This window comes from Streptomyces sp. NRRL B-1347 (genome assembly GCF_000720325.1).
GTDB lineage: Bacteria > Actinomycetota > Actinomycetes > Streptomycetales > Streptomycetaceae > Streptomyces.
Genome location: NZ_JOJM01000037.1, coordinates 1 through 57,671, shown reverse-complemented (window position 1 = coordinate 57,671; position 57,671 = coordinate 1). Strand labels below are relative to the sequence as shown.

Here is a 57,671-nt window from a genome sequence, read left to right as displayed (position 1 = left end):
GCTGCCGCGCTCCGCCGATCTGGTCGTGGCCATGCTGGCCGTCCTCAAGGCGGGCGGCGCCTACCTCCCGATCGACCCGAAGTACCCCAGCGCACGCCTCGACCGGATCCTCGATGACGCCCGGCCCGCGCTCGTCCTCACCGACGCCGGGACCGCCGACGTCCTCCCGCCGACGGGCACGCCGCGCCTGCTGCTCGACGACGTCGACTTCGAGAGCCCGGGCCCGGACGTCGAGGTCCCGTCGGCGCGGCCCGCGCAGGCCGCGTACGTGATGTACACCTCCGGCTCGACCGGCACGCCCAAGGGTGTGACCGTCACCCACCGCGAGGTCGTCAACGGAGTGCTGCGCCTCGCCGAGACGGTCGGCATCGACGCGGGCACCCGCACCCTCGCCGCCACCTCGGTGAACTTCGACGTCTCCGTCTTCGAGACGATCACGACCCTGGCCGAGGGCGGCACCGTCGAAGTGGTGCCCGACATCCTGGCCGTCGCCGAACGCGGCGGCTGGCAAGGGGGCGTCATCAGCACCGTCCCCTCCGCGCTCGCGGCACTCCTCGACCGCTGCGGCGCGGACATCCGGGCGGATGCCGTGGTCCTCGCGGGCGAGGCGCTCCCCGCCGCCCTCGTGCGCCGGGTGCACGACACCCTTCCCGGCGTACGCGTCATCAACGCCTACGGCCAGACCGAGTCCTTCTACGCCACCGCCCACGAAGCCTCAGCCTCCGCCTCCGCCGACGAGAGGCCGCGCGGTGCCGTCGGCGCCCCGATCGGTGCCCCCCTTGGGAACATGCGCGCCTACGTCCTGGGGCCGGGCCTGAGCCCCGTACCGCCGGGCGTCACAGGCGAGTTGTACGTCGCGGGACACATCGCGCGCGGCTACCGGGGGCGTCCGGCCCTGACCGCCGAGCGGTTCGTGCCCGACCCCTACGGCCCGCGGGGCGCCCGGATGTACCGGACCGGCGATCTCGCCCGCTGGAACGCCGAAGGCCGGCTCGACTATCTCGGCCGTGCCGACACGCAGATCAAGATCCGCGGCATCCGCGTCGAACCCGGCGAGGTCGAGGCGGCCCTCACCAGCCACCCGCGCGTCGCCCAGGCCGCCGTCGTCGCCCCCGAAGCGCACGGCACCCGGCAGTTGGTCGCCTACGTCGTGCCGGTCGCGGGCGACGACGGGTCGGCCCTCGCGGAGCTGCGGGCCTTCGCCGCCGAGCGGCTGCCCGAGTACATGGTGCCCGCGCGGTTCGTCGGCCTGGAGCGGCTGCCGTTGAACCCCAACGGCAAGCTCGACCACAAGGCGCTCCCGGCCGTCGAAGCGACCGGCACCACCGCCTACCGGGCGCCGCGCACACCGCGGGAGGAGGTGCTGGCGGGCCTGTTCTCCGACGTCCTCGGCGCCGAAGAGGTCGGCATCGACGACGACTTCTTCGACCTGGGCGGGCACTCCCTGCTGGCGATGCGCCTGGCGGGACGGATCCGCGCCGCCCTCGGCGCCGAGGTGGCGATCCGTGACGTGTTCGACTTCCCCACGGTGGCGCGCCTCGTCACCCGGGTGCGGGAGGGCCGGGCGCGCACCGCGCTGCGCCGCCGCGACGACCGCCCGGACCGGGTCCCGCTCTCGTACGGCCAGGACCGGCTGTGGTTCATCGACCGCTTCGAGGGTCCTTCGGCGACGTACAACATCCCCATGAGCCTGCGGCTGCACGGCGCCCTGGACACCGGCGCCCTGGCCGCCGCGGTCGCCGATGTGGTCGTGCGCCACGAGATCCTGCGCACGGTCTACGGGCACGACGTGGACGGCGTGCCGTACCAGCAGGTCCTGGACGCGGCGGAGGCCCGCGCGCGCCTGGACGTCGCCGTCGACGAGACGGACGCCGCCGACGTGGCCGACGCGGTGGCGCGGTCGGCCCAGTACCGCTTCGACCTGGCCGTGGACCTGCCGGTGCGGGTGCGGATCCTGCGCAGCGGGCCCGAGGCGCACGTCCTGTCCCTGGTGGTCCACCACATCGCCGGAGACGGCCAGTCGTTCGCGCCGCTGTTCCGTGACCTCTCCACCGCCTACGCCGCGCGGATCCGTGGCGAGGAGCCCCACTGGCACGAACAGCCCTTGCATTACGCCGACTACGCGCTGTGGCAGCGCGACGAGCTGGGTGACCCGGACGACCCGGACAGCCTCCTGGCCCGGCAGGCCGCGTACTGGCAGCAGGAACTGGCCGGGGTGCCGCAGCCGCTCGCGCTGCCCACCGACCGGCCCCGGCCCTCCCGCCCCAGCCACCGCGGCGACCGCGTCGAGTTCACCGTCGACGCCCAACTGCTCGGCGAGGCCGAGGCGTTGGCGCGCAGCCGGGGCGTGACGGTCTCGATGGTGATGCAGGCGGCCCTGGCGGCCCTGCTGCACCAGCTGGGCGGCGGCCAGGACATCCCGATCGGCTCACCGATCGCGGGCCGCACCGACGACGCCGCCGACGGCATGGTCGGGTTCTTCGTCAACACCTGGGTGCTGCGCGCGGACCTCTCCGGCGGCCCGTCCTTCGAGGACCTCCTCGCCCAGGTCCAGCGCAAGGCTCTGGCCGCGTACGACAACCAGGACGCGCCCTTCGAGCGCCTGGTGGAACTCCTCAACCCCGAGCGCTCCACCTCCTACCACCCGCTCTTCCAGGTCATGCTCGGCTGGCAGAACACCGACCGCGCCGAACTCGACCTGCCCGGCATCGACCAGACGGAGGTGATCTGGGCCAGGACCGGCACGGCGCGCTTCGATCTGTACGTCCACCTCGTCCAGACCGACACGGCGCACGGGTCCGAGGTCAGGGGCGCCATCGAGTACGCCACCGACCTGTTCGACGCCTCCACGGTCCGCCGCCTCACCGACGGGCTCGTGCGCGTCCTGCGCCACATGGTCGCGGAGCCCCGCGCCCACGCGGCCACGACCGACCTCCTGGCCCCCGAGGAACGGCGAGCGGTCCTCGACACGGTGAACGACACCGCGGTCGAGACGCCCGAGCTGACCATCCCCGAGCTGGTGGCCCGGCGGGTCGCCGCCGCTCCCGAAGCGGTGGCGGTGGTCTTCGAGGACCAGCGGCTCACCTACGCCGACCTCGCGGCGCGCGCCGACCGGCTCGCCCGCGAACTCACTGACCGCGGCGTACGTCCGGAAACCGTCGTCGGCCTCGCCCTCTCGCGCTCGGCCGACCTGGTCGTCGCCATGCTGGGCATCCTCAAGGCGGGCGGCGCCTACCTGCCGATCGACCCCCGGTTCCCCAGCTCCCGCCTGGACTTCATCCTCGACGACGCCCGCCCCGCCCTCGTCCTCACCGAGAAGGGCACCGCCGACGTCCTGCCGGAGACCGGCGTGCCGCGCCTGCTGTTCGGAGACGTGGACTTCGAGAGCCCGGGCCCGGACGCCGAGCCCGCGTCGACGCGTCCCGCGCAGGCCGCGTACGTGATGTACACCTCCGGGTCGACCGGCACGCCCAAGGGCGTCGTCATCACCCACCGCGAGGTCGTCAACGGCGTGCTGGGCCTGGCCGACGTCATCGGCATCGACGCGGGAACCCGCACCTTGGCCGGGACGTCCGTGAACTTCGACGTCTCCGTCTTCGAGACGATCACGACCCTGGCCAGGGGCGGCACCGTCGAGGTGGTGCCCGACATCCTGGCCGTCGCCGAACGCGGCGGCTGGCAGGGAGGCGTCATCAGCGCCGTCCCCTCCGTCCTCTCCGCGTTCCTCGACCGCTGCGGTACGGGCGTCCGGGCCGACGCCGTCGTGACGGGAGGCGAAGCGCTCCCCGCCGCCCTCGTGCACCGCGTGCGCGAGGCCATCCCCGGCGTCCGCGTCATCAACCCCTACGGCCAGACCGAGTCCTTCTACGCCACCGCCCACGCCATCGCCCCGGACGGGCCGGAAGCGGCGAACGCGCCGATCGGCACGCCCCTGGGCAACATGCGCACTTACGTACTCGGCCCCGGTCTGACCCCCGTACCGCCGGGAGTGACGGGCGAGTTGTACGTGGCGGGCCCTCTCGCGCGCGGCTACCTGGGCCGTCCTGCCCTGACCGCCGAGCGCTTCGTGCCCGACCCCTACGGCCCGCGGGGCGCCCGGATGTACCGCACGGGTGACCTCGCCCGCTGGAACGCCGAAGGCCGGCTCGACTACCTCGGCCGCGCCGACACCCAGATCAAGATCCGCGGCATCCGCATCGAACCCGGCGAGGTCGAAGCCGCCCTCACGGCCCACCCCGGCGTCGCCCGGGCCCTGGTCGCCGTCAGCAAGGACCGGGCCGGTGACCCGCGCCTGGTGGGCTACGTGGTGCCCGTCGACACCGGTACGGACGGCATCGCCGGAGTGCAGAGCCTCGGCGAGATGGACGTGGACCTGGCGGGCACGGTGTCGGCGCGCGAGCTGCGCAGGTTCGCCGCCGCCAGGCTGCCGGAGTTCATGGTGCCGTCCCTGTTCGTGCTGCTCGACCGGTTCCCGCTGACCCCGACCGGCAAGGTCGACGCCAAGGCGCTGCCCGCGCCGGAGTTCGCCGCGGGCGCCTACCGCGCCCCGAGCACCCCCGTCGAGGAGGTCCTGGCCGCGGTGTACGCGGAGGTGCTCGGCCGGGAACGGATCGGCGTCGACGACGACTTCTTCGCCGTCGGCGGCGACAGCATCCGCTCGATCCAGGTCGTCTCCCGCGCCAAGGCACGGGGCGTCGAGGTCACACCGCGGCAGATCTTCGAATGCCGCACCGTGGCCGCCCTGGCCGGGACGGCCGACCACAGCCGGGAAACGTCCACCCTCGAAGAGCTCGACGGCGGCGGCGTGGGCTTCATGCCGCTCCTCCCCGCGGGCCACCACTTCCTCGAACTCGGCGGCGGGCACGACCGGTTCGCCATGGCGTCGACGGTGGACCTGCCCGTCGGCATCGACGAGGCCGGCCTGGTCGCGACGGTGAACGCGGTCCTCGACCGGCACGACGTCCTGCGCTCGACCCTGGTGCCCGGCGACGAGACGGGCATCGAGGTGGCCGCGCCCGGCACCGTCGACGCGGCGGCCCTGATCCACCGCGTGCCCTGCGACGGCGTGTGGGACGAGACCTGGCACGCCCGCGCGCGCACCGAGGCGGACGCCGCCGCGAGCCGCCTCGCCCCGACGGCCGGTGTCATGGTCCAGCTCGTCTGGTTCGACGCGGGCACCGAGGCCGCCGGGCGCCTCACCCTCGTCCTCCAGCACCTGGTCGTCGACGGCGTCTCCTGGCGCATCCTGCTCCCGGACCTGGCCGCCGCCTGGCGCGAGGTCCGCGCGGGGCGTACCCCGCACCTCCCCGATGCCGCCACCTCGGTCCGCCGGTGGGCGTACGCCCTGACCGAAGAGGCGGCAGCGCCCTGGCGCACCGGCGAACTCGCCCTGTGGCGGCGGATCCTCGCCGATCCCGACCCCGACCTCGGGCCGCGCCCCTTCGACCCGGCCGTCGACGTGACGTCCACGGTCCGGCACGTGCACCTGGACCTGCCCGCGCCCCTCACCCAGGCACTGCTCACCACCCTGCCCACCGCGTTCCGCAGCGGCGTCCACGACGGCCTGCTGACCGGCCTCGCCCTGGCCGCGGCCCGGTGGCGCGAGCGGCGCGGCACCGGCGGCGCCTCGCTCCTGCTGCGCCTCGAAGGCCACGGCCGCGAGGAGGCCGCCGTCCCGGGCGCCGACCTGTCCCGCACCGTCGGCTGGTTCACCAGCATGTTCCCGGTCCGCCTCGACGTGCGCGGAGTCGACCTGGACGAAGCCTTCGCCAGTGGCGCGGCCGCCGGTGACGCCGTCAAGGCCGTCAAGGAACAGCTCGCGGCCGTCCCGGACAAGGGCATCGGCTACGGCCTGCTCCGCCACCTCAACCCCGACACCGCCGAGGTCCTGCGGCGGTACTCCACCGGGCAGATCTCCTTCAACTACCTGGGCCACCTCACCGCGGCCGGGAACATGCCCGACGACCTGCACGGCCTGGGCTTCACCAGCAGCGCGGGCACCACGGGCCTGATACCGGAGCCGGACGCGGACATGCCCGCGTTCGCCTCCCTGGACATCAACGCCTACGTCAGCGACACGCCCCAGGGCCCCCGCCTCAAGGCCCGCATCGGCTTCCCCGAGCACCTGCTCGCCGAGGACGACGTACAGGAACTCGCCGACCTGTGGCACCGGGCCCTCGAAGCCCTCGCCGAGCACAGCACCCGTCCCGAGGCGGGCGGGCTCACCCCGTCCGACACCGCCCTCGTCGACATCGGCCAGGACGAACTCGACACGTGGGAACGGCGCTACCGAGGCCTCGCGGACGTGTGGCCGCTGACGCCGATGCAGTCGGGACTGCTCTTCCACAGCCTGCTCACCGGTACGTCGTCCTTCGACGCCTACCACATGCAGCTGACCTTCCACCTGTCCGGAGCGGTGGACCCCGAGCGCATGCGCGCCGCCGGGCAGGCCCTGCTCGACCGCTACCCGAACCTCGGCGCGGCGTTCACCCAGAACGAGGCGGGGGAGTGGCGCCAACTCGTGCCGCGCGACGTGCCGTTGCCCTGGCGGCTCGTGGACCTGAGCACGCTGGACGCGCCGCGGCGGGACGAGGAGCTGAAGTGGTTCCTCGCCGCCGACCACGCCGCGCACTTCGACCCCGCCGCGCCACCGCTGCTGCGGCTCACCCTGGTCAAGCTGGCGGCGGAGCGCTGGGAACTGGTCCTGACCGCCCATCACGTCCTGTTCGACGGCTGGTCGATGCCGCTCCTGATGCAGGACCTTCCGCGCCTGTACGCCGCGGCGGGCGACGGCACGGCCCTGCCCCCGGTGCGCGGCTACCGCGACTTCCTGGCCTGGCTCGCGGGACAGGACCGGCAGGCGGCGGCCCGCGCCTGGGCCGAGGAGCTGGCCGAGCTCCAGGAGCCCACCCTGCTGGCCCCCGACGCACCGGCGGACGGGCACAGCGCGGGCATCGGGATGATCGAAGTGCCCCTGTCCCCGCAGACGGCGCGTGACCTCGCCCGGACGGCGACCGAGTCGGGCGTCACGGTCAGCACCCTGCTCCAGGGCGCCTGGGCGGTGCTCCTCGCGGGGCTGACCGGGCGGCGCGACGCCGTGTTCGGCACCTCCGTCTCCGGCCGCCCGCCCGAGCTCCCCGGCGCCGACGCGATGGTGGGCCTGTTCATCAACACCCTGCCCGTGTACGTCGACTGCGCACCCGGGCGGACCCTGCGCGAGCTGCTCACCGCACTGCACCGGCGGCAGGGCGTCCTGCTCGACCACCAGCACCACGGCCTCCTCGACATCCAGCAGTCCCTCGGCCTCAGCACCCTCTTCGACACGATGGTGGTCCTGGAGTCGTATCCCGTCGACGCCGCGGGCATCACCGAGGCGACCTCGGCCGCAGGCGTGCAGATCACAGGCCTGAGCCCGCTCAGCGGAACCCACTACCCGATGATGGTCGTCGCCCTCGCCGAACCCCAGCTGAAGATCGGCCTCCAGTACCAGCACCACCTCTTCGAGCGCGACCGGGCGAGCGGCATCGCCGCCGCCTACGCGGAGGTCCTGCGCCGCCTCGTCACCGACCCCGATACGCCGGTGGGCGCGGTGGACATCGTCACGGGCAAGGACCGGGACCGCACCGTGACCGCCTGGAACGACACCGCGACGGCACTGCCCGACCGCACCGTGGACGAACTGCTCAGCGAGCGGGCCACCACGTCACCGGAGGCCGTCGCGGTGGCCTTCGGCGACCGGCGGCTGACGTACGCGGAGCTGGAGACCCGCGCCGACCGGCTCGCGCGGGTCCTCGCCGGACGGGGGGTCGGCTCCGACACGCCGGTCGGCATCGCGCTGCCGCGCTCCGAGCACCTGGTCGTCGCCCTGCTCGCGGTCCTGAAGGCCGGGGGAGCGTACGTGCCGCTCGACCCGGACCACCCGGCCGAGCAGCGCGCGTTCGTGCTGCGCGACGCCGAGCCCGTGCTCGTGCTCACCGACACCTCCAGCGCGGCCGGACTCCCGCAGGACGTCTGCCCGCTCCTGGTCCTCGACGAGCCCGCCACCGCGGCGCAGATCGAGCGGGCCGCCGACCGGAGCCCGCGACCGCGGCGGCACCCGGACCAGCTGGCCTCGGTGATGTACACGTCCGGTGCCACCGGCACGCCCAAGGGCGTCGGCGTCACCCACCGGGCCGTCGTGCGGCTCGCCCTGGACCGCCGCCGCGCGGGCGGCGCCCACGAGCGGGTCCTGCTGGCGTCGGCGCAGGGCCTCACCGCCTCCGCCTGCGAGCTGTGGACACCGCTGCTGCGCGGCGGCACCGTGGTCGTCGCCCCGACCGGACACCCGGACCCGTCCACGCTCGCCGACCTCGTCGCCACCGAGCGCCTGACGGCGGTCTACCTCACGGCGGCCCAGTTCTCGGCGGTGGCCGAGAGCCGGCCGGAGGGCCTCGCGGGCCTGCGCGAAGCCTGGGTCGGCGGCGCCGCCGCGGCCCCCGCCGCCGTGTCGCCCGCCGCCGTCGAGCGGGTCCTCGCCGCCTGCCCGGACCTCCAGGTCGTCGACGGCTACGGCACCACCGAGACCACCGCCTTCGCCACCGCCCACGCCGTCACACGCGCCACGGGCGTGCCCGACCCGCTGCCGATCGGGCAGCCGGTGGACAACACCCGCGCCTACGTCCTGGACGCGGCCCTCAGGCCCGTCCCGCCCGGCGTGCCCGGCGAGCTGTACCTCGCGGGCACGGGCCTGGCCCGCGGCTACCCGGGCCGCAGGGCCACGACCGCCGGGCACTTCGTCGCCGACCCGTTCGGACCGGCCGGTACGCGCATGTACCGCACCGGGGACCTCGCCCGCTGGAGCGCCGAGGGCCGGCTCGACCACCTCGGCCGCGCCGACGCGCGGGGCAGGAACGGCGGCACCCGCTCCGCCCCCGGCGTGGCCGGAGCCGCCCCCGCGGCCAGCGGACGGGACCCGCGCACCCCGCAGGAAGAGCTGCTGTGCGGCCTGTTCGCCGAGGTGCTCGGCCTGGACCGGGTCGGCGTCGACGACGACTTCTTCGACCTGGGCGGCCACTCCCTGCTCGCCACCCGCCTGGCGGGCCGGGTCCGCTCCCTCCTCGGCGTGGAGGTGCCGCTGCGCGTCCTGTTCGCCGCGCCCACGGTCGCCGAACTCGTCGCGCACCTGCCCGAGGGCGCCCGTGCCCGGCTCGCGCTGCGGCGCGCCGCGCGGCGCCCCGACGCGGTCCCGCTGTCCTTCGCGCAGCGCCGCCTGTGGTTCCTGGACAAGTTCGAGGAGGACAAGACCACCTACCACGCGCCGTTCCCGCTGCGCCTGACCGGCACGGTGGACGCGGCCGCGCTCGCCGCGGCCCTGCGCGACGTGGTGGTGCGGCACGAGAGCCTGCGCACCGTGTTCCCCGAGGACGCCGAGGGCGAGCCCCGCCAGCACGTCCTGGACGCCGGACCGCTCACCGTCGACCTGCCCGTCGTCGACGTCGCGCCGCAGGACCTGGAGGCGGCCCTCGCCGCGAGGGCGGCGCTCCCCTTCGACCTGGCCGCGGAGATCCCGCTGCACGCCACGCTCCTGCGCCTGAGCGAGCAGGACCACGTCCTGTTCCTGATGATCCATCACATCGCCGCCGACGGAGAGTCGTTCGTGCCGCTGGTCCGGGACCTGTCCGCCGCCTACGCCGCCCGCCTCCGCGGCGAGCCGCCGCGCTGGCGGGAGCTGCCGGTGCAGTACGTCGACTACACCCTGTGGCAGCACGAGCTGCTCGGCTCCGAGAGCGACTCCGACAGTCTCCTCACCGCGCAGATCGACTACTGGAAGGAGGAGTTGAAGGGTCTTCCGCAGCCCCTCCAGCTGCCCACCGACCGACCCCGGCCCCTCGTCGCGAGCCATCGGGGCGACGTGGTGGAGTTCGCACTCGACCCGCGCACGGCCGCCGCCGTGGAGGAGCTGGCCCGCAGCCGCTCCGCCACCGCGTCCATGGTGCTCCAGTCCGCGCTCGCCGTGCTCCTGCACGCGCACGGCGCGGGCGACGACATCGCCATCGGTTCCCCCATCGCCAACCGCACCGACGACAACCTCACCGAGCTGATCGGCTTCTTCGTGAACACCTGGGTCCTGCGCGCCCAGATGGCGGGCAACCCCGCCTTCCTGGACCTGCTCGACCAGGTCCGCGCCAAGTCGCTGGGCGCGTACGACCACCAGGACGTGCCGTTCGAGCGCCTGGTGGACGTCGTCGGCGCCGAGCGGTCCACGGCCTACGCGCCGCTGACCCAAGTGGTGCTCGCCTGGCAGAACTTCGCCCGTGAGGACTTCGCGCTGCCCGGCCTGCGGGTGGGCCTCGAGCCGCTGCGCGGCACCACCGCCAAGTTCGACCTGTTCTTCAACATGGCGGCGCTGCCGGGGCAGGGCATCGTCGGCCACCTCGAATACGCCACGGACCTCTTCGACCGCGCCACGGCCGAGCGCATCGCCGACCGCTTCGTCCGCGTCGTGGAACAGCTCGTGGCCGACCCCGCGCGGCGCGTCGGCGCGGTGGACGTCCTGGCGGAACGCGAGCTGCGGAGCCTGCGGGAGTGGTCCCGCGCGGGCGGCCCCGGCGCCCTTGTGCCCGAGCTGACCGTGCCGCAGGTCTTCGAGGCCACGGCGGCCGCCCACCCGGACCGGCCCGCCGTCACCGCGGACGGGGCGACGCTCGACTACGCGCGGCTGAACGCGGCGGCCAACCGCCTCGCCCGCCTGCTGCGCGCGCACGGCGCACGCCCCGGCCGGATGCTGGCCGTGGCCCTGCCCCGCTCCACCGACCTGGTCGTCACCATCCTCGCGATCCTGAAGACCGGCGCCGCGTACGTGCCGGTCGACCCGGGCCACCCGGCCGACCGCGTCGCGTACACGCTCGCCGACGCCCGGCCCGAACTCGTCGTCACCGACGCCGCGTTCGCCGACCGGCTGCCGGACGTGCCGCACCTCGTCCTCGGCGCCCCCGAGACCGAAGCGGCCCTCGCCGCGCTGCCCGCCCACGACCTGGACGCGGCCGAGCGCGGCACCCACGGCCCCGACGACGCCGCCTACGTCATCTACACCTCGGGCTCCACGGGCCGGCCCAAGGGCGTCCTGGTCACGCACCGCAACGTACTGAGCCTGATGACCCGCACGCGGGACCTGTTCGACTTCGGCGCCGACGACGTGTGGACGATGTTCCACTCACCCGCCTTCGACTTCTCGGTGTGGGAGCTGTGGGGGCCGCTGCTGCACGGCGGCCGCCTGGTGACCGTCCCGCACGACGTCGGGCGGTCGCCGGAGGACTTCCTCGCGCTGCTCGCGCGCGAGCGGGTGACGGTGCTCAACCAGACCCCGTCGGCCTTCTACCAGCTGATCCGCGCGGACCGGGAGAACCCCGGCGTGGGCGCCCGCCTCGCGCTGCGCACCGTGGTGTTCGGCGGTGAGGCGCTCGACCTGCCGCGCCTCGCCGAGTGGTACGAGCGGCACGCCGCCGACGCCCCGCGCCTGGTCAACATGTACGGCATCACGGAGACCACCGTGCACGTCACCCACGGCCCGCTCGATGAGGACCTGGTGCGCGGCGCCGCGGGCTCCGCGATCGGCGTCGGCCTGCCCGGCCTCGACGTACGCCTCCTCGACGGGGCGCTGCGGCCCGTGCCCGCCGGGGTCGTGGGCGAGATGTACGTGGGCGGAGACCAGGTCACGCGCGGATACCTCAACCGCCCCGACCTGACGGCGGCGCGGTTCGTCGCCGACCCGTACGGGCCGCCCGGCAGCCGCCTGTACCGCTCGGGCGACCTGGCCCGGTGGACCCCGCAGGGGCAGCTGGAGTACGCCGGGCGCTCGGACGACCAGATCAAACTCCGCGGGTTCCGGATCGAGCCGGGTGAGGTCGAGGCGGCGCTGCTCGCCCGCGCCGACGTCGCCGACGCACGCGTCGTCGTCAGGGCCGACGCCGCAGGGGACAAGACGCTCACGGCCTACGCGGTCCCCGCAGGCCCCGAAGGCCTGCCCGAGCCCGCCGTGCTCCGCGCCGAACTGCGGGCCGTGCTGCCCGACTACATGGTCCCCGGGGCCTTCGTCCCGCTCGACTCCATCCCGCTGACCGGCAACGGCAAGCTGGACCGGGCGGCCCTGCCCGCCCCCGCGCGCACCGCGTCGGGCCCCGCGGGCGCGCGGCCCACCGGCGCCCTGGAGCTCCACGTCGTCCGCGCCTGGGCCCGGGTCCTGGACACGGACCCGGACGGGGTCGGCGTCGACGACGACTTCTTCGACGCCGGAGGGGACTCCTTCAAGGCGGTGACCCTGGCCCGCGCCATCGGCCAGGGGCTGCCCGTGGTGGAGGTCTTCAAGAACCCCACGCCACGGCAACTGGCCGTGTGCCTCGCCTCGTTGGAGGCCGCGCAGGGCACGCCGAGGCTGCTGCACCGGCTGACGCCCGAGCGCGACGCGGACGGCGGCCCCGGTCACACCGTGGTCTGCATCCCCTACGGCGGCGGCAACGCCACCGCCTACCAGCCCCTCGCCGGACAGCTCCCCGCCCACGTCGAACTCTGGGCCGCCGAGCTGCCCGGGCACGACCCGGTGCGCCCCGACGAGCCGCTGGAGCCCTGGGCCGAGACCGCCGAGCGGGTGGCGAAGGAGATCGCGGAGACGGTGCGCGGCACGTACACCCTGTACGGGCACTGCGCGGGCACGTTCTTCGCCGTCCTCCTCGCCCGGCTCCTGGAGGACCGCGGTGCCGCCCCGGCGCGGATCGTCCTGGGCGCCGCGTTCCCGCAGGACGCCCCGAGCGACGACCAGTTGACGGAGCAGGCGGGCGACGACGACCTCTTCGCGGGCCTGAGCGCCATCGGCGGCTTCTCCGGCGCCCTGGACGACAGGGACCGGCGCCGCGTCCTGGCCGTCGTCCGCCACGACATGCTGGAGGGCTCGCGGTTCCACCGCGAGGCCGGCGACGGCTGGGAGCGGCTGCGCACCCCGGTACGCGTGGTGATCGGCGGCGCGGACCCGCTCACCGACGGCTACGCGACCGGCTACCGGGCCTGGGAGCACTACGCCCACGACGTGACCCTGGACGTCATCGAGGACGCCGGGCACTACTTCGTCAAGGACCGGGCCGAGGAGGTGTCCCGCCTGGTCGTCGACGAGTGAGGCACCACCGCCGGGGCGTTCGCGCCCCGGCGGCAGTGGGCCACGGCACCGGCCCGAGGGGGCCCGGTCATCGGGCCCGGTGGCAGTAGCCCTTCTGGAAGGCGGCCCAGAAGGGCTTGTCGATCTCGGCATCGACGAGGGGGTTCCAGTTGGTGTGGGCCACGACCTGCCTGCGCCCGTCGCGGCTGGTGAGGGCGTAGGTGAGGTACCCGGGAGCGCTGCCTCCGTGGCCGTAGGCGGGGCCGCAGTCCGTGGCGTAGACGTACATCCCCAGGCCGTAGCCGACCGCGGGCCGCGGCGCGTTCGTCGTGGGGACGGTGTCGTCGAGCATCTGCCGCAGGACGGCCGGGGGCAGCAGGCGCCCGCGCAGCAGGGCCCGGTAGAAGCGGGCCACGTCGGCCGCGGTGGTCACGAGGGCGCCCGAGGCCCCCGCCTCGGACGGGCTGAGGGAGGTGACGTCGAACCGGGTGGGGTCCGGCGCGTCCGGCAGCAGCCGGGAGACGTCCGCGTAGCCGTGCGCGTGCGGTCCGTCGATGGTGGTGTCCGCCAGCGGGTACGAGGTGTCCCGCAGGCCCAGGGGCTTGAGGATGCGGCGTTCGAGGTTGGTGCGCAGATCGCGGTCGGTGATCCGCTCGACGATCAGGTCGAGCAGCAGGTAGTTGGTGTTGGAGTACCGGAACCGGGTGCCGGGGGCCGGGAAGTACCGGGCCCCGGCGAGGCCGATGCCGATCAGCTGGTCACGGGGCCAGTACTGGTCGAGGGCGCGGAAGTGGGGGAGCAGCCCGTCGATGTAGTCGTACAGGCCGCTCGTGTGGTTGAGCAGCTGACGGACGGTGATGGGCGCGCCGGACAGCGCGTTGTCGGCGCGGACCTGGTCGGGAAGGAGCCGCTGCACGGTGTCGTCGAGCCGCAGCCGGTGCTCGGCCACGAGTTGCAGGACGACCGTCGCGGTGAAGGTCTTGGCGATGCTTCCGGCACGGAACCTCAGGTCCGGACCCATCGGGGCGCCGGTGGCCCGGTCCGCGACGCCCGCCGCGCCGAAGCGGTCCTTCGCGCCGTCGCGGGCGAGCAGGAACGCGCCGGGGTTGGGCTGCGGATCGGCCACCACCCGGTCGGCCAGTTCCTGCAGCACCGGATCTCGCGGGGCACGGTCGTGACCGGGTGCCCGACCGCCACCGGCCGGGCCGGCCGCGGCCACCCCGGACGGCAGCAGGAAGGCGAGCGCAAGCACCGTTCCCAGTAAGCGGGTTGAGCGACGTCGGATCATCGAAGGCTCCCTCCGGTAGCAATATATGCGTACGGTTATAGCGCACGGTACCGTCTTCACGTGCCGAGAGTCGCCGACCATGACGCCCGCCAGGGGCAGATCACCGACGCCGTCCAGCGCCTGATCGTGCGGGACGGCCTGACCGCCGTGACCGTCGCGCGGACCGCCGCCGAAGCAGGCGTGTCCGTGGGCCTGGTGCAGCACTACTTCACGGCGAAGGACGAGATGCTGCTGGCCACGTTCACGCGCGTCAACGCGCGCTTCACCGCGCGGGTCGAGGAACTGGTCGACCGCGGCGAGGCCGAGGGCCGCACCATCGCCGCGATGCTGCGACAGGCCCTGGCCGAACTGATGCCGCTCGACGAAGCCCGCCGCGCCGAGTTCCTGGTCCGCCTCGCCTTCGCGGACCAGGCCGCCCACAACTCCCGCCTCGCCGCCGTCCAGAGCCGGACCCTCGCGGGCATCCGCACACGCGTCGCCCGGGCCATCGAGAACGGCACGGCGTGCGGCGAGGTGGCCCAGGGGGTCGACGCCACCGGCCAGGCCCTGCGGATCGTCGCGTGCGCGGAAGGGCTCGCCCTGCACGCGCACATCGACCCGGGCGGCACGCCCGAACCGGCGGTCCTCGCCGCCCTGGGCGACCAGCTCGACCACGTCTTCACCGGCACGTGCCGCCGCGCGCAGCGCCGTGAACGCGACGGCGAAGGCGACTGAAGCCACTGGGGTCATGAGCGGGGCCGGGGTCATGAGCGAGACGGAAAGAACGGCTCGCGCCCTGCGTCACCGTGTCAGCGGTCCGGGCAAGGAACCCGACAAACGCACAGGCCACCGGGGGTGACACACCCTCAGGACAGCCACCCACCCGCAGCCGAGGCGCGGTGGCCGGAAGTCGTCGCTGACGCGCGACCGGAACACGGGTGGGAATTCTGAGCGTTCCCCGTGCGGTAATCTTCTGAACGCAGTCCGTGACACCGGCGGGCCGTCCGTGACAGAAGCTCCGGACAGGCCCCGGCAGGCGGGCGCCACCCCAACCACACCAGGCGATCTCTCCCACAGGGGATTTCGCCGCCTTCGTATGCCGTAAAGCAGGAAATTGATGCCCGTTCAACCATTGACGGAACTCATACGCTTCGTTCGCCGTCGCTCCCCGTTCTACGCCGAGCTCTACGCAGGGCTTCCGGACCGCGTCACGGATCTGACGCAGCTTCCGGTCGTGCCCCAGACCGCGTTCTGGCAGGCCAACACGCCCCGGGACAATCAACTCCTGACCGGACCTCTCGATGAGGCCGTCGTCTTCAAGAGCGGCGGCACCACCGGCTCGCCGAAATTCTCCTTCTACACCCGTGAGGAATGGCGGGACTTCACCACCGCCTTCGGCGCCGGGCTGGTGGATTCCGGGCTGCGCCCCGGACACCGGGTCGCCGACCTCTTCTACGCCGGTGACCTGTACGCCAGCTTCACCTTCATCCTCGACTCACTGCACCGCTGCCCCGTCTCCAACGTCAGGCTGCCCATCGGTGGCGGCGCGCCGCTGGAGTCGACCGCGCACACCCTGGAGCAGTTCGACGTGGAGGTGGTCGCGGGCACCCCGACCACGCTGTGCGCCCTGGCCGACCACCTCGTCACCGCCGGGCGGCAACTCCCGCGGGTGGAGCTGCTGCTCTTCGGCGGGGAGAGCCTGTACGCGGACCAAGAGCCGCTGCTCGCCCGCGCGTTCCCCCGCGCCCGCACCGGCTCGGTGGGGTACGCCAGCGTGGACGCGGGCCTCCTCGGGTGCGCCGTGCCCGGCCCCGACCCGCGGGTCCACCGCGCCTTCACCCCCTACAGCGTCGTGGAGATCCTCGACGAGGACACCGACGAGCCGATCACCGAACCCGGCGTGCCCGGCAAGGTCGTGGTGAGCGACCTGCGCCGCCACCTGATGCCCGTCCTGCGCTACCCGGCGGGCGACCGCGCCGAGTGGACCTCCGCCGCACCCGGTCACTTCCGGATCCTGGGCCGCTCGCAGGAAGGCGTGCGCGTGGGGCCGGTCTCGCTCTACACCCAGGACGTGCAGGACCTCGTCCGACGCGCCGACGTGGCGGGCCACGTGACCGGCGTACAGCTGGTCCTGCGCCACTGGGAAGGACGCGACGGCCTGCTGCTGCGGCTGGCGGCCGACACCGGTCCCGCAGGGCGCGCCGACCTCGCCGACGCGATCCGCAAGGAACTCCTGACGGACCGCCCGCTCTTCGACGAGGCCGTAACGGCCCGGCACATCCACCCGCTGTCGGTGGAGTGGGTACGCCACGGCGACCTGGCCGTCAACGCGCGCTCGGGCAAGCTGATCCGCGTCGTGGACGAACGGCTGGGCTCATGACCACGACCGCGAGAACGGGCGGCAGACTGCCCGTCGTGCTGCGCAACCGCGCCTTCGGAGCGGTGTGGACCGCGCAGGTCCTCACCCAGGCGGCGGCCCGGATGTTCCAGGTCGGTGTGGTGTGGTGGCTGATCAGCCAGGCGGCGGGCGCCGACCGCGGCGTCGCGTCGGGGGCGTTCCTCGCCGTCAGCACGCTGCCCCCGGTGCTCCTGGTGCCGCTGGTCGCCAGGGTCATCGCCCGCTGCCCGCACCGCACCGTCCTCGCGGGCGCGGCGGCTCTTGCGGGCCTCGTCGCCACCGCGACGGCCACGTGGACCTACGCGGACCGGTTGCCCACCGCCGTCGTGTACGCCGCGGCCCTGCTGCTCGCGGGCTGCCAGGCCCTGTTCGACCCGTGCCTGACCACCTCGGTCCCCGACCTTGTGGAGGACGCCGACATCGAGGCCGCGACCGGCTTCGAGCTGTCCACGCAGTCCCTGGCCGGGCTCGCGGGCGGTCTCCTCGGGCCGCTCCTGGTCGACGCCTGGGACCTGGCGGGCATCGTCGCCGGGTGCGCGGCCGCGTACCTCAGCGCGGCCCTCCTCGTCGCGCTGACCCGCTTCCCCGGAGCCGCCACCGGCACCGTCGCGGACGCACCGCCGAGCAGGACGCTGCGCCAGATCCTGGCCGACCTGCCCGTCATCCGGCGGACCCTGCTCTGCTTCGCCGTGGCGAACGTCTTCACCACGGCCGTGTACGTCGTCATGCCGCTCTACACCCGCTCGGTCCTGCACGGCCAGGGCTCGACCGTCGCCGCCCTGGAAGCGGCCCTCGGCGCGGGCACCCTGCTGGGATCCTTCACCGGAGGACGCCTGCCGGGCGCGCCCACCACGGTCGGCGGCAGCTGCCTGGCGCTGATGGCGCTCGCGCTCGCCCTGCCCGGCATCGCGCCGAGCGCGGCGGTGGCCCTGGCGGCGCTCGGCCTCGCGGGCTGGTGCCTCGGCGTCATCGGCGTACGCTTCGTCGCCCTGTTCCAGCGGTCGGTCCCGGCCGTCGACAAACCGGGGTTCTTCGCGGTGATGCAGGCGCTGCTCGGCGCCACCTTCCCGCTGTCCTCCCTGCTGTTCGGGGCGCTCGGCGACCACCTGGACGCGCGCTGGCTGTGTCTGGTCCAGGGGGTGGGCCTGCTGCCCGTCGCGGCGGCCCTGTTCCTGCTCGGACGGCGCGGACACATGCAGGCGCCGGACGTTCCCGACCCGGCCCCCGCCGCCGTGCCGGAGGCCGTCCGATGACCGTCACCCTCGCCCCCGCGACGCTCCAGGACATCGCCGACCTGCGTCAGCTGTACTTCGACGTGTACGGCCACGGGTACCCCGTACCGCTGGGCAGCGACCCCGCGGTGATGCGGCGGCTGATCACCGACCCGCACACGCACTGGCTCACCGCCCGGCTCGCCGACGGCGGCGCGCTGGCGGGCTCGGCGGTCGTGCAGACCGACCCGGGCAGCCGCATCGGCAAGCTCGTCGGCCTCGCGGTCCACCCCGACCGCCGCCGGGGCGGCCTCGCCGGGCGGCTGACCGGGGCCGTGTGCGACGCGGCCTTCGCCGCCGAGCGCCTGGACTCCGTCTACGCCACCGTACGGATGGTCACCGAAGGACCCCAACAGGTCGTGGTCCGCAACGGCTTCAAGCCCCTCGGCCTGCTGCCCAACGCCGCCGAGGTGGCGGGCTGCGAGAGCCTGGGTCTGTTCGCCCGCTTCGCCGACGGGGTCCTCGCCCGCCGCGAGAGCGTGCCCCGCGCGCCCGCCGCGCTGGCGCCGCTGCTGACCGCTGCCGAGTCCAGCACCGGCGTCCCGTACGCGGCGGTGCCGTCCCCGCACACCGTCGGCCCGGCCGGCCCGGCCCAGCCGCCGACCGCGGACCTGGAAGTGATCAGCGCGCCCGGGTTCGTACGGCGCCGCTTCCTCGAACTCTTCCCCGACCCGGCCGGACGCTACTACCCGCTGCACGCGCCCACCGCCGTCCTGGTGCCGCCGGACGGCGCGTTCGAGGCGTACGTGGACCTCAACCCGGTCGCGGGGAGCTGCGCCCTGATCGCCGTGCACCCCCATCCGGCGGCGGTCACCCATGCCCTGGAACCCCTGATGGCGACGGTCTCCCGGTCCGGCGCCGACTACGTGGAGACGCTCCTGCCGCTGTCGGACACCGCCAGCCTGACCGCCTTCCTGGCCCAGGGCTTCGTCCCCAGCGCCGTCTACCCGGCCATGCGGCGCATCGGCGAGACCCTCCACGACTACGTGGTGCTGTCCCGCACGAGCCGCCAGATCGACTTCCGGACCATCGCCGTCAGCGGGCCGCTCCAGCCGTATGTGAGCGCCTACTTGACGGCCTGGACCGCCACCTACCTGCCCCGCCACGAGGTTGCCCTGTGAACACGCTCGCCCCGGACACCCCGGTGAACCCCCATCTCGCCCCCGTGCACGTCCCGGACGCCCGGGCCCTCGGCCACGTCCAGCGCCTGTGCGACCTGCCGCAGCCGTACGTCCACGGCCGCGCCACCGACGAGCTGTTCGCGGCCGCCATGGCCGAGACCAACGACTGGCACGCCGCCCGCTCGCCGTTCTTCCGCTCGCTGCTCGCCGACGCCCCCGAGGCCGCGGCACCGACGGTGGGCGCCGGCATCCGCACCCCGCTGGTCCACGCCACCTTCTTCAAGCGGCACGAGGTGCTGTCCGTCCCGCGCGAGGACGTCTTCCTCCATCTGACCTCCTCCGGCACCACCGGCCAGAAGTCACAGATGTTCTTCGACGAGTGGACCATCCGCTCCGCGCAGCGCATGGTGGCCCGGATCTTCGACCACTACGGCTGGATCACCCCCGACCAGCCCGTCAACTACCTGCTCTACAGCTACGAGCCCGCCCCGAGCATGAAGCTCGGCACCTCCTTCACCGACAACTACCTGTGCGACTTCGCCCCGGCCGCGGACGTCACCCACGCCCTGCGCCACACCGGCGGCGGCCACGAGTTCGACGTGCACGGCTGCGTCGCCGCGCTCCAGCGGTACGTGGCGGAGGGCCTGCCGGTGCGCATCCTCGGCTTCCCCGCGTTCCTGCACTTCACGCTGGAGAGGATGCGCGCCCAGGGCACGCCGCCGATCCACCTGCCCGCGGGATCCCTCGTGGTGCTCGGCGGCGGCTGGAAGGGCCACGCCGACCGGCGCATCGGCAAGGCGGAGTTCTACGCGCGGGTGACCGAGCAGCTCGGCGTCGCCCCGGAGCGGATCCGGGACACCTTCGGCTCCGTGGAGCACTGCGTGCCCTACATCGAGTGCGCCCGGCACCGGCTGCACGTGCCGGTGTGGTCCCGCGCCGCCGTCCGCGACACGCGCACCCTGCGACCGCTGCCGTACGGGGAGCCCGGCTTCCTGCACCTGGTCTCCCCGTACATCACCTCCGTACCGGCGCAGAGCGTCGTGATGGGCGACCTCGCCTCGCTGCATCCCGCACAGGAGTGCGGCTGCCCGCTGTCCACGCCGTGGTTCACCATCCACGGCCGCGCGGGCGTCAGCCGCAACCGCAGCTGCGCGGTGGCCGCCGCCGAGCTCCTGAAGGGACGGGCATGAGCACCCCGACGACGACCCCTGAGACGACGAACACGGAAGCATCCTTCGAAGTGACCTCCGCAACGACCGACGACGTCCATTTCTGGCAGGGCGAGTTCCTCGACGACACCGAGGCCGCCGCTCGTCTCGCGGCCCTTCCTGGCCTGGTCGAGCAGGCCCTGGCCGAGCCCCTTCCCACCGAGACCGTACTGAGCGCGTGCGCCGGGCTCAGCGCCGCCCTGAGCGATCCCGCGAGTGCGGTCCGGGAGCGCCTCACCTCCCACTTCGCCGACCCGGCGGAGGCCGGGGCGACCCTCACCGAACTGGCCGCCGCGCTCGCCAGGCCCGCCCTGGAACGCAAGCTGCGCCGCGAGCTCGGCGGCACCGCCCCCGAGCGCCTGACCCGCCCCGACGCCCGCGAAACCGTCTTCGAGGCCTGGGCCCCGGTCGGGCTCCTGGTGCACATAGCCCCCGGAAACGCCGCGGCCGTCGCCCCGCTCAGCGTCGTCGAAGGCCTGCTCACAGGCAACGTCAACGTCCTCAAGACCAGCAGCGGCGACACCCTGCTCGCCCAGCACCTGCTCGCCGAACTCGCCGCCGCCGACCCCACCGGCGCGCTCGCCCGCCGCATCGTCGCGCTGCGCTTCTCATCGAGCCGCCAGGACTGGCTCCGCCTGATGTGCGCGCCCGCCGACGCCATCGCCGTGTGGGGAGGAGAGGACGCGGTGGCGGGCATCGCCGAACTCGCCCCGCCCGGCTGCCGGTTGGTCGAGTGGGGCCACAAGATCTCCTTCGCCTATCTGACCCGCGACGCCTGGCAGGACCCGACGACCCTCGACGCGCTCGCCGCGGACGTCTGCCGGCTCGACCAGCAGGCGTGCTCCAGCCCGCAGGTGGTCTACCTCGACACCGAGAACACCGAGGACGTCTTCGCCTTCGCGGAGGCCTTCGCTCCCGTCCTGGCCGAGGCATCCGCCGCCGCAGCCCCTGCCGCGTACCCGGACGGTGCGGAAGAGGCCGAGATCACCACGACCGAGCTGCTCGCCCGCCTGGAACAGCACCTGGGCCTGACCAAGGTCATCGCCGCCGACGACGGCACCTGGCGGGTCCTCGCCGACGTCCGCCCCGCGCTCAGCGCGTCCCCGCTGCACCGCAGCATCTGGGTCAAGCCGCTGCCCGCCCGGGACATCACCGCCACGCTGCGCCCCATGCGCCGTTACCTCCAGACGGCCGCCGTCGGCGGCAGCCGCACGGACATCGCCCGGCTCGCCCGCACCCTCCTCACCGCGGGCGCGCTGCGCGTCACCCCCGTCGGCGGCATGCTGGACAGCTACGACGGCGAACCGCACGACGGGGTCTACGCGCTCCCGCGCTACAGCCGCCGCGTCAGCGTCCAGGCCACCGAGCACTTCAGGACCACGGCCTGCCTCGACGACCTGGTCGCGCCCCTGCCCACCCCCGCCCCGCCGACCGGTGACCTCCTCGACAAGGCGGGCGTACAACGGCAGTTGGCGACCCTTTCGCCCGAGCACGCCCAGCTGTACTTCCGCAGTGGCGGCACCACCGGCACCCCTGCCCTGTCCCTGTTCACCCACCACGACTACGACACCCAGATGCGGGCCGCCGCGCACGGCCTGCTCGCCGCCGGGTTCGACCCCGCCCGCGACCGTGCCGCCAACCTCTTCTACTGCGGTGACATGTACGGCGGGTTCATCAGCTTCTTCTCCATCCTGGAGCGCCTGAACGCCACCCAGATCCCGATGGCGGCGAGCACCGACGGCGCGGCGGTCGCCGAGGCCCTGGTCACCCACCGCGTCGACACCCTCTTCGGCATGCCGTCCTACCTCTGGCAGCTGTTCCACTCCCACGGCGAACTGCTGCGCTCCTACGGCGGAATCCGCAAGGTGTTCTACGGCGGCGAGCACTTCACCGCCGAGCAGCGCCGCACCCTCACCGAGACCTTCGGCGTCGAGGTCATCCGTTCCGCCTCCTACGGCAGCACGGACCTGGGCCCGCTGGGTTACCAGTGCGCCCACGCCGAGGGCTCGGTGCACCACGTCCTGACCGAGCTGCACACCCTGGAGATCCTGGACCCGGAGGAGGACCGCCCGGTGGCGGACGGGCGGACGGGCCGTCTGGTCTTCACCAGCCGGCACCGCTCCGGCCAGCGCCTGGAGCGCTACCAGATCGGCGACCTCGGCCGCGCCGTGCCGGGCGTCTGCCCCTGCGGCAGCCACGCCCCGCGCATCGAACTCCTGGGCCGCCACGGTGACGTGATCCGCATCGGCACGTACTTCTACCACTACCGCCGCTTCGTGGCGGTCGCCCAGGAACACCTGGGATACAGCGGTGAACTCCAGCTGGTCCTGACCACCGAGGCCGCCCGCGAACACCTGACGGTACGCCTGGAACGGCAGTACGCCACCGACCCGCACCGGGCGCGCGCCGCGTTCCTGGCGGCCATCCCCGAACTCGCCGCGGCCGTCACCGAGGAGCACCTGCTGACCTGCTCGGTCGAACTCGTCGAAGGGCCGGACCTGGAGCGCACCGCGAGCAGCGGCAAGCTGCGCACGGTCATCGACCTCAGGAGGACCTCGGCGTAACGCGGAGGGGCCGGGGCGGCGAGGTGGGGGTAACCCCCTGCCGGATACGGCGACGAGCCCCATCGCGGCGGCCCGGCCCCTCCCCCAAGCTCTTGGCCCATGGGGCGCATCGCGTCACAGCCCCGTCGACGGGGACGGAACGATGCGACAGGACTGCTCATGGGAAGGCCGGGATGAAGCGCGCGCAACAGGTACTGATGACGGTGACGACGGCGCTGGCGGTGCTCGCGGCACCAATGGCCGCGGCCGCCGCGCCCATGTCAGCGGATCGCACCGGGCTGCAAAGAGGACTGGACGGGATCACCACCACGAGCGCCGTGGGCGCGCTGATGGAGGTACGCGACGAGGACGGCACATGGCGCGGCACCAGCGGGGTCGCCGAGCTGCACACGAAGCGGCCGGTCCCGGCACACGGCCGCTTCCGGATAGGCAGCGTCACCAAGACGTTCCTGGCCACCGTCGTCCTGCAACTCGTGGCGAAGGGCCGCTTGCAGCTGGACGACAAGGTCGAAGCGTGGCTGCCGGGTGCTGTGCCCCGAGGTCACCGGATCACCGTGCGGCATCTGCTCAACCACACCAGCGGGGCGCCGGACTACCGCCGTCTGCTGCCGATGCCGCCGTCGCCGGAGTTCCTGGACAACCGGCTGCGGACCTGGCCCGCGGCCGAGCTGGTGCGGCGGGCGGTGGCCGACCCGCCGACGTTCGAACCCCCGGGCTCCGGCTACGCGTACTCCAACACCGGCTACCTCCTGCTCGGCCAGATCATCGAGAAGGTGACCGGTCGCCCGTACGGCGAGGAGATCGAGCGCCGCGTCATCCGGCCCCTGCGGCTGCGCGGCACCTCGGTGCCGGGAACGGACCCGCGCATTCGGGGGCCGCACCCGCACGGCTACGTACCGATCCGGCAGGCAACCGGAGAACGTCTCGTCGACCTCACCACGATGAATCCGTCGCTCCTGGGCGCGGGCGGCGAGATGATCTCCACGACACACGATCTCAACCGGTTCATGGCCGCACTGCTTGGTGGGCGCCTCCTGCCGGGTCACCTGCTCGCCGCGATGAAGACACCAGGGGTCAAGGACGGGAACTACGGCCTTGGGCTGCGCCGGTGGGACACCTCGTGCGGGGTCCGCGTGTACGGCAACGACGGCGATGCCCTGGCGTACCAGTCCTGGTCGTTCACCACGGAGGACCGGCGCCGCCAGGCCACGATCGCGCTCACACCGGACTTCCGCGGCGACCCGGACGACGCCGTGGACGCGCTCCTGGACAAGGCGCTCTGCGACTGACACCGCCCAGCGGCTCGACGAGGCCGGGCCGGGTCAGGTCACGTGCAGGGTCAGCCCATAGCGCGCGAGGATCTCGTTGACCGGCTGGTACCACGTCTCGCCACCGCTGCCGCAGTTGCCCCAGCCGCCCGACGTGACGCCCTGCGCCTGGTCGCCGCTGATGAACGAGCCGCCGGAGTCGCCGGGTTCGGCGCAGACGCTGGTCTTGGTCAGCTGGTGCACGACGGTGCCGTCGGAGTAGTTGACGGTCTCGTTCTTGGCCAGGACCTGCCCGCAGTGCCAGTGCGTGGTGGAGCCGGAGCGGCAGATGGACGTTCCGACCGGCATCTCGGCGGAGCCGCGTACCAGGCGGTCGGGGATGGTGCCCCAGCCGAGCACGACCGGCACGGTCCACCAGCCGTGGCCGATGGAGACGTAGGCGTAGTCGTCGCCGGGGAACGAGGAGCCCTGGAAGGTGCCCATGGCGGAGCCGTCCCAGCCGCGCACGGCCGCGCCCGCGCGGCCGCAGTGCCCGGCGGTGACGAAGCCGCCGTGCACGGAGAAGCCGATGGAGCAGCGGACGTTGCCGGTGTAGTAGGGGTCGCCGCCGACGGTCCCGGCGGCGAAGGTGCGGGGCGCGTCCGCGACCGTCGCAACGCGCACGGGAGCGGTCGCGCGGGCACGGCGCACGAAGGCCTCGACGTCCCTGTCGGCCGCGTGCCGCGCGACGACGGAGACGAGGACGCGGTTGGCCTTGGGGTCGACGCGCCAACTCGCCACGCCTGCGGGCGCCTTGAGGCGGTCCACGCGTGCCTTCGCGGCGTCGAGGCGCGCCGCGCTGTGCTCGACGAGGCGGACGGCGGCGCCCGTGCGGCGCACCTCCTCCGCCACCCGGGGCCGGGTCACGGCGACGGTCAGGCGGTCGCGCCCGGCATCGAACCATGAACCGCCGTAGGCGGCACCGGCCGCCTTGCGCGCGGCGCGCTCGGCCTTGACGGCCTGGCGCTCGGCGGCGAGCCGGTCGCGCGCGGCACTCGGCGACAGGCCGAGGTCGCGCTCCATCGCGTCGAGGAGCCCGGCGGACGCGGGGGCTTCGGACCGGGGCGTGGCGGCGGCCGTGGCGGCCGTGGCGAGGCCGGTGCCGCCGCAGGTCGCAAGCAGCAGGAGGGCGGACAGCGTCAGACGTGCTCCCGTCGTGCGTCTCACAGGGGACCCTTTCGTCGTTCCAACGGGGTGGGGGTGGAACCGGGGGCTGATTCTGAGAGCGCTCTCATAGCGAGTGGGGCCGAGGGTAGGGAAGCCGCCCTGGCAAGTCCAGAGCGCGCGGGCGCCGTTCTGCGCCGGGTACCGGCCCGACGCGCGGGCGGGACCGTCCCGTGGCCGTCCACGGCACGGTCCCGCCCGGGCTGCCCCGGTGGCTGCGGCTACTCCGACGTGCGGGCCCGGCGGCTCGTGGTGCGGGCCGCCTCCTGGGCCGTGTCCTTGACCGACGCCGCGGCCTCGCGGGCGGGTTCGCGGAGTTGGGCACCGGCCTCGCGGCTCGCCTCCCGGGCGGTCTCCCGTACGGGGGCGACGATGTCGTCGGCGTGGTCGCGTACGCGTTGCCCGACGCGGGTCTCGGCGCCGGTCGGCGGGAAGAGCGCGCCGGTGAGCAGGCCCGCGCCGAAGGCGATCGCCCCGGCAGCCAAGGGGCTGCCCCGGGTCTGGGAGTGCGCCAGTCCCGCGGGGTCCGCGGCCCGGGCGGTGCCCATGACCCGGTCCCTCGCGGTCGCGGCGCGGGCGCGCACGGCGCTCGCGCGGCGGCGCGCCACGCGGGGAGGGCTCAGCCGGTCGGCGAGCCGGTCCACGCTGTCCGAAAGGTGCGCGCGGGTCTCCTCGGTCTCCTGCCTCAACTGGTCGGGTGTCGAGCCCATTTGGCGTCCTCCTTCAACGAGTCCAGTGAGCGTTCCGGGGTCAGTCGCACGGAGCGCATCCGGCGCCGCCCTGTGACGTAGAGCACCGCGCCGACCACCGCCCACACCACGGCGACGATCAGGGCGGCCCACGCCCGGTCCATGACGTGGTCGAGGCCGAAGACCGCCGCCAGGCTCGCCAGCGCGAGCGCGAGACCGGTGGCGTATCCGGAGCCCCCGTAGAGGCCCGCCGCCTGCCCCGCCTGCCCGCCCTGCTCCTTCAACTCGGCCTTGGCCAGCTCGACCTCGGTGCGCACGAGCCGGGTGAGGTCGTGCGTCACCTCGCCGACCAGGTCGCCGACGGACGCCTCGCGGGCGCGGTCGTGGCCGCGGTCGGTGTGCGGTGCCGACACGGTCACCACCCCCGGCCGGGCGGCGGCGGAGCGGTCGGGCCGGGCGGCTCCGGCGTCGCCGCGCCGGACGTGCCGAGGCGCGGCATGGGCGGCGGCCCCTCGCCCGGGGCCAGGGCCGGATCGGGCGCGTAGGCCGGGGCGGGCACCTCGCGGCCGGGCTCGTCGGCCGTGGCGGGCCCTGCGGCCTCGGCGGGTTCGGCCGCGGCGGTGCCCCGGCCGACGCGGGAGGCCGCGAACCCGGCGATGGCCGCACCGACCAGGAAGAGGCCCGGGCGGCGCCGCGCGAAGTGCCGCACGTCGTCGAGCAGGTCGGCGGCGCCGCGGTGCTCGATGCGGTCGGCGACGCGGTGGCCGCCGCCCGCCACCTGCCGCACGAGCGAGGCCGCCGGAGAGTCCGGTTTGGCGCTGTCGCCCATGTGCCGCAGGTCCGTCGACATGTCGCGGAGAGCGGCCGCCAGGCGCCGCAGCTGTGCCTCGGTCTCGTCCACGGCCTGCTCGCGCAGCCGCTCGTACAGGTCCCGGCCCTGGGCGACGGACTCGTGCAGCACGTCGGCCGCGCCCTCGCGGGCGGCGTCCGTGACGCCCTGCCCCGTCGCCCGGCCCCGGCCGGTCTCGTGGGGGCTTTCGATCCGGTCCATGGTGCCTCCTCGGCAGGGTGCTGGTGTCGGACGCGGCGCCGGGTACCCGGAGCGCTGATCGGAACACCGTCCGTACGCGATACGCGACGGCGCATTCCGGATTGGCACGGGGGCGATCGGGTCACCCGAGCCCGTATGGCAGACGGCGACGAGCGAGTGAACCGGCGGGACGGCGGGACGACCGACGAGCGGCAGCACCCACATCAGCGGGCCCCGGAGCCGGCGCCCGCTGTCGGCCCCGGCCGGCAGGTGGAGGAGGCCGCGCCCGACGAGCCCGGTGAGCTGCCCGCCCGCTCCTGGTGGGCGGTGCTGCGCGGCACCGTGAAGGAGTTCCTGGACGACGACCTGCCCGACCGCGCCGCCGCCCTGACGTACTACAGCGTGCTGTCCCTCTTCCCCGCGCTGCTGGTCCTCGTCTCCGTCCTCGGGGTGATCGGCGAGTCGGCCACGCGGACCGTGCTCGACAACCTGGACGACCTGGCGCCGGGCCCGGTGCGCGACCTCCTGACGGACGCCGTACGGCAGTTGCAGGACCGGGGCGGCGTCAGCGGTGCGGTGGCCGTCGCGGGGCTCGCGGCGGCGGTCTGGTCCGCGTCCGGCTACGTAGCCGCCTTCATCCGCGCGGCCAACGCCGTCTACGACGTGGCCGAGGGCCGCCCCGTGTGGAAGCTGACCCCGCTGCGGCTCGGCCTCACCCTGGCCCTGATGGTGCTGCTCGCCGCCAGCGCGACGATCGTGGTGTTCACGGGGCCGCTCGCCGAGCGCGCCGGTGACGCCATCGGCGCGGGCGACGTGGCGGTCACCGCGTGGTCCTTCGCCAAGTGGCCGGTGCTCTTCGTCCTGGTGGTCCTGATGATCGCGCTGCTGTTCTGGCGCGCCCCCAACGCCCGCACCTCCGGCTTCCGCTGGATCAGCCCCGGCAGCGCCGTGGCCGTCGTCCTGTGGCTGATCGCCTCCGCCGGATTCGCCGTGTACGTGGCCAACTTCGGCTCGTACAACAAGACGTACGGCACCCTGGCGGGCGTCATCGTCTTCCTCGTCTGGCTGTGGCTCACGAACCTGGCCGTGCTCCTCGGCCTGGAGTTCGACGCCGAGCTCGCCCGCCAGCGCGCGATCAGCGGCGGCATGCCCGAGACGCAGGAGCCGTACGTGGAGCCGCGCGACACCCGCAAGTGGCCGCGCGAGCTGCGGAATCGGCTGCGCAAGAGCGGCAGCGGCGGGCGAGCGGACCGGTAAGGGCGGTTCCTGGCAATATGCGGAGCCGAGGCTTCCGTAGTGACACCCCCCGGTGGGAGCGGAGTCGAGCCTGCTGCGTAGGGTCTGGGCCTCCCCGTTCACCGCTCTCCCCAGGAGTCCCGCCATGGACAACTCCCGCACATCCCGTAGGCCCCTCTCGCGCCGGGGGCTGCTGCGCACCGGCACCGGCGCGGGCATCGCCGCGCTCGGTCTCGGTCTCGGCGCGAAGGGCGCGGCCGCGGCCGTGAGCGCGACCCCGCGGTTCGACCTGTCGCAGCCGTCCTACGACCTGTTCCGCGACAAGGTCCTGCACAGCAAGCGCGTGCAGCAGAGCTTCGCCTTCGACTCGGTCAACAAGCGCCTGTTCGTCGCGGCCAAGAGGTACGGCAGCGCGGAGGAGGCGGGCGACCTGTGCGTCAGCGAGCTCGACTTCGCGGGCAACTACGTGTCGTACATGCACCTCAACGGCTTCGGCCACGGCGTCGCCTTCGGCGTCCGCCCCAGCGGCGGCAACAGCGGCCTGTGGATCGAGTGCGAGGCCAACGGCAACGGCTACGGCACCAAGCTCGCCCACCTCACGTACACCCCCGGCGCCACGGTCGACGCGTCCTCCACGAGCTTCGGGAAGTTCCAGCCGGTCCCGGGCGCCACGGAGTACACCTGCTCCATCGACCCGGTGTACCAGCGCATGCTCGTCCGCTACCACAAGGACGGCGGCAAGCACCTCGCGGTCTACCGCCTCGCGGACACCGACCGCGGGGACTTCAGCAGCCCGGTCGCGCAGTTCACCCCGCCGGCGATCTCCGGCACCCCGCAGGGCTACACGCTCTATGGCTCGTACATGTACTTCCAGACGGGCAACTCCTACTCCTCGAGCAACCCGGCCCCCGGGAACACCTATCTGACGAGCATCAACATCAACACCGGTGCCATCGCCCAGGGCCCGACCCTCACCAAGGCGGGCTCCACCCTGACCTTCCGCGAGCCCGAGGGCCTCGCGATCCACCGGACCGACGCCGGTGAGTCCCGGCTCTTCATCGGCTTCGCCACCGGCGAGGAGGGCGACCGCCGCTCCAGCGTCTTCTACAAGAAGGACCTGGTCTGACGCGGGGGGCGGGGCCGGGCCCCCGGCGGGGACCGGCCGGTGCGGTCGGTCGGTCAGCGCCGGGCGAACCCCGGGGCGTGCTCCGGCCGCACCCCGACCCCGCCCAGATAGCCGGTGACCGTCCGCAGCGGCGGCACCTTCTGGAGCAGCTTGAGCGGCAGCGGAAGGCGGTCGCCGCGGAGGGTTCCGGCCAGGGCGGGCCGCAGCAGTGTCTCGTGCTCGCCGCGCTGGGACGCGTGCGTCACCGCCATGGGCAGCCAGCGCCGCTTCTGCACCCGCTCCAGGTCCCGTACGCCGACGTCGCCCCGGCGCAGCGGGGCGGCGAGGGCGCGGGCCGCCGCCACCGCGTCCTGCACCGCGAGGTTGACGCCGACGCCGCCGACCGGCGACATGATGTGCGCCGCGTCCCCGATGCACAGCAGCCCTTCGCGGTACCAGCGGCGCAGCCGGCCCATGGTGACCTCAAGGAGTTTCACGTCGTCCCAGGACTCGATCCCGCGCAGCGCCTCGCGGTCCCAGTCGAGCAGGTCGCCGAGGCGGTCGCGGAACCACTCGATGCCGTGGGCCCGCAGCCGCGCGTCCGCGCCCTTCTCGATGAGGTAGGAGGTCTGGTAGTAGTCGCCGCGGTCCATGGTGGCGGCGACCTGGCCGTCGCTGACGCTGAGGAACACCCGGCCGTCCTTGACCGCGTCGCGCGGCGCGGGCACCCGCACCTGCCACACGTCGATGGGGACGTCGAAGTACTCGGGCGTCAGACCGGCCGCGTCACGCACCTGTGAGTCGCGGCCGTCGCAGGCGACGGTGAGGTCAGCGGCCAGTTCGCCGTGGGCGCCGTGCTCGTCCACGTACGTCACGCCGGTGACCCGGCCGCCGGGGTCCGTGCGCAGGCCCGTGACCGCCGTGCGCATCCGCAGGGTGAAGGAGGGCTCTTCGGCGGCCGCGCGCGCGAGCAGGTCGAGGAAGTCCCACTGGGGCACCATCGCGATGTACTTGTGGCGGCCCGGGACGCGGCGCAGGCTGCCCGCGACGACCGTGGTGCCGTCGATGCGCATCCGCATCTCCTGGAGCTTGCGCGCGGGCAGTTCGGCGAAGCGCTCGCCGAGGCCCAACTCGTCGAGCAGCCGCAGGGTGGAGGGGTGCACGGTGTCCCCGCGGAAGTCGCGCAGGAAGTCCCCGTGCTTCTCCAGGACGGTCACGTCGACACCGGCCCTGGCGAGCAGCAGGCCGAGCATCATGCCCGCGGGTCCGCCGCCCACCACACAGCACGTCGTGCGCTCGCGTTCCATGTCCGGCACCTCTTCCTCCGCAGGGCGCCCCGTCTCGCCGGGGCGCCGTCCGCGCAGCACTCTAACCGATCGGTCAGACATCTGACCGATCGGTTAGAGGCGTCGGCTCTATCGATGGGATACGGGGGCGGCGAGTTGATCTGACGTAGCATCAGAAAATCTCTTCCGTCGTCCGGACGCCTGCGGCATCCTGCGCCCATGCAGACGGAGCTGAGCAAGCGACTGGGAGTCGAGCACGCCGTCTTCGGCTTCACGCCGTTCCCCGCGGTGGCCGCCGCCATCAGCAGGGCCGGGGGCTTCGGCGTGCTCGGCGCGGTGCGCTACACGGCGCCCGAAGACCTCGCGCGCGACCTCGACTGGATGCAGGACCACGTGGACGGCCGGCCCTACGGCCTCGACGTGGTGATGCCCGCGAAGAAGGTCGAGGGCGTCAGCGAGGCCGACGTCGAGGCGATGATCCCCGAAGGCCACCGGCAGTTCGTCAAGGACACCCTGGCCCGGCACGGCGTCCCCGAGCTCGCCGCGGGCGAGGCCGCGGGCTGGCGCATCACCGGCTGGATGGAGCAGGTCGCCCGCGGCCAGCTCGACGTCGCCTTCGACTACCCGATCAAGCTGCTCGCCAACGCGCTCGGCTCACCGCCCGCGGACGTCGTGGCCCGCGCCCACGAGCGGGGCGTGCTCGTCGCCGCGCTCGCGGGCAGCGCCCGGCACGCGCGCAAGCACGCCGAGGGCGGCATCGACATCGTGGTCGCCCAGGGCTACGAGGCGGGCGGCCACACCGGCGAGATCGCCTCCATGGTCCTCACCCCCGAAGTCACCGAGGCCGTCGCGCCGTTGCCAGTCCTCGCCGCGGGCGGCATCGGCTGCGGCGAACAGGTCGCCGCGGCCCTCGCCCTCGGCGCCCAGGGGGTGTGGCTGGGCTCGGTCTGGCTCACCACGACCGAGGCGGACCTGCACTCCCCGGCCCTCACGCGCAAGCTGCTCGCCGCGGGCTCCGGCGACACCGTCCGCTCCCGGGCGCTCACCGGCAAGCCCGCGCGCCAGCTGCGTACCGCGTGGACCGACGCCTGGGACGACCCGGCGGGCCCCGGCGCGCTGCCCATGCCGCTCCAGGGGCTGCTCGTCGCGGAGGCCGTCTCGCGGATCCAGAAGCACGAGGTGGAGCCCCTGCTCGGCACGCCCGTCGGGCAGATCGTCGGCCGGATGACGTCCGAGCGCAGCGTCCAAGCCGTCTTCGACGATCTGACCAGCGGATTCGAGCGCGCCGTGGCCCGGCTCAACCGCATCGCCGGACGGCCCTGACCACGCCGGGTGGCCTTGACCACGCCGAGCGGCTCCGACCGCCCCGCGCGGCCCTGACCGCGCCGGATGCCCTTGAACCCACCGGCGACCCCGGCCACCCGGCCCGAACTCGCCCGAGGAGGCAGCTCGATGACCACCAGCGCCCCGCCCAACGGCTTCTGGGCCCAGGCGACCGCCGACCCGGACCGGACCGTCCTCACCGCACCCGACGGGACCCCCTGGACCGCGGGCCGTCTGCACGCCGCCGTGAACCAGCTCGTGCACGGGCTGCGCGCGGCGGGCCTGGAGCGCGGTGACGCGTTCGCCGTCGTCCTGCCGAACGGCGTCGAGTTCCTCACCACGTACCTCGCCGCCTCGCAGGCAGGCCTGTACCTCGTCCCCGTCAACCACCACCTCGTCGGCCCGGAGATCGCCTGGATCGTCGCCGACTCCGGCGCCAAGGCGCTCATCGCCCACGAGCGGTTCGCCGACGCGGCGACGGCCGCCGCCGACGAGGCCCGGCTCCCCGCCGAGCACCGCTACGCCGTCGGCGACGTCCCCGGCTTCGTCCCGTACGCCGAACTCCTCGCCGGGCAGCCCGCGTCCGCGCCGCAGGACCGGACGCTCGGCTGGGTCATGAACTACACCTCGGGCACCACGGGACGGCCGCGCGGCATCCGCCGCCCGCTGCCCGGCAAGCCCCCCGAGGAGGCCCACCTCGGCGGCTTCCTCGGCATCTTCGGCATCCAGCCCTTCGGCGGCAACGTGCACCTGGTGTGCTCCCCGCTCTACCACACCGCCGTCCTCCAGTTCGCGGGCGCCGCCCTGCACATCGGGCACCCCCTGGTCCTCATGGACCGGTGGGCGCCCGAGGAGATGCTCCGCCTCGTCGACCGCCACCGGTGCACGCACACGCACATGGTCCCGACCCAGTTCCACCGGCTGCTCGCGCTGCCCCAAGCGACGAGGGCCGCGTACGACGTGTCGTCGATGCGCCACGCCATCCACGGAGCCGCGCCCTGCCCCGAGCACGTGAAGCGCGCGATGATCGACTGGTGGGGGGAGTGCGTCGAGGAGTACTACGCGGCCAGCGAGGGCGGCGGCGCGTTCGCCACCGCCCGGGACTGGCTGAAGAAGCCCGGCACCGTCGGCAAGGCCTGGCCGATCAGCGAACTCGCGGTCTTCGACGACGACGGCGAGCCGGTGCCGCCCGGTGAACTCGGCACCGTGTACATGAAGATGACCACCGGCGGATTCTCGTACCACAAGGACGAGGCGAAGACGCGCAAGCACCGCATCGGCGACTTCTTCACCGTCGGCGACCTCGGCTACCTGGACGAGGACGGCTACCTCTACCTCCGCGACCGCAAGATCGACATGATCATCTCGGGCGGCGTCAACATCTACCCCGCCGAGATCGAGTCCGCCCTGCTCACCCACCCCGCGGTCGCGGACGCCGCCGCGTTCGGCATCCCGCACGACGACTGGGGTGAGGAGGTCAAGGCCGTCGTCGAGCCCGCGCCCGGGCACCCGGCCGGCGCCGTGCTCGCCGCGGACATCCTGCGTCACTGCGAGCGGCACCTGGCGGGCTACAAGCGGCCGAAGAGCGTCGACTTCATCGCGGCGATGCCCCGCGACCCGAACGGCAAGCTCTACAAGCGGCGGCTGCGCGAACCCTACTGGGAGGGCCGGGAGAAGCCGGTCTGAGGCTCCGCGCGGCCCGCGACACCCACCCCGGCTCTCCGCAGGGCATCGACGCGGGCTCGCACACCGAGGCGGTGTGGGCGAAGCAGCCCCTTCGCGGCGCGAACGCGGCGAGCCGCTCCAGCCAGGCCGGGTGCGCGGGCGTCGGCACGATCCACACACCGGGCCGTGCGCGTCTGCTGCAGGCAGCAGACGCGCACGGCATCTGCCCACCTGCCTCAGCGCTCGCGCACCTTCACCACCTTCAGGCCGGGCGCCTTGAGGATGTCCCGCTCGCAGAACCGCGACGTCACCCAGCGCTCGCCGGAGTAGAGCCGCGTCTGGTCGCTGTAGTGCGGCGAGCGCGGGTTCGACGACTGCGAGTACGTCAGGAGGGTGCGGGCCCGCGGGCAGCGGGAGGCGTCCCAGCCGACGGCCTGGACGTGGCTGGAGCCGGTGCCGACCTCCGCGTAGCCGCCGCCCGCCGGGTTCCAGCGCCCCTCGATCTTGTTCCAGACGCCCAGGGACTCCGTACCGCCGTGGACCGGCAGGCGCTTGCCGTTCCGTACGACGAACTGGTGGTCACCCAGGCGCGCGCCCAGCGGAATGCCCGCGGCGCGCAGCTCCGCCACCGCGTCGGCGAGCGCGGTGGCGAAACCGGGCGCCTCGGTGTTGAGGGAACGCGGCGTACGCACCGGATCGGACGCGCTGAACGGCACCTTCCACAGCTGCGCGCCCGGCACCTTCGCGAGGAGGGCGCGCCAGAACCGGTCGAAGAGCAGCGCGCCCCGCGAGCCGGTGTCCATCGTGCGGTCCCACGCCTTGAGCACGGCACAGGCCTCGCGCACGTCGACGGCCGTGCCGTCGCTGCCCGTCGCCGACCCCGAGGGCAGGGCGGCGCAGGCGCGCGCGGCGTCCGCGGCGGCCAGGTCACCGGTGGGCGCGCGGTTCGCGAACTGCTGCCGCTGGAGGTCCTCGACCGTCAGACCGCCGCGCCGGGCAAGCGCGGAGACGTCCTCGACGGCGCCGCGCGTGCGCATCGACCGCTCGGTGCCGATGGTGCCGAAGATCCGCTCGTAGCCGGTGAGGGGCTGCTCGGCGTTGGAAAGCCAGGCGCTGTCGTTGGAGTTCTCCGCGTACGGCGCGTCCTTGAGGGTGGGCATGCGCGACGGGCCGAACGTGCCCGGCTGTACGGCGTCCTCGTCCGAGCCGAGCGCGCACTCGCCCCGGGAGCCGTCGAGGACGGCCACGCCCGCGATCGGATACGTCAGCTTGCCGAGCGGCGTCGAGCAGCGCGCGGCGAGGTCGTCCGTGACGCGGGGCAGTATCTGCGACTGCGTGAGCAGCGAGCGCCCCGCGCGGTCCGCGGCGACGGTGTTGACCCAGGGCAGGCCCTGGGTGTCGCGCAGCGCCCGCAGGACGCCCGGCACCGAACGGGCCTTGCCGAGGCGCAGATCGGCGTCACCCGCGCGCAGCTGCGCGGCGTTGGGGTCGTTGAGGGCGTAGGCGGTCCTGGCCGTCCAGGGAAGCGGCAGCTGCGTGCCGAGCGAGGTGACGACCGGGCCGTAGCGCGTCCACCACTGGGTGCGGGTGACCGGATCGCCGCCCCGCACCGGCACGGTCACGGTCCGCTGGGTCATCCGCTCCCGCTTGCCGTCGACGAGGTACGCGGTCGGCTCCGCGGGGTCGAGCGTCAGCTCGTGCACGGTGAACGGGACGCCGGTCGCGACGGTGTGGCTCCACGCCACGTGGCTGTTGAAGCCGATGTTCACGACGGGGGTGCCGAGCAGGGCCGCGCCCGAGACGTTCAGCTCGCCCGGGATGGTCTGCTGGAGCTGCGCGAAGCGGCGGTTGCCGTGCCAGGGGTAGTGCGGGTTGCCGAGCAGCAGACCGCGGCCGTTGGCGGTGGTCCTGCCGCTGAAGGCCACGGCGTTGGAGCCCATGTCGGCGCCCTCGGCGCCGGGCGCGAGCAGCCGGCGCGCCGCCTCCGCGGTCCGGCGCGGGGCGGGGGACCGGCGGTTCGCGCCGGGGCCCGGCGGACGGGCCCCGGTGATGCCGTCGACGACACGGCCCTGCCCGCCGAGGACCGACACGGCGTGGCCGATGCGGGCCGCGTCCAGGGCCGTCACCGGACGCACCCAGGCGGCCTTCGCGCACGCCGGGTCCGTGACGCGGTTCTGCCCGAGCCAGGCGTTGTAGCCCGCGGCGAAGCCCCGCATCAGCTCCCTGGCGGCGCGGCTGGGGCCGCGCGGCGCGGGCTGCTTCAGGAGCTTCTCCACCGTGCCCGCCTGCCGCACTCCGCGGAAGTACAGGTCGCTCGCGAGGTTCGTGGTCGCCGACGACAGGCCGCCGCCCGGGTCGCCGTCGGGGCCGAAGTGCCGGGAGCGCTCGCCGCGTACGGTGGCGAAGCTCTGGGCGAGCACGCACACCTGGTCGGTGGCCTGGGCCCAGGCGGTGCCGAAGCCGAGGCTCGCGTAGTCCTTGGCGAGGACGTGCGGTACTCCGTACTCGGTGTAGCGGATGGTGGCGGACAGGCCGCCGCCCGAGGGCCGTTCGCCGCCGTCCGGCGCGGCGGCCGCCGTGGCCGGCAGCAGGGCCGAGGCGGTCAGGAGCGCCGTGCCGAGGGCCATGGCGGTTCTGGTACGCATGCGCATCGTGCCTCCCAACTACTGTGAGAGCAGTGGCCGTTGGAGCGTACCAATCGGTATGTGACGTGTCTGGAGGGCGTCGGCGGGCGATCGGCGCGGGGAACGCCCTCCTGTCAGCCGCGGGAGGGGCCGCGCGCGGCCCACTCCGCGCGGGCGGCGCGCACTTCGTCGAGCGCCTGACGGTGGCCGCCCTCGCGGGCACAGCGCTCGGCGCGGTCGAGCAGGACGGCGGCCCCGGCCGGGTCGGCGGCGGTGCGGACGCGGGCCAGGGCGGTGAGGGCGAAGGCCAGGACGGTGCCGCCGAAGGGCTCCGCAAGCTCGGCCGCGGCACGGGCCAGGCGCTCCGCCTCGTCCGCCTCGCCCAGGGACAGATGGAGCTCGGCGAGGTTCGCCCGCTCGAAGGCGGTGGCCGTGGGGCGGCCGGCCTGCTCGGCGAGGGCGAGGGCGCGGCGGCCGTGCCGATTCCGCGTTGACCTGCGGGAACTCCGCTCCGGAAGATGTCCTGCGAGTCCCGGGAGCCCCTTGGCCCCGGGCGTCTTCCGAGTCCCTTGAGCCTCAGCGGAGGAGAAGCATGAAGCGTTCTCAAGCCCTCGCCATGAGCGTCCTGTTGCTGCTGTCGGGGAGCGCGGTGGCGGCCAGCGCCGCCGACGGCCCCGCGGAGCGTCCCTCCGCCAAGGACCGGTCCCCGGCCGCGGAGTGGTGCGTGAAGAAGGGAGGCAAGGCGCAGGTCCAGGTCCCGTACTACACCAAGACGGGCACGCAGATCGTGCGCCTCGGCGGCGAGCGGGAGATGTGCGTGTTCACCGCGGACGACGGTTCGAAGCTCACCGTCGCGGCGGACACCCTCGCCGCGAAGAAGCCGACGCTCGCCGCCCTCGCCTACGTCCACAAGCCCGCCGACCCCGGCGGCCACCCCGGCAACCCGTCCATCGGCTACTGCAAGGCCCTCAACGGCACCGCGATGTACGGCCCCAGGGCGACGGACGGCGGCGGCTGGGCCAGGAAGGGCGATACGAACCCGGAGAAGGCCGTCCCCGGCTGCATGTTCGGCGACGGCTCGGTGATCGACGCCTGGGGCCTCAAGTACCACTCGGGCGGCGTGATCCGGGGCGCGGACCTGACGAAGAAGTTCCGCGCGGACATTCCGTAGGCGGTGGTCCGCGGGCGGTGATGCCGCCGTCGCGGGGGAGGGGCGGCTCAAGTGGCGCTGCTGTAGGGTCCCTTCCCCGCCATGCTCCCCGCGCCGGAGACGACTGCCGGGCGACATGGGTCAGTTCAGCAGCGGCAGCACGAGGGCGAGCACGATGAACGTACTGGTGAACGCGGTGGCCGCGGAGGCGAGCCGCTTCGGCCTGCTCAGGGCGGCGGCGGGCGGCCCCGCGGCGGGCGCGGGCGCCGGGCCCGTGACGTCGTACGCGACGAACCCGAGGAAGAGCGCGAGGGCGACGGTGACGACCGTGACCGCGACGCGGGAGGCCCTGGGGTGCCCGTCCCCGAGCTCGAGGGTGGCGGCGACCGTGCACACGTCGGTGATCACCGCCATGGCGGCGGCCCCGGCCGCGCCCCACGCCCCGGTGCGGCCCGCTCCGTCCAGCAGGGCGAGGCGGAACGCGACGCGCGCGCAGACCGCGGAGGCCAGGGCGGTGCACCCCAGGAGCACGGCGACGACGACGGACACGGAGACCCCCTCGGGGCGAAGTGCCTTGCGGACACGACGAGTGCCTCGCGGGCACGACGAGGGGACAGGACCGACGGGGCGTCCCCTCCCGCCAACTGTCCCAGAGTTTCTGAGACAATGGAAACAATACAGTTGAGGGGTGGTGATCCAGCATGACGTCGCGCCGCGCCGGACGTCCCATGGCCGCTCTGCGGCCGGAGTTGCCGCCCGCGCGCCGCTCCTTCGCCGTGGAACTGCGGCGCCGTCGCGCGGAGTCCGGCCTCACCCTGCGCGACCTCGCCCGCGCCACCGCGCTGAGCCCGGCCTCGCTGTCCCGGGTGTTCAACGGCGAGCGCCTCATCAGCGAGCCCGATCTGCTCCTCCTCGCCGACTCGCTCGGCCTGGCCGAGGACGACACGAAGGCCCTGGAGCTCCGGCTGCGACAGGCGTACGCCGAGGTGCAGACGGCGCACGCCCTGAGCGGCACGCTGCCAAAAGCCGAGCGGGGACAGGCCGCCGAGGAGGCGCTCCTGACCGCCACTCCGCCCGTCGTCCGGGACGACATCCCGCCCGCCGCACGACCGATCAGCGCGTGGAGCCCCTTCGACCTGGAAGTCCACCCGGCCGGAAGCCCGTCGGGCACCGCCGTACCGGCGCTGCCGGGGTACGTCCTGCGCGCGCACGACCGAACCCTGGCCCGCGTCGTGTCGGCCGCCGCCGAGGGGCACAGCGGCTTGGCGGTCCTCGTCGGCTCCTCCTCGACGGGCAAGACCCGGGCGTGCTGGGAAGCGGTCAGGTCGCTGACGCCGAAGGACTGGCACCTCTGGCACCCGTTCGACCCCACCCGCGCCGAGGCGGCGCTGCGCGGCATCCAGGACGTCCGGCCCCGGACGGTGGTGTGGCTCAACGAGACCCAGCACTACCTCGGCCACCCCCGCCACGGCGAACGGCTCGCGGCCGCGCTGCACGACCTGCTGGGCCGCCCCGAGCGCGGCCCCGTCCTCGTCCTGGGAACGCTGTGGCCCGCGTACGCGCGGGATTTCACCGACCGTCCCGCGGCCGGGGCGCCCGACCCGCACCGCCGTGTACGCGAACTCCTCGCCGGGCGCCTCGTCCCCGTCCCGGACACCTTCGACCAGGACGCGCTCAAGTCCGCGGGCGCCCTGGCCCGGCACGGCGACGCGCCCCTCGCCGAGGCACTCGCCTGGAGCCGCGACGGCCGCGTCCCGCAGTTCCTCGCGGGCGCGCCGCAACTGCTGCGCCGCTACACCACGTCCACACCGGCCGCGCGCGCACTCCTGGACGCCGCGATCGACGCCCGCCGCTACGGCGCCGGGGCCACCCTCCCGCTCGCCTTCCTCACCGAAGCGGCGGTCGGCTATCTGTCGGACGCCGAGTACGACGGCCTCTCCGGCGACTGGGCCGACCAGGCCGTCGCCGAGGCCACCGCGCCCGTGCACGGCCGCATGGCCCCGCTGAGCCGGGCACGGCGCCTCCCTGCCCCAGAGGTCCCTGCCGATACGCCGACTCCGCCCACAGGCCGGGCAGTTCACCTCGCCGACTACCTCGGCCGGATCGGCCGCACGGCGCGCCGCACGCAGTTCCCGCCCGCCTCCTTCTGGCACGCCGCCTACGACCACCTGCCCGCCCCCGACCTCTTCGCCCTCTCCACGGCGGCCTTCAGGAGCGCTCGCCTGGAGTGGGCCAACCATCTGCTCCGCCGCGCGGCCGACCTGGGCGGTGAGGTCATCCAAGGCACCACCGTCCTCTACTGGAAGGCCGCCCTGACGGAGCGGTCGGGCGACCGCGAAGGCGCCGACCAGCTGTTCGAGCGGGCCGCCGAAGCCGGGGACCCGCTCGCCCTGTTCCACCTGGCCCAGGCGTACGAGCGGGCGGGAGCCGGCGAGCGGGTCGAACGCCTGGCCCGCGGCGCGGCGGACGCCGAAGGCTTCCAGCCCCTCACGGACGCGGCCCTGCGCGAGCGGCAGGGCGATCGCGAAGGCGCCGAGCTCCTGTACCGGCGAGCCGCCGAGACCGGCGACCCGCACGCCCTGTTCCGCCTCGTCCGGATGCGCGAGCAGCAAGGCGACCTCGCGGGCGCCGAACACGCGGCCCTGAAGGCCGCCGACGCCGGCTACGCCTGGCTGTTCGACTTCCCGGCGCGCTGGCCGAACGGCCTGGACCCCGACGGCACGACCACACCGCCCCCTCCGGCCCCGGACCCCGACGACGGCTGAGGGACACCCGGCGGCGCTCCCCAGGCCCGGGGCCCGGCCCACCTCAACCGGCCGTCGTGCCCGACGAGGCCATCCACGGCGGGCAACGCACCGCTCGACGGCACCGGCAGTGGGTGCGCGGAATACCCCGGTGCTTCTTGATCAGTACACGCTTAAGATCTGCGGCATGGCGACACGACTCGTACAGATTTCGATGCAGGCTCAGGACAACTCCGCGGTCGGGCGGTTCTGGGCGGCAGCGCTCGGCTGGAGCGTCACCGGCGACGAAGGCGTCGAGACCAACGTCGAGCCCGAGGGCTTCGACTACCCCGGCCCCACCGCCGTGTGCATCGACGTCATCGGCGTCCCGGAGCCCAAGACGGTCAAGAACCGTGTGCACGTCGACCTCGCCACCACCTCGGCCGCTCATCAGGACGAGCTGGTCGCACGGCTCAAGGGCCTCGGAGCGACCCCCGTCGACGTGGGCCAGGGCGACGTCCCGTGGACGGTGCTCGCCGACCCGGAGGGCAACGAGTTCTGCGTCCTCGAACCTCGGGAGATCTACCGGGACACCGGGCCGATGGCCGCCGTCGTGGTGGACTGCGCCGACCCGCGGGCCATGGCCCGGTTCTGGGGCGAGGCGATGGACTGGACCGTGCACGAGGTGACCGACGACCACGCGTCGCTGCGCTCCGCCAACGGCGTCGGCCCCTATCTCGAGTTCCTCCGCTCGCCCGACCCGAAGACCGTGTGGAACCGCGTCCACCTCGACCTCCGTCCGTACCCCGGCGACGACCAGGCGGCGGAGGTGGCCAGGCTGCGGGCGCTCGGCGCCACGCCCCTCGACGTGGGCCAGGGCGACGTGTCGTGGACGATCATGGCCGACCCCGAGGGCAACGAGTTCTGCGTCCTCGTCCCGAGCTGACGCGGCCGCCCGGCCGGTGAGCGCCCGGCCGATGGGTGGAGATCGGAGAGGCAGCCGATCTCCACCCCCGGTTCCACCCGTGGGTCCAGGTCTCGCAGGCCAGATCGCAGCAGCCTTGAGGGCATGACGACCACCGAGTGGATCACCGACATCGCCCTCATCCTCATCGTCTTCCGGCAGCTGCGGGAAGACCGGCTCGACCACAAGACCTTCCTGATCCCGCTGGGGATCGTGGCCTATGTGGGCTACTCGTACCTGGACTCCGTCCCCACCGCGGGCAACGACCTCGTGCTCATCGCGGCCCTGATGGCCGTGGGCGCCGCGCTCGGCATCGCGGGCGGCGTCCACACCCGGATCCGGAGCCTCGACGGACACCTCATGATCAAGGCGGGTGCGGTGTCGGCGATCCTGTGGGTCGTGGGCATGGGCGCGCGGATGGGCTTCCAGATGTGGGTCGAGCACGGCGGCGGAGCCGACGACGTCGCCCGGTTCAGCGTCGCCCACCACATCACCAGCGACCAGGCCTGGGTAACGGCCTTCGTGCTCATGGCACTCACCGAGGTGGTCACGCGAGTGGCCACGATCTTCCTGCGCAGCCGGGCGCTCACGGCGACCCGCCCCGCGCCCGCCCTCGACCGCACGGCCTGACCGTGAAGTATGTTCGGCCCGTGTCAGCAACACAGAGCGCCCCGCCCCCCAGGAACACCGCGGACCGGGAGGCGGGTCCGCGGCCGGTCCCGGGGCAGGACCCGCGGGTGCAATGGGCGCTGACCCTCGCGGTCATCGCCGTCGGCATCCTGACGATCCGGCCCATGGGCTTCAGCGGCCGGGGCCTGGCCGTCGCCGCCCTCTTCGTGCTCAACTCCGCCGCGCTGCTGGCCCGGCGGCTGCCCGAGCACAAGGTTCCCCAGCACCTCGCGCTCGCCTGGCTGACGCTCGGCGTCCTCGCCGCGGCTGCCCTGATCGGCGTCAGCAGCAGCGGAACGAGCTACCTCTTCGCCTTCTTCCTCGCCGGCCACATCGGCTACCGGCTCGAGACCAAGCCGGCGCTCGTGCTCGCGGCGGCGTGCGGCCTCCTCTGCGGCGGCGTCCTGTACTTCCACCTCGGGCCGGGGCACCACCTGCTGCCCTGGACGCTCGGCCTCGCCACCGGCGCCCCGGTCCTGATCGGCATCATCAACCGCAGCCAGCGCCAGGCCGTACGGGCGGCCATCGAGGCGGCGGAGTCGGCCGAGCGCGCCGCCCGGGCCGAGGCCAGGACCGCCGTACTGACCGAGCGCGGCCGGATCGCCCGGGACGTGCACGACGTCCTGGCGCACTCCCTCGCCGGGATCAACATGCAGTTGGAACTGGCCGACGCGCTGATCGACACCGGCGACCTGGAGAAGGTCCGCGAGGCCCATAACAAGGCCCACGGCCTGGTCAAAGAGAGCCTGAAGCAGGCGCAGTGGACCGTGCACGCCCTGCGCGAGGACGCGCTGCCGCTCCGGGAGAGCCTGACCGCGATGCTCGCGTCGTCGGGCCACCGTGACGTACTCACCGTCACCGGGACCCTCCGCGCGGTGCCGGCCCAGGTGACCCAGAACCTGCTGCGGATCGCCCAGGAGGCGCTGACCAACGCCGCTCGGCACGCGCCTGGGGGAGACGTCGACGTGGAGTTGGCGTACGCCGCCGCGTCGACCGCACTGACGATCCGCAACGGCCCCGCCACCCGTAGGGTGAACGCGGGTGTCGGCAGCGGAATGGGACTGATCGGAATGCGCGAACGCGTCGCCCTGCTGGGCGGAACGGTCACCGCGGGACCGGTCACCGAAGGACCGCGCCAAGGCGGCTGGCAGGTGGAGGCAGTGATTCCGGGATGAGTGAACCGACCGAGAAGCCACAGCGGTTGAGGGTCGTCGTCGCCGACGACCAGGCAGCCGTCCGGGAGCCGCTCGCCGCGGTGCTCGGCCTTTCCGAGGACATCGACGTCGTCGCGGCCGCCGCGAACGGGAACGAGGTGCTGACGGCCGTGGCCGCGGGACCGGTGGACGTGGTCCTCATGGACCTGCGGATGCCCGGGATGGACGGGATCGAGGCGACCCGCCGACTGGGCGACGAGCACCCGGAGGTGGCGGTGGTCGTCCTGACCACCTTCGCCGACGACGACTCGATCCTGGGCGCGCTGGGCGCGGGAGCCCGCGGCTACCTCACCAAGAACGCGGGGCGCCAGGACATCACCCGCGCGATCCGGGCCGCTGCCGCCGGTCAGTCCGTGCTCGACCGCGAGGTCCAGGACCGGCTGCTCGCCACCGTCAGGACCAGGGCACCGGCGCCCGGGAAGACCCTGCCCGATGACCTCACACCCCGCGAACGCGAGGTGCTCACCCTGATCGGCCAGGGCCTGCCCAACCGGGGCATCGCCGAGATGCTCTTCATCAGCGAGGCCACCGTCAAGACCCACATCAACAACCTGTTCGCCAAGGCGGCGATCCGCGACCGCGCGGAAGCCGTCCGCCGCGCCATCGAGGCGGGCCTGGCATGACCCGCGCCCGGCTTCGGGCAACGGGCCGTTAGGTGAACAGCCCGGTGAGCTCGCGGCGCTGCCGCTCCCCTTCGGGAGTGAAGGTGAAGCTCTCGCTGAAGACTCCGCCTTCGAGCCGGACGGCGAGAAGGAGCGGCTGCTCATGCTCCGGAGGCCATGACGAATCGGTGTCCGGAGTGGTCCCGTTCCAGAGGTGGAAGGACACCATCGGCTCGTCCGGATCCTCCGTGAGATAGCTGAGCGTCTTGCCGTACAGCGGACTCGTCCCTCCGAACAGCACGGACGGCTCGCCGAACGCGTCGACGACGTCCCCCCACACACGGTCCGCACCCGCCCATGCCCGCACGCGCCCCCGCAGCGCGCGATACTCATCGGCCGTCAGCACCCGCTCGGGCCGCAACCATCCCCGGCGCCGCGCGAACTCCCCGTAGACGGACGCCATGCCGTCCCGGGAACGGTCCGGCAGGTAGCGGCGGATCGCCCCCGTCACCCCCGTGCTGGACCAGGCCCCGCCCTCCTCCCACACCTTCTCCTGCTCCGCCCGGGCCTCGGGCTGCCCCTCGACGAACAGCAAGTGGTCAAGGACCATGCGCAGAGCCCCTTCGTACCCGTACATTCCCGGGCGGCGCAGGGCGTGGTTCATCTCCTCGACGAGGTAGGCGTGAATCTCATCGGCGGAGGCGAGCGAGGAAGAATCGGGCATGAACCAATTCTCCCTGCCACCAGGCGGTGTTCGCGGAGTTTCCTGCGTACGAGCCCATGGCCGTGCAGCAGAAGCGGGGCGCCCTGGCCTTCCAGGCGTGTCCGCGGCCGTGGAAACCGGGTGGCAACTGGACGGATGCCGAGCACGCACGCCTCTGACAGCGCGCCGCCGCAAGCCGGCTCACGGCTCGTACAGGGGCAGGAAGTGAATGACCGCTTCCTCGTACGGATGTGCGTCGCGGACCGCCTGCTGGACGGCGCGGGCCTGTTCCACGTCACAGACCGATTCGACCCTGCACTCCTCGCCGTGCCGTACGACACCCACTTCGCCGTCGTACGGCCGCGCGCCGGGCAGCGGCTGCCAGGTGCCGGTCACCTGCCACACGCTGGAACACCGTGCGTACTCGCCGACCCGTCCCGCGCCCGCCGCGTGGAGAGCCTCGATCACCACGTCCACATGGGTCTTCGGGACGGATATCTCAATCTTCAGACGTGCCATGATCCCGGACCCTAACAACCCGCCCGACCAGTGCTTTCCCCACACCCCTGGCGGCGCGGCACGGCCGGAAGGCCCACGGCACACGTCTTGACCCCCGCCCCGGTCCACCGCAGGATCACGCCATGACCGGTGTCCGCAGCAGCACAGTCGACGGAATCCTGCGGCGCAGCGCGCGCCGTACGCCGGAGCGCATCGCTCTGCGGTACGCCGAGCGGGCGTGGACGTACGCCGAGCTCGACGACGCCGTCTCCCGGGCCGCGCGGGTCCTCGGCGAGAGCGGGGCCGAGCGGGGTGACCGCGTCGGGGCGTACGCGCACAACTCCGACGCCTACCTGATCGGCTTCCTGGCCTGCTCCAGGGCAGGCCTCGTGCACGTGCCGGTCAACCAGAACCTCACCGGCGACGACCTGGCGTACGTCATCGGCCAGTCCGGCAGCACGCTGGTCCTGGCCGACCCGGACCTCGCACCCCGGCTCCCGGACGCCGTGCGGGTGTTGCCCCTGCGCGACACGGCCGACTCGCTGCTCACCCGGCTCGCCGCCGCGGCGCCGTACGACGGGGAGGAGCCGGACAGCCACGACCTCGTGCAACTCCTGTACACCTCGGGCACGACCGCCCACCCCAAGGGCGCGATGATGAGCCACAGCGCCCTCGTCCACGAGTACGTGAGCGCGGTGCACGCGCTGGACCTGAAGGGCTCCGACCGGCCGCTGCACTCGCTCCCGCTGTACCACTCCGCGCAGATGCACGTGTTCCTGCTGCCGTACCTGGCGGTGGGCGCCGAGAACACGATCCTCGACGGGCCCGACGCCGGGCGGATCCTCGACCTGGTGGCGGCGGGGCGCGCGGACAGCCTGTTCGCGCCGCCCACCGTGTGGATCGGGCTCTCCCAGCACCCCGACTTCGCCACCCGCGACCTGAGCGCGCTGCGCAAGGCCTACTACGGTGCCTCGATCATGCCGGTGCCGGTCCTGGAGCGGCTGCGGGAACGGCTGCCGGGGCTCGCCTTCTACAACTGCTTCGGGCAGAGCGAGATCGGCCCGCTCGCCACGGTCCTCGGCCCGGACGAGCACGAGGGGCGGATGGCCTCCTGCGGGCGCCCGGTCCTCTTCGTGGAGGCGAAGGTCGTCGACGACTCCGGCAAGGAGGTGCCCGACGGGACGCAGGGCGAAGTCGTCTACCGCTCGCCGCAGTTGTGCGCCGGCTACTGGGACAAGCCGGAGGAGACCGCGGCGGCGTTCCGCGGCGGCTGGTTCCACTCCGGCGACCTGGCCGTGCGCGACGCGGAGGGCTACTTCACCGTCGTCGACCGCGTGAAGGACGTCATCAACTCCGGCGGCGTGCTGGTCGCTTCCCGCCAGGTCGAGGAGGCCCTCTACACCCACCCCGGCGTCGCCGAGGCGGCGGTGATCGGCCTGCCGGACGCCCGCTGGATCGAGGCCGTGACAGCCGTCGTGGTCCCCGCGCGCGACCGGTCAGGAGTCACCGAGGCCGAACTCATCGCCCACGCGCGTGAGAAGCTCGCCGCGTTCAAGGCCCCCAAACGCGTCCTGTTCGTGGACGAACTGCCCCGCAACGCCAGCGGCAAGATCCTCAAGCGGGAGCTGCGGGACCGGTTCTCGGGCGACTGAGGGCCGACCCTCCGGATGACGGAGAGCTAACCCTCCGGATAGAAGACGAACAGCGTGCAGCCGGTCGCGGTCGAGGGCACGTGCCACGACCCGGCCGGGGCGTGCAGGAACGTGCCGGGCGGGTAGTCGCGGGCGCCGTCGTTGAAGGTGCCCGCGACCACGTAGGCCTCCTCGGGACCGGGCTCGTGGACGTCGCGGTGCGGCCAGGTGGTGCCCGCGTCCATCTCCAGTACGTTGGCGTGCGCGCCGGTCGGGCCCCGCCAGAGGGGACGTACGCGGATCCCGGGGAACAGCTCACGGACCGGGGACGCGTCGACTGCCACGGAGGTGTAGCCCTCCTGCATGAGTATCTCGGGGTGCATGCCCGCAACAGTGCCGTGCCCGGACCGGGGCCGGACAGAGTCGTCATGGACGCCGTGGGGTACTTTCGTGCCATGCGTCGCGTGGTGGCTCTGGTGCGGCCGGTGCAATCGGTGTTCGAACTCGGCTGCGCCGTCGAGGTCTTCGGCACCCCACGCCCAGGGGTGCCGCAGCACTACGCGTTCGAGACGTGCACGGAGACGCCCGGCCCCGTGCCGACCACGGGCGGGTACGCGATGTCCGTGTCGCGGGACCTCTCGGCGATCGACGCCGCGGACATTGTGATCATCCCCGGCTGGCTGCCGGTGGAGGAGCCGCTCTCCGAACGCGTCCGTGGCGCGCTGCTGCGGGCACACGCGCGCGGGGCGAGGCTGGTCACGATCTGCTCCGGGGTGTTCGCGCTGGCCCGCACCGGACTCCTTGACGGCCGCTCGGCCACCACGCACTGGGCGCGCGCCGAACAGCTCCGGCGGGAGTTCCCCCAGGTGCGCGTGGAGCCCGACCGGCTCTACGTGGACCACGGCGACGTCGCCACCAGCGCCGGCGCGGGCGCGGGGTTCGACCTGTGCCTGCACCTGGTCAGGAACGACCACGGGGCCGCGTACGCCGCCCTGCTCGCCCGGCACATGGTGCTGCCGCCGCACCGCGAGGGCGGGCAGGCGCAGTGCGCGCCGCCGCCTCCGCCGGAGGACGCGCTCGACGGGCTGCTCGGGTGGGCCGGCGAGCGCCTCGGGACCCCGCTGTCGGTGGCGGACCTCGCCGCGCACCTCGGCGTCTCGCCCCGCACCCTGGCCCGGCGCTTCGCCGACCAACTCGGCACGAGCCCCGGCGCCTGGCTGCTCTCCCGGCGGGTGGCCGCGGCCCGCACCCTGCTGGAGGACACGGATCTGCCCGTCGAGGCGATCGCGACCCGCGTCGGCCTCTCCTCCGCGGTCAACCTGCGCCGCCGCTTCCACGCCAGGACCGGCACGACCCCCGGCGCCTACCGCCGCGCGTTCCGCGTCCGATGAGCCGCCGACCAGACCCCGGCCACCTCACCCGACTGCGCGGCCCCGGCGGAAACCGCCTGAGCTACCACGATCACGGCGGCCCCGGCCCGGCCCTCCTCGCCCTGCACGGCCACTTCAGCGACGCCCGCACCTTCACCCCCTTGGCACGGGCCCAGGCCGGTCACTGCCGCGTCATCGCCCTCGACCAGCGCGGCCACGGCCACTCGGCCCGGACCGAGGACTACTCCCGGCGGGGGTACGTGGACGACGCCGCGGCCGTCCTGCGCCATCTGGGCCTGACGGCCGCCGTGGTCCTCGGCCACTCGCTCGGCGGCGTCAACGCGTATCAGCTGGCCGCCCGCTGCCCGGACCTCGTACGCGCCCTCGTCGTCGAGGACATCGGGGCCGCGCCCGACGGCGATCTGTCGTTCTGCCTGGACTGGCCGCACAGGGCGCCCACCCGGGCCGCCCTGCTGCGGGAGCTGGGCGCGTCGGCCCCGTACCTGTCCGGTTCGATACGGGAGTACGCCGACGGCTGGGGCCCGGTCTTCCGCCCGGCGGACATGGTCGCCTCCCAGCAGGCCTTGAACGGCGACCACTGGGACGACTGGCTCGGCAGCGACTGCCCGGCACTGCTGATCCGGGGGCGCCGCAGCCGGGTTCTCGACGCCGCGCAGGCGCGTGCCATGGCTCGGCGGCGGGCGCGGGTCCAGTTGGTGGAGCTGGACACCGGGCACGCCGTGCACGAGGCCGACCCGGTGGGGTTCGCCGGGGCCGTGCGGGCCTTTCTGGCAGGGCTGTGACGGTCCGCAGGCCGCCCCGGCCTCAGGGCTTGCGATTTCGTAGGTCCACGATGCGCTTCACCTTGCCCACCGACCGCTCGATCGACTCGGGGTCGACGACCTCCGCCGAGATCGAGACGCCGATGGAGTCCTTGACCGCCGACTCGACCTCGCGCGCCGCGGTGACGCGGCGGCCGCGCGGCGTGTCCACGCGGGACTCGACGCGCACCGTGAGGGCGTCCATGCGGCCCTCCCTGGTGAGGCAGAGCTGGAAGTGCGGGGCGAGGCCGGGCGTGCGGAGGATGATCTCCTCGATCTGGGTGGGGAAGAGGTTCACACCGCGCAGGATGACCATGTCGTCGCTGCGGCCCGTCACCTTCTCCATGCGGCGGAAGACCCGGGCCGTACCCGGAAGCAGCCGCGTCAGGTCCCGGGTGCGGTAGCGGATGACGGGCATGGCCTCCTTGGTGAGCGAGGTGAAGACCAGCTCCCCGTGCTCGCCGTCGGGCAGCACCTCACCGGTGATCGGGTCCACGACCTCCGGGTAGAAGTGGTCCTCCCAGATGTGCAGGCCGTCCTTCGTCTCGACGCACTCCTGCGCGACCCCGGGACCGATCACCTCCGACAGGCCGTATATGTCCACGGCGTCGATGGCGAAGCGCTCCTCGATCTCGCGCCGCATCTCCTCCGTCCACGGCTCCGCCCCGAAGATGCCGACCTGGAGGGAGGTCGTACGGGGATCGATGCCCTGCCGCTCGAACTCCTCCAGGAGCGTCAGCATGTACGACGGCGTGACCATGATGATCTCGGGGCGGAGGTCCAGGATCAGCTGCACCTGGCGCGTGGTCATGCCGCCGGACGCGGGGATCACCGTGCAGCCGAGCCGCTCCGCGCCGTAGTGCGCGCCGAGCCCGCCGGTGAACAGCCCGTACCCGTAGGCCACATGGACCTTGTGCCCGGGCCTGCCGCCCGCCGCCCGGATCGAGCGGGCCACGACGTCCGCCCACATCGACAGGTCCTGCTCGGTGTAGCCCACGAGGGTGGGGCGCCCCGTGGTGCCGCTCGAGGCGTGCAGACGGCGCAGCTCCGACTGCTCCACGGCGAACATCCCGAAGGGATAGTTGGCGCGCAGGTCCGCCTTCGTGGTGAAGGGGAAGCGGGCCAGGTCGGCCAGCGTATGGCAGTCGTCGGGGCTGAGCCCCGCCGCGTCGAACGCGGCCCGGTAGAAGGGAACGTTCTCGTACGCGTGCAGCAAGGTGTCCTGAAGGCGCTCGAGCTGCAGCGCTTCGAGCTCCTCACGACCGAGCCGCTCCGCGGCGTCCAGGAGTGCCGGTGTACGCGCCATGGGCGGATACCCCCGTCCGAGCCGGGCGGCCGAGCTAACGGCCGATCTTGTTTCGGGGTCAGTAATTCAAGGTTTCATGGCTTGTGGCAAGGGTCTCGTACCCCCGCCGTGGCCGCAGCAGCGGGCGCGGGGCGCCCGGCGGGAAACTAGGGTTTGCGGGCTACCGCGCCGTACATGGCGATGTCCTCGTCCTTGATCGTCTCGTCCTCCGTGCCGTCCGGGCGCCACTTGTGGACCTGCACGATCCCGGGCTCCACCAGGTCCAGGCCTTCGAAGAATCCCCCGGCCTCGGCCCGGGTGCGAAGCCGCATGGGCAGCCCCCGTGCCGCGTACTCGCGCGCCACCCGCGCCACGTCTTCCGGCGCGAAGTCGGCGGTGCCGACGGACATCGCGAGGTAGCTTCCCGACGGCAGCGGCTCCAGGAGGCGCTTCACGATGCCGGTGGCGTCGTGCTCGTCGAGCAGGAAGTGCACGATCGCGATGATCGTGAGCGCGACGGGCTCGCCGAGGTCCAGGGTCTCGCGCAGTTCGGGGGCGTTCAGGATCGTGTCCGGGTCGAGCATGTCGGCCTCGATGTACGAGGTCATGCCCTCGGTGGTGCTGGCCAGCAGCCCCTGGGACAGGGTGAGGACGATGGGGTCGTTGTCGACGTACACGACCCGGGACGCCGGGGCGACCGACTGGGCGATCTCGTGGAGGTTCGGCGAGGTCGGGATGCCGGTCCCGATGTCGAGGAACTGCCGGATGCCCGCCTCCCTCGCCAGATACGTCACGGCACGGTCCATGAAGTCGCGGTTGGCCCGCATGTGGACGGGCAGGGCGGGCCACTCCTGGGCCATCACGTCCCCCGCCTCCTTGTCGGCGGGGTAGTAGTCCTTGCCGCCGAGGATGTAGTCGTAGATGCGCGCCGAGTGGGCGCTCGCGGTGTCGATCCGGTCGGCCGGCCATCCGTCGTCGTGCGACACGGCCCCTCCTGTCAGTCGTGATCTCGCTGTGCCGTGAGCTGTGCGGTGAACTGAGTGCTGAGCTGGTTGATGAGCTGAGCGGTGAGCTGTGCGGTGAGCTGTGTGGTGAGCTGTGTGGTGAACCGTTTTCGCGGGAGCGGCCGGGCCGCACGCGGAAGCGGGGAGAGACCTGAGGCCCGAGGGGCCGCCGTGCTAGCAGAGGAAGTCGGCGTCGCCCGCCTTGACGCTCGCGAGGAAGCGGGCCACTTCACGGGGCGTGAGGATCAGCGCGGGCCCCGTGGGATCGGTCGACTGGCGCAGCGCCACGCGCCCGTCGACGAGTTTCTTCGCCTCCAGGCAGGCGCCGCCGGCGTCGTCGCTCCAGGGCTTGCGCCAGCCGTGGGCGCCGAGCTCACGGGAAGGCATGCCGTTGCGTATGGGGTGCACTCACAGCTCCTTACGGATCGAGCCGAGCAGGGCCTCGGTCTTCCTCACGGACGCCGCCTGGGCGCCGAGCCGGTCCAGGGCCTCGCGGTAGACCACCACGTCGTCGCCCTTGTCGAGGTAGACGGCCCCGATGAGGCCGTTGACGTAGACGATGTCCGGCAGTTCGGGGGCCTTGAACCGGAAGATGTGGAACGCTCCCGCCCGCATGGCCGGGTGCGGGCCGTTCTTGAAGGGCATGATCTGCAGGGTCACGTGGGGCTGCGCCGTCACGGCGATCAGATGGTCGATCTGCGCCCGCATCACGGCGCTGCCGCCGACCGGCCAGCGCAGCACGGTCTCGTCCATCACGACCCACAGGTGCGGGGGAGAGGGGCGGTTCAGCAGCTCCTGCCGCTCCATGCGCAGGGAGACCTGGCGGTCGATGACCTCGGCCGACGCGTGCGGGTTGCCCGCGCTCAGCAGGGCGCGGGCGTAGTCCTCCGTCTGCAGCAGGCCGTGGACGAACTGCGACTCGTAGGCGCGGATCTGGTGGGCGGCCTGCTCCAGGCTGAGGTACGCGGTGAACCAGTCGGGCATCACGTCGCGGTACGAGTGCCACCAGCCGCGCTTGTTGGCCTCGCGGACCGACTGCAGGAAGGTGTCGATCTCGGGCTGGTCCGCGACGCCGTACGTGCGCAGGAGCTTCTCGACGTCGGAGAGCCGAAGGCGCGCGACCTTGGCGGCCTCCAGGCGTCTGATCGTCGAGTGGCTGACGCCGATCGCCTCGCCCGCCTGCTCGTACGTGAGGCCCGCGCGCGTCCGCAGTTCCTCCAGCTGCTTGCCGAGGATCATGCGCAGCACCGAGGGGGCTCCGCCCCACGCTGATTCCGCCGCCATGCCCACCTCCCCACGCCCGTGCCTCGCTCGCGCGGTCCCGGCGCGTCGCACCGGTGCCGCGATCGCAGTCTGTCACGATCATCGGCCGATGTGAGCAGGATGCGCGTGACGAATTGAAAATTTCAACTCAGCGGTTGCAGTTCGCTCTTCACAGGTGTCACAGTGGCTGTGCTGTCCAGGATCACCAAGGACCCGTGGTGATCAAGGAGTTGACAGTCCGTCATGACAGGAAGGGCCCAACTCGGCCCAGGCCATGACTCACCCGCGGCGCCGCCGGTCCGGCAGCGCCGCCTCAGCGGCCCGACGGCGGGCGGAGGGTGAGCGCGTACGCGTCGTCACGCCGAGGTGCGTGACCGACACCGTCGGTGAGGCGACGGCGAACGAAAGGCGACCCACGTGGTTTCCCCCACCCACTCCACGCCTTCGGATCTCGTGCCCGGGCCCCTGCCCGCGCACCGGTCGACCGTGTTCCGTTTACCGGCGGCCGCCGCCTCCGTCCGGGCGGCCCGCACGCACGTGCACGAGCGGATGACCGACTGGGGCATAGCCCCGGAAGTCGGCGACGACGCGGTGCTGATGATCTCCGAGCTCGTCACCAACGCGATCGCGCACGCCTTCGGCGACCACGTGGTGTGCCGTCTGTGCGTGACCGGACAGCGGCTCCGCATCGAGGTCGAGGACCAGGCCCGGGGTGAGACGGTCCCCGCGCAGCGCCCTCCGGACCCCGACAGGGAGAGCGGCCGCGGCCTCGCGCTGGTGGACGCGCTGGCCCGGGACTGGGGTGTCGTACGGGCTCCGGGCGGCGCCGGGCAGATCGTGTGGGCCGAGTTGTCGCCGGTGGCACCGGACTTCGGCGGCACGGACGGGTGAGGGACGTTCCGGCACGCGCCTGTCAGGCGCGTGCCGGTGCCCCTGGGCGGCCAGTTGTCGTCACACGCAGTCGTACGTGGCTCCTCACGGGGCCATGACGCGCCTGAAGACCTGCCGGGAACCACCCTCAGGACCCGGTTCCGCGGCCTCGCCAGGGGTGAAGCCGAGGCGGAGGTAGAAGTCGCGCGCGCCGCTGGTGACGGCGCCCGGGTGATCGGCCCCGAAGGTGACGACCTCGATGGTGCCCGGCCCCGGGCCGAAGCGGCGCTCGGCCTCCGCCATCAGGGCCTGTCCCACGCCCCGGCCGCGGGCCGCCGCGGAGACGACGAGCCAGTGGACGTGGTGCGTCGGGGCGGTGCCGCCGAAGAGGAGCCCGCCCAGGAGCCCCGATTCCGGGGACCCGGCGGCGACCAGCGCGGCGGACGCGTCGATGTGCTGCCTCACGGCACGGTGGAAGCCGGGCTCCTCCACCATCGGGCCGAACCAGTCCTCCACCTGGGCCGCCAGGCCGAGGAAGCCGGGGAAGTCGTTGTCCGTAGCGAGTCTGACGATCATCCGGACAGTGTCACAGCCGCTGGTGGACGCGCCGCCGCCGGGTGCGCGCCGGCCTCAGTCGTCGAGCAGCCGCCACGCGGTGAGGGCGAGCGTGGCGCGGATCAGCCCGGCGGGCGTGGTCAGTTCGAAGCCCAGGGCCTTCCCGATCTGGTCGAGTCGGCGGGCCACGCTGCTGTGGTGCAGATGGAGCCGGTCGGCGGCGCGGCGCAGGGTGCCGGTGGCACAGTACGCGTCCAGGGTCTCCAGGTCCTCCGGCGTGTCGGCGATGCGGCCGAGCGCGGCCACGTCGGCGTTGCCGCGCGCGATGTCCCCCGGCACCTGCGCGAGCAGCGCGAGCGCCCCCAGGCTGTCGTAGTGGACGACCGGCCGGCGCTCGGTGGTGAAGCGCAGCGCCGTGCGGGCCTCGCGCCAGGACAGCTCCGGGCTTTCGGCGGCACCCACGCCCGCGCGGACGCCCGCCGGGAACCGGGCCGTGTCCACAGCGCTGGCCAGCACGACCCCCACATCGCCGAGCGGCGCCGCCTTCACCGGACGGTTCGGGCAGAGCAGGGAGCTGATCCGGTCGAGCGGAACGGACGACCGTACGGCCACGACGCGCAGCGGCAGACCGGCGGCGAACCCCAGCAGGCGCAGCGCGCGGGCCCTGGCCGCCGCGTCGCTGTCGCAGCTGATGGCGAGCTCGACGAGGGCGGGGTCGGCCATGGTGGTGCGGGCCGGGCCGTACCGCTCGACCACCGCGGCGGCGGCGATGGCGAGCCGGTCGAGGAGCACCTCGTCGAGCGGGCCCGCCGGGCCGGGGCGCTCCAGCCACACCGCGCCGATCTCCTCCTCGTCGAGGGTGACCGGCATCGTGGTGGACGCGGCCGGTGCCGGTGCGGTCGCCTCCGTGCCGTCGGGCGCGAAGCGGATCGGCCGGCCCGTACCGTGCAGCCGGATCCCGGCCGCGCACTCGGCCAGGCCCGCCGACGCCCGGGCGAGTGCCGGCAGGTCCACCCGCCGCCGCATCAGCGTGTCGTAGAACATGACGACGCGAATCGCGCCCTCGACGTGCGCATCCAGCTGCGAAAGACGTGCGGCCAGTGCCTCCATGGCAGGAGCATAGGCGCCGCCCCGCGCCGGGAGGCGGCCGCCTGACGCTATGAAACGCGGCACGGGCGGCGTGACCAGGCCATTCTCACCCCGGGATGCCCTCTGGGGCGGCTGGGGCTCGTAAGATCAACTTCTGGTGAGTGGCATACGGAATTCCGGCGAGGGGCAGTGCGATACCCGATGACGTACGACGGGCTCACGCGCTCAACACACGGCAGGCGGGCGGTCGCTGAGCGCTGCCGCGGCGTCACCGAAGCCCGCTGGTTCGGCCTGGCGGTCTTCGTCCTCATCCTCGCCAACGCCGCCGTCCTCGGCGTGGAGACGTACACCGGCGTCGTCCATCGCTGGCACGGGGAGCTGAAGGTCGTCGAGCACGGCTTCCTCGTGCTCTTCACCGCGGAGGTCCTCCTGCGCATCGGTGCGCACGCCGACCGGCCCCGCGCCTTCTTCCGCGACCCGTGGAACCTCTTCGACCTCGCCGTGGTCCTGTGCGCCTTCCTGCCGTTCGCCCGGGAGAACACCACCGTGCTGCGGCTGCTGCGCCTGGCCCGAGTGCTGCGCACCGCCCGGTTCCTGCCCCAACTCCGCATCGTGCTGGTGGCGGTGGGCCGCAGCCTGCCCGGCACGGTGAGCTTCCTGCTCGTCGGCGCGCTCGTCCTGTACGTGTACGCGATGGTCGGCTGGGTCTTCTTCGCCGACGACGACCCCGAACACTTCGGCTCCATCGGCCGCGCCGTGCTCACCCTGTTCCTCCTGATGACCCTCGACGGCCTCGGTGACGCGGTCCGCGCGGGCCTGGAGATCTCCCGCTGGAGCTTCGTCTACTACGCCACGTACGTCCTGATCGCTTCCTTCGTCCTGGTCAACGTCCTCATCGGGGTGGTGATCACCTCACTCGACGAGGCACGGACGATGGAGGAGCAACATGAGGCACGGGAGGCACGGGAGGCACGGGAGGCACAGGAAGCGCGCGAGGCGCGGGGGCGGCCGGACGCCGCCGCACCACCGGACCCTCCGGACGACTCCGCCGAGCACGAACTCCGCACACGCATCGCCACGGCACGCCGGGCCCTGGACGAGTTGGAGGAGAGCCTGGAGCGACTGCCCGGCGCGCGGCGGTGTCGATGATGTCGCCGACCGCACGGGTTCCGGGAAGGGTCGGACGCGTAGAGCTGGGCCGAAGCACGGCGAGGTGTCACGGTCGGGGGCGGGGCCGCGGCCTCAGTGGCGGGCCCGTGCCCGGCACTCGGCCTTGTGGCACACCCACAGGTCGTAGCGGAACTCGTCGCCACCCAGGTGCACCGTCCGGCACTGATAGGCCGTCCAGTACCGGGGGACGCCATTGGCTCCGGCATGACCGCACCACGCATAGCGGTAGTAGCTGGCCTCGAACTCCCAGTCCGGCCGCTGCCGCGGTCCCGCCGGACCGGAGGCGTTCCTGGTGACGGGATCGCCCTTGTAGAGCCACAGCCTCCAGCGGTACCCGATCTCCCACCATTCGTGTCGGCACGTGAAGTAGTAGCGCTGGTTCCGCCCTGCGGCGGTGCATTCGGCCTCCGTGTCGAAGACCCCCGTGCTCTCCCAGGACGTGGGCGGCGGGGGATCCTCCTGAGCGGCGCGACCCGCTGTGACCGGTGCGACGACCGCCGCCCCCTGGTCCGGAGAAACGTGGGCGGCGGTGGCGGTGGGCATCACCACGGCGAGAGAGAGGACGGCCAGTGAGAGGGCGCTGCGCAGCATCAAGACCTCTGGCTCGGGTACGGCACCGACATGGGCGGCCACGTGTCGTGGCCGCATGCGCACGATATGTCCTGGGTTGATCTTCCGCGAGGGCAGCGCGGCAGATGGGCCGGACGTACGGCGGCGAGTGTCCGGTCCTTCCGTCAAGGGGCTCAGATTGCGTACGCCGGTCGCGCGCGGGGCTGCGGCCCGTGCGGGGCGGTGGCACCCTTGCGAAAGGCAGCGTAGGCACGGGCTGTCCAGGGGGATTCGATGCGGACAAGGCGATGCGTCAGGGGCGCGGTGGACCTCGCGGTGGCCCTCGTCGTCTGCGGTGCGGCGGGCTGCGGTGGCGGAGGGGCGGCTCCGTCGAACCCACCGGACGGCTCCGGCCGACCGGCCTCCTCGCTGACCGGATCGCAGCCGGGAGACACCGGTGGGTACGGGCCCGGCGAGAGCGATGACGGCCGCAGTGGTGGCGGCCGCAGTGGTGGCGGCCGCAGTGGTGACGAGCGTGGTGGTGACGACCGTGGTGAGGGCGACCCGGAGCGCGGTGGCGGCGGTGAGGCCGGCGACGATATCCCGGACGTTCCCGCGCCGCCGGTCGCACCGAGCGGCGAGGGCGACATCAGCGGCATCGGCGTGCATCCCGACGGGGACATCGGCGGCGTCGACAGCAGCAGCCCCGAGGTCAGCCCCTCCGACCCTCCGCCGCAGCCGTGCGGAGACTCCGGCACCGGCTCGGCCTCCTGCCCGCCGTCGCCGACGTCCCAGGCTTCCGAGATCGCCCCGCTGACGGTGGGCGACGGGTCCTGAGACCCCGACACGGCCCGCGACTCAAGCGGCAGCGGCCGCGTAGCGAATTCCTGAGTGCGTACGAAAAGTACGTACCGAACGCACCTTCTTTGCAGGCCCTTCCCCTGACATACCGCGCTGAGCCGTCGCTATCGTTGAAACGCGCAATCTGCCTCCACGGGCGTCGGATCAGGGCCCGGGCCATCGGCGAACTCGTCAGGAACGCGATCCGCCGCATCGGCTGGTGTGACCTTCCCCTCGTACTGTGGAGTCGTGACCATAGGGGTAGTTGAGGGTCATGGCGGAGAAGCGACGGAAGTACGATGCCGAGTTCCGTGAGGGTG

At 73.4% G+C, this 57,671-nt stretch carries 43 protein-coding genes (1 of these 43 running past the window's edge); 25 read left to right on the top strand and 18 right to left on the bottom strand.

Annotated features, from left to right (window positions below; genetic code table 11):
• Positions 1–13,144, top strand: the 3' portion of a protein-coding gene (locus tag IG74_RS48160) for a non-ribosomal peptide synthetase (protein ID WP_078869084.1). 1,562 nt of this gene lie to the left of the window's left edge; 13,144 of the gene's 14,706 nt are visible here — the last part of the coding sequence; its start codon lies beyond the left edge, outside the window; the stop codon is at positions 13,142–13,144.
• 67 nt (positions 13,145–13,211) lie between these two features.
• Here IG74_RS48160 and IG74_RS0127680 read toward each other — a convergent pair whose 3' ends face one another.
• A complete protein-coding gene (locus IG74_RS0127680) occupies positions 13,212–14,375 on the bottom strand; it encodes a serine hydrolase domain-containing protein (RefSeq protein WP_234334472.1) in 1,164 nt (387 codons plus the stop codon).
• Between the two features lie 96 nt (positions 14,376–14,471).
• Between IG74_RS0127680 and IG74_RS0127675 the strand changes: the two genes are divergently transcribed.
• From IG74_RS0127675 to IG74_RS0127645, 7 genes are all read left to right on the top strand, one after another.
• Positions 14,472–15,125 carry a TetR/AcrR family transcriptional regulator gene (locus tag IG74_RS0127675; protein WP_030682886.1) on the top strand — a complete coding sequence of 218 codons (654 nt, stop codon included), beginning with the start codon at positions 14,472–14,474 and terminating at the stop codon, positions 15,123–15,125.
• Between the two features lie 382 nt (positions 15,126–15,507).
• Positions 15,508–16,770 carry a phenylacetate--CoA ligase family protein gene (locus tag IG74_RS0127670; RefSeq protein WP_030682884.1) on the top strand — a complete coding sequence of 421 codons (1,263 nt, stop codon included), beginning with the start codon at positions 15,508–15,510 and terminating at the stop codon, positions 16,768–16,770.
• The gene (locus IG74_RS0127665) at positions 16,767–18,041 is read left to right on the top strand and encodes an MFS transporter (protein WP_030682881.1); all 1,275 of its coding nucleotides are present in this window, start codon (positions 16,767–16,769) and stop codon (positions 18,039–18,041) included. The genes IG74_RS0127670 and IG74_RS0127665 overlap by 4 nt, the downstream gene beginning before the upstream one ends.
• The gene (locus tag IG74_RS0127660; RefSeq protein ID WP_030682880.1) at positions 18,038–19,180 is read left to right on the top strand and encodes a GNAT family N-acetyltransferase; all 1,143 of its coding nucleotides are present in this window, start codon (positions 18,038–18,040) and stop codon (positions 19,178–19,180) included. Before IG74_RS0127665 ends, IG74_RS0127660 begins: the two co-directional genes overlap by 4 nt.
• Positions 19,181–19,203: 23 nt before the next feature.
• Entirely contained in the window at positions 19,204–20,370 is a 1,167-nt protein-coding gene (locus tag IG74_RS0127655; protein ID WP_030682878.1) for an acyl-protein synthase, read from the top strand.
• On the top strand, positions 20,367–22,952 hold the full coding sequence (locus tag IG74_RS0127650) for an acyl-CoA reductase (protein ID WP_078869082.1): 2,586 nt from the start codon (positions 20,367–20,369) through the stop codon (positions 22,950–22,952). Before IG74_RS0127655 ends, IG74_RS0127650 begins: the two co-directional genes overlap by 4 nt.
• A gap of 173 nt (positions 22,953–23,125) precedes the next feature.
• Positions 23,126–24,241 (top strand): serine hydrolase domain-containing protein, encoded by a 1,116-nt coding sequence (locus tag IG74_RS0127645; protein WP_030682873.1) that lies wholly within the window; start codon positions 23,126–23,128, stop codon positions 24,239–24,241.
• 33 nt (positions 24,242–24,274) lie between these two features.
• On the opposite strand, the gene IG74_RS0127640 is transcribed toward IG74_RS0127645, so the two are convergent.
• The 4 genes from IG74_RS0127640 to IG74_RS51210 form a co-directional block, all read right to left on the bottom strand.
• Entirely contained in the window at positions 24,275–25,426 is a 1,152-nt protein-coding gene (locus IG74_RS0127640) for a S1 family peptidase (RefSeq protein ID WP_030682871.1), read from the bottom strand.
• Positions 25,427–25,644: 218 nt separating this feature from the next.
• On the bottom strand, positions 25,645–26,133 hold the full coding sequence (locus IG74_RS0127635) for a DUF3618 domain-containing protein (protein ID WP_051855510.1): 489 nt from the start codon (positions 26,131–26,133) through the stop codon (positions 25,645–25,647).
• A complete protein-coding gene (locus IG74_RS0127630) occupies positions 26,109–26,525 on the bottom strand; it encodes a phage holin family protein (RefSeq protein ID WP_030682867.1) in 417 nt (138 codons plus the stop codon). The genes IG74_RS0127635 and IG74_RS0127630 overlap by 25 nt, the downstream gene beginning before the upstream one ends.
• A gap of 2 nt (positions 26,526–26,527) precedes the next feature.
• A complete protein-coding gene (locus IG74_RS51210; RefSeq protein ID WP_051855507.1) occupies positions 26,528–27,163 on the bottom strand; it encodes a hypothetical protein in 636 nt (211 codons plus the stop codon).
• Between the two features lie 135 nt (positions 27,164–27,298).
• Between IG74_RS51210 and IG74_RS0127620 the strand changes: the two genes are divergently transcribed.
• Both IG74_RS0127620 and IG74_RS0127615 read left to right on the top strand, forming a co-directional pair.
• On the top strand, positions 27,299–28,399 hold the full coding sequence (locus IG74_RS0127620; RefSeq protein WP_030682863.1) for a YihY/virulence factor BrkB family protein: 1,101 nt from the start codon (positions 27,299–27,301) through the stop codon (positions 28,397–28,399).
• A 124-nt stretch (positions 28,400–28,523) separates the two neighbouring features.
• Positions 28,524–29,504 carry a hypothetical protein gene (locus IG74_RS0127615; RefSeq protein WP_030682861.1) on the top strand — a complete coding sequence of 327 codons (981 nt, stop codon included), beginning with the start codon at positions 28,524–28,526 and terminating at the stop codon, positions 29,502–29,504.
• Between the two features lie 53 nt (positions 29,505–29,557).
• Here IG74_RS0127615 and IG74_RS0127610 read toward each other — a convergent pair whose 3' ends face one another.
• Positions 29,558–30,790, bottom strand: a complete 1,233-nt coding sequence (locus tag IG74_RS0127610) for an FAD-dependent oxidoreductase (RefSeq protein ID WP_030682858.1) — start codon at positions 30,788–30,790, stop codon at positions 29,558–29,560.
• Between the two features lie 198 nt (positions 30,791–30,988).
• Here IG74_RS0127610 and IG74_RS0127605 point away from each other — a divergent pair, with 198 nt between their 5' ends.
• Together IG74_RS0127605 and IG74_RS0127600 are read left to right on the top strand one after the other, a co-directional pair.
• Positions 30,989–32,092: an NAD(P)H-dependent flavin oxidoreductase gene (locus IG74_RS0127605; protein WP_030682855.1), complete on the top strand. Its 1,104-nt coding sequence runs from the start codon at positions 30,989–30,991 to the stop codon at positions 32,090–32,092.
• Between the two features lie 129 nt (positions 32,093–32,221).
• Positions 32,222–33,778 carry an acyl-CoA synthetase gene (locus tag IG74_RS0127600; protein ID WP_030682853.1) on the top strand — a complete coding sequence of 519 codons (1,557 nt, stop codon included), beginning with the start codon at positions 32,222–32,224 and terminating at the stop codon, positions 33,776–33,778.
• 215 nt (positions 33,779–33,993) lie between these two features.
• Here the strand turns inward: IG74_RS0127600 and IG74_RS0127595 are convergent, their stop codons facing one another.
• Complete coding sequence (locus IG74_RS0127595) at positions 33,994–36,408, bottom strand: penicillin acylase family protein (RefSeq protein ID WP_030682851.1); 2,415 nt, start codon at positions 36,406–36,408, stop codon at positions 33,994–33,996.
• 59 nt (positions 36,409–36,467) lie between these two features.
• Between IG74_RS0127595 and IG74_RS54765 the strand changes: the two genes are divergently transcribed.
• Together IG74_RS54765 and IG74_RS0127585 are read left to right on the top strand one after the other, a co-directional pair.
• Positions 36,468–36,875, top strand: a complete 408-nt coding sequence (locus IG74_RS54765) for a hypothetical protein (RefSeq protein WP_158857794.1) — start codon at positions 36,468–36,470, stop codon at positions 36,873–36,875.
• A gap of 98 nt (positions 36,876–36,973) precedes the next feature.
• Positions 36,974–37,552: a hypothetical protein gene (locus IG74_RS0127585; protein ID WP_030682847.1), complete on the top strand. Its 579-nt coding sequence runs from the start codon at positions 36,974–36,976 to the stop codon at positions 37,550–37,552.
• Positions 37,553–37,672: 120 nt separating this feature from the next.
• Here the strand turns inward: IG74_RS0127585 and IG74_RS0127580 are convergent, their stop codons facing one another.
• Positions 37,673–38,080 (bottom strand): hypothetical protein, encoded by a 408-nt coding sequence (locus IG74_RS0127580; protein ID WP_030682846.1) that lies wholly within the window; start codon positions 38,078–38,080, stop codon positions 37,673–37,675.
• Positions 38,081–38,232: 152 nt separating this feature from the next.
• Between IG74_RS0127580 and IG74_RS0127575 the strand changes: the two genes are divergently transcribed.
• The 5 genes from IG74_RS0127575 to IG74_RS0127555 all read left to right on the top strand — a co-directional run bounded on the left by IG74_RS0127575 (position 38,233) and on the right by IG74_RS0127555 (position 43,724).
• Complete coding sequence (locus IG74_RS0127575) at positions 38,233–40,296, top strand: helix-turn-helix domain-containing protein (RefSeq protein WP_078869081.1); 2,064 nt, start codon at positions 38,233–38,235, stop codon at positions 40,294–40,296.
• A 166-nt stretch (positions 40,297–40,462) separates the two neighbouring features.
• Complete coding sequence (locus tag IG74_RS0127570; RefSeq protein WP_030682844.1) at positions 40,463–41,200, top strand: VOC family protein; 738 nt, start codon at positions 40,463–40,465, stop codon at positions 41,198–41,200.
• Between the two features lie 123 nt (positions 41,201–41,323).
• Positions 41,324–41,848, top strand: a complete 525-nt coding sequence (locus IG74_RS0127565) for a hypothetical protein (protein WP_030682843.1) — start codon at positions 41,324–41,326, stop codon at positions 41,846–41,848.
• Positions 41,849–41,850: 2 nt separating this feature from the next.
• The gene (locus IG74_RS0127560) at positions 41,851–43,062 is read left to right on the top strand and encodes a histidine kinase (RefSeq protein ID WP_030682842.1); all 1,212 of its coding nucleotides are present in this window, start codon (positions 41,851–41,853) and stop codon (positions 43,060–43,062) included.
• Complete coding sequence (locus IG74_RS0127555) at positions 43,059–43,724, top strand: response regulator transcription factor (protein WP_030682841.1); 666 nt, start codon at positions 43,059–43,061, stop codon at positions 43,722–43,724. Before IG74_RS0127560 ends, IG74_RS0127555 begins: the two co-directional genes overlap by 4 nt.
• A 28-nt stretch (positions 43,725–43,752) precedes the next feature.
• On the opposite strand, the gene IG74_RS0127550 is transcribed toward IG74_RS0127555, so the two are convergent.
• Entirely contained in the window at positions 43,753–44,427 is a 675-nt protein-coding gene (locus IG74_RS0127550) for a hypothetical protein (protein WP_037826127.1), read from the bottom strand.
• Positions 44,428–44,607: 180 nt separating this feature from the next.
• Entirely contained in the window at positions 44,608–44,925 is a 318-nt protein-coding gene (locus tag IG74_RS0127545) for a hypothetical protein (RefSeq protein WP_030682833.1), read from the bottom strand.
• 122 nt (positions 44,926–45,047) lie between these two features.
• Between IG74_RS0127545 and IG74_RS0127540 the strand changes: the two genes are divergently transcribed.
• A complete protein-coding gene (locus tag IG74_RS0127540; RefSeq protein ID WP_030682831.1) occupies positions 45,048–46,556 on the top strand; it encodes an acyl-CoA synthetase in 1,509 nt (502 codons plus the stop codon).
• Between the two features lie 26 nt (positions 46,557–46,582).
• Here IG74_RS0127540 and IG74_RS0127535 read toward each other — a convergent pair whose 3' ends face one another.
• Positions 46,583–46,918 (bottom strand): cupin domain-containing protein, encoded by a 336-nt coding sequence (locus IG74_RS0127535; protein ID WP_030682828.1) that lies wholly within the window; start codon positions 46,916–46,918, stop codon positions 46,583–46,585.
• Positions 46,919–46,990: 72 nt separating this feature from the next.
• On the opposite strand from IG74_RS0127535, the gene IG74_RS0127530 reads away from it, so the two are divergent.
• The gene (locus IG74_RS0127530) at positions 46,991–47,926 is read left to right on the top strand and encodes a GlxA family transcriptional regulator (RefSeq protein WP_030682826.1); all 936 of its coding nucleotides are present in this window, start codon (positions 46,991–46,993) and stop codon (positions 47,924–47,926) included.
• Positions 47,923–48,708, top strand: a complete 786-nt coding sequence (locus IG74_RS0127525; protein WP_051855501.1) for an alpha/beta fold hydrolase — start codon at positions 47,923–47,925, stop codon at positions 48,706–48,708. The genes IG74_RS0127530 and IG74_RS0127525 overlap by 4 nt, the downstream gene beginning before the upstream one ends.
• A gap of 22 nt (positions 48,709–48,730) precedes the next feature.
• Here the strand turns inward: IG74_RS0127525 and paaK are convergent, their stop codons facing one another.
• The 4 genes from paaK to IG74_RS0127505 form a co-directional block, all read right to left on the bottom strand.
• The gene (paaK, locus tag IG74_RS0127520) at positions 48,731–50,032 is read right to left on the bottom strand and encodes a phenylacetate--CoA ligase PaaK (RefSeq protein WP_030682823.1); all 1,302 of its coding nucleotides are present in this window, start codon (positions 50,030–50,032) and stop codon (positions 48,731–48,733) included.
• 146 nt (positions 50,033–50,178) lie between these two features.
• Entirely contained in the window at positions 50,179–50,997 is an 819-nt protein-coding gene (locus IG74_RS0127515) for an SAM-dependent methyltransferase (protein ID WP_030682821.1), read from the bottom strand.
• 192 nt (positions 50,998–51,189) lie between these two features.
• The gene (locus tag IG74_RS0127510; protein ID WP_051855528.1) at positions 51,190–51,402 is read right to left on the bottom strand and encodes a DUF397 domain-containing protein; all 213 of its coding nucleotides are present in this window, start codon (positions 51,400–51,402) and stop codon (positions 51,190–51,192) included.
• 21 nt (positions 51,403–51,423) lie between these two features.
• On the bottom strand, positions 51,424–52,299 hold the full coding sequence (locus IG74_RS0127505) for a helix-turn-helix domain-containing protein (protein ID WP_030682816.1): 876 nt from the start codon (positions 52,297–52,299) through the stop codon (positions 51,424–51,426).
• A gap of 396 nt (positions 52,300–52,695) precedes the next feature.
• Here IG74_RS0127505 and IG74_RS0127500 point away from each other — a divergent pair, with 396 nt between their 5' ends.
• On the top strand, positions 52,696–53,169 hold the full coding sequence (locus tag IG74_RS0127500) for an ATP-binding protein (protein WP_051855497.1): 474 nt from the start codon (positions 52,696–52,698) through the stop codon (positions 53,167–53,169).
• A gap of 84 nt (positions 53,170–53,253) precedes the next feature.
• Here the strand turns inward: IG74_RS0127500 and IG74_RS0127495 are convergent, their stop codons facing one another.
• On the bottom strand, positions 53,254–53,724 hold the full coding sequence (locus tag IG74_RS0127495) for a GNAT family N-acetyltransferase (protein WP_030682811.1): 471 nt from the start codon (positions 53,722–53,724) through the stop codon (positions 53,254–53,256).
• A 54-nt stretch (positions 53,725–53,778) separates the two neighbouring features.
• Positions 53,779–54,813, bottom strand: coding sequence for a PucR family transcriptional regulator (locus IG74_RS0127490; RefSeq protein WP_030682809.1), 1,035 nt, complete (start codon positions 54,811–54,813; stop codon positions 53,779–53,781).
• Between the two features lie 180 nt (positions 54,814–54,993).
• Here IG74_RS0127490 and IG74_RS0127485 point away from each other — a divergent pair, with 180 nt between their 5' ends.
• Complete coding sequence (locus IG74_RS0127485) at positions 54,994–55,941, top strand: ion transporter (protein WP_030682807.1); 948 nt, start codon at positions 54,994–54,996, stop codon at positions 55,939–55,941.
• Between the two features lie 93 nt (positions 55,942–56,034).
• Here the strand turns inward: IG74_RS0127485 and IG74_RS0127480 are convergent, their stop codons facing one another.
• Positions 56,035–56,610, bottom strand: coding sequence for a hypothetical protein (locus tag IG74_RS0127480; protein ID WP_158857792.1), 576 nt, complete (start codon positions 56,608–56,610; stop codon positions 56,035–56,037).
• Positions 56,611–56,805: 195 nt separating this feature from the next.
• Here IG74_RS0127480 and IG74_RS0127475 point away from each other — a divergent pair, with 195 nt between their 5' ends.
• The gene (locus IG74_RS0127475) at positions 56,806–57,348 is read left to right on the top strand and encodes a hypothetical protein (RefSeq protein WP_158857790.1); all 543 of its coding nucleotides are present in this window, start codon (positions 56,806–56,808) and stop codon (positions 57,346–57,348) included.
• Positions 57,349–57,671: the final 323 nt, after the last annotated feature.

Coding starts and splice junctions, on each gene's coding strand:
- IG74_RS0127555 (WP_030682841.1), top strand. CDS start 43,059: ATGAGTGAACCGACCGAGAAGCCACAGCGGTTGAGGGTCGTCGTCGCC.
- IG74_RS0127600 (WP_030682853.1), top strand. CDS start 32,222: ATGACCACCAGCGCCCCGCCCAACGGCTTCTGGGCCCAGGCGACCGCC.
- IG74_RS0127495 (WP_030682811.1), bottom strand. CDS start 53,724: ATGATCGTCAGACTCGCTACGGACAACGACTTCCCCGGCTTCCTCGGC.
- IG74_RS0127650 (WP_078869082.1), top strand. CDS start 20,367: ATGAGCACCCCGACGACGACCCCTGAGACGACGAACACGGAAGCATCC.
- IG74_RS0127620 (WP_030682863.1), top strand. CDS start 27,299: ATGGCAGACGGCGACGAGCGAGTGAACCGGCGGGACGGCGGGACGACC.
- IG74_RS0127550 (WP_037826127.1), bottom strand. CDS start 44,427: ATGCCCGATTCTTCCTCGCTCGCCTCCGCCGATGAGATTCACGCCTAC.
- IG74_RS0127665 (WP_030682881.1), top strand. CDS start 16,767: ATGACCACGACCGCGAGAACGGGCGGCAGACTGCCCGTCGTGCTGCGC.
- IG74_RS0127475 (WP_158857790.1), top strand. CDS start 56,806: ATGCGGACAAGGCGATGCGTCAGGGGCGCGGTGGACCTCGCGGTGGCC.
- IG74_RS0127525 (WP_051855501.1), top strand. CDS start 47,923: ATGAGCCGCCGACCAGACCCCGGCCACCTCACCCGACTGCGCGGCCCC.
- IG74_RS0127530 (WP_030682826.1), top strand. CDS start 46,991: ATGCGTCGCGTGGTGGCTCTGGTGCGGCCGGTGCAATCGGTGTTCGAA.
- IG74_RS0127660 (WP_030682880.1), top strand. CDS start 18,038: ATGACCGTCACCCTCGCCCCCGCGACGCTCCAGGACATCGCCGACCTG.
- IG74_RS0127585 (WP_030682847.1), top strand. CDS start 36,974: ATGAAGCGTTCTCAAGCCCTCGCCATGAGCGTCCTGTTGCTGCTGTCG.
- IG74_RS0127490 (WP_030682809.1), bottom strand. CDS start 54,813: ATGGAGGCACTGGCCGCACGTCTTTCGCAGCTGGATGCGCACGTCGAG.
- IG74_RS0127595 (WP_030682851.1), bottom strand. CDS start 36,408: ATGCGCATGCGTACCAGAACCGCCATGGCCCTCGGCACGGCGCTCCTG.
- IG74_RS0127485 (WP_030682807.1), top strand. CDS start 54,994: ATGACGTACGACGGGCTCACGCGCTCAACACACGGCAGGCGGGCGGTC.
- IG74_RS0127610 (WP_030682858.1), bottom strand. CDS start 30,790: ATGGAACGCGAGCGCACGACGTGCTGTGTGGTGGGCGGCGGACCCGCG.
- IG74_RS0127540 (WP_030682831.1), top strand. CDS start 45,048: ATGACCGGTGTCCGCAGCAGCACAGTCGACGGAATCCTGCGGCGCAGC.
- IG74_RS0127480 (WP_158857792.1), bottom strand. CDS start 56,610: ATGCGGCCACGACACGTGGCCGCCCATGTCGGTGCCGTACCCGAGCCA.
- IG74_RS0127505 (WP_030682816.1), bottom strand. CDS start 52,299: ATGGCGGCGGAATCAGCGTGGGGCGGAGCCCCCTCGGTGCTGCGCATG.
- IG74_RS0127510 (WP_051855528.1), bottom strand. CDS start 51,402: ATGCCTTCCCGTGAGCTCGGCGCCCACGGCTGGCGCAAGCCCTGGAGC.
- IG74_RS0127635 (WP_051855510.1), bottom strand. CDS start 26,133: ATGGGCTCGACACCCGACCAGTTGAGGCAGGAGACCGAGGAGACCCGC.
- IG74_RS0127570 (WP_030682844.1), top strand. CDS start 40,463: ATGGCGACACGACTCGTACAGATTTCGATGCAGGCTCAGGACAACTCC.
- IG74_RS0127615 (WP_030682861.1), top strand. CDS start 28,524: ATGGACAACTCCCGCACATCCCGTAGGCCCCTCTCGCGCCGGGGGCTG.
- IG74_RS0127670 (WP_030682884.1), top strand. CDS start 15,508: ATGCCCGTTCAACCATTGACGGAACTCATACGCTTCGTTCGCCGTCGC.
- IG74_RS0127605 (WP_030682855.1), top strand. CDS start 30,989: ATGCAGACGGAGCTGAGCAAGCGACTGGGAGTCGAGCACGCCGTCTTC.
- IG74_RS0127545 (WP_030682833.1), bottom strand. CDS start 44,925: ATGGCACGTCTGAAGATTGAGATATCCGTCCCGAAGACCCATGTGGAC.
- IG74_RS0127645 (WP_030682873.1), top strand. CDS start 23,126: ATGAAGCGCGCGCAACAGGTACTGATGACGGTGACGACGGCGCTGGCG.
- IG74_RS51210 (WP_051855507.1), bottom strand. CDS start 27,163: ATGGACCGGATCGAAAGCCCCCACGAGACCGGCCGGGGCCGGGCGACG.
- paaK (WP_030682823.1), bottom strand. CDS start 50,032: ATGGCGCGTACACCGGCACTCCTGGACGCCGCGGAGCGGCTCGGTCGT.
- IG74_RS0127575 (WP_078869081.1), top strand. CDS start 38,233: ATGACGTCGCGCCGCGCCGGACGTCCCATGGCCGCTCTGCGGCCGGAG.
- IG74_RS0127535 (WP_030682828.1), bottom strand. CDS start 46,918: ATGCACCCCGAGATACTCATGCAGGAGGGCTACACCTCCGTGGCAGTC.
- IG74_RS0127565 (WP_030682843.1), top strand. CDS start 41,324: ATGACGACCACCGAGTGGATCACCGACATCGCCCTCATCCTCATCGTC.